Below are 52,632 nucleotides of genomic sequence, written 5' to 3'. Positions count from 1 at the left end.
CGCCATCGGCACCGCTTATCTGCGCTTTGCGCAGGCGCAGCCGGGGCTGTTTCGCACGGCCTTCGTGGTGTCGGAAGACGCGCAGGGCGACGTCGGTCCCGACGGCGCGGGCGCCAGCGGCATGAACCCGTTCGAGTTGCTGGGCGCGGCCGTCGACCGGCTCGTGGACGCGGGCCTGCTCGACCCGGCGCGGCGCCCGGGCGCCGAATACCTCGCGTGGTCGGCGGTGCACGGGCTGGCGTTGCTCATCATCGACGGCCCGCTGCGCGGGGTCGACGCAACGGCCACGCACGCGCTTGGGCAGCGCCTTATCGACATGGTGGAACGCGGCCTGTAGCCGCAGCGTCGCCGCGCTCCGGTCTCAGAGATAGATCTTCTGCAGCAGCTTGATGAGCGTCTCCCGCTCGCGAGTGCTCAGGCGGCTGCTGGCTTCGGTTTCCAGTTGCACCACGGCCTGCTCGGCCTCGCGGATCAGCGTCTCGCCGGCCGGTGTGAGGTGCAGGCCGACGGCGCGGCCGTCGTGCGGATGCGGCCGGCGTTCGATGAGGCCGCGGCCGTCCAGCGTGGCCACCAGGCTCACGAGGTTGGGCGGCAGGATGTCCAGCGTGTTGCACAGCTGCCGCGAGGTGGCGCCCGGGTTGTGCGCCAGCAGCGAGAGCACCGAGAAGTCGATCTGCTTGAGGCCGTAGGGCGCCATGCGGTCGGCGAACACGGTGCTCACGATCAGCCAGGCGCGCCGGGCGTTGTAGCCGACCAGCCCTTCGAGCACGCGGGCGTCGAGCCGGTCCGACCGGGGAGACGGCGCGGCGGCGGTGTCGGTCTTGGCGGACGTTTTTTTCGCGGGGGAAGGAGGCATGCAGCGAGCGTAACCGCGCGTTGCTTTCTCGAACAACTAGCGTGACGCCTCTTGTGCGGAATGCGCCAGTGCGACACCCTCACAAGCCCGTTTGACGATGCCCAGGCGCATCTCGAACTCGGGCAGCACCCAGCGCCGGAAGGCCGCCGCGGCGCGAACGCGATCCGCATCATCGGGCGCGGCCACCTCGATGCGGGCCCAGGCCCACGCCATCAGCGTGAGCATCACCACGCGCAGGAAGTCGTCCGCCACCTCGTAAGGCAGCACGGGGTTGGCGTGCGCCGCCATCGCCACCGTGGTGCCCAGGTAACGCAGCTGCGCCAGCCGGCGCTGCACATCGGCATCGGCCTCGCGCGAGGCGTCGAGCGTGTCGCGCAACTCGAGCAGCACAGCCGACAGCGCCGCGCCGCCGTCGGGCAGCACCTTGCGCACCAGCAGGTCGATCGCCTGGATCTCGTTGGTGCCCTCGTAGATCATGGTCACGCGCGCGTCGCGCACCACCTGCTCGACGCCCCATTCGCGCACGTAGCCGTGGCCGCCGAACACCTGCAGGCAGTCGCTCGCACCGTGGAAGGCCTGGTGCGTGCAGGCGGCCTTGAGCACCGGCGTGACGAGCGAGCACCAGCGCTGCGCGCGCTCGCGGGCCTTGGGGTCGCTGTCGTGCGTGGCGATGTCGAGCATCAGCGCGCTGCGGTAAGCCAGCGCGCGCGAGCCCTCGATCCAGGCGCGTTGGGTGTCGAGGATGCGGCGCACGGCCGGGTGCTCGGCGATCAGGTCGGCCGCCTCGGTGCCGCGGCTGGCGGGCGCGGGGCCGGGTGCACGCATCTGGCGGCGCTCGGCGGCGTAGGCGTCGGCCTTCTGCCAAGCGGCATCGAGCAGGCCGATGCCCTGCAGCGCCACGTGCAGGCGCGCCGCATTCATCATCACGAACATCGCGGCCAGCCCGCGACCAGGCTCGCCGACCAGCCAGCCGGTGGCGTCGTCGAAGCGCATCGTGCAGGTCGGGCTGCCGTGCAGGCCCATCTTTTCTTCGATGCGCTCGCAGTGCACCGCGTTGCGCGCACCGTCGGGCAACACCTTGGGCACCAGCGCCAGCGACAGGCCCTTGGGCCCTGCCGGTGCATCGGGCAGGCGGCACAGCACGAGATGCACGATGTTCGGCGTGAGGTCGTGCTCGCCGCCTGAAATGAAGATCTTGCTGCCGTTCACGCGCACGCTGCCGTCGGCCTGCGCCGTGGCGCGCGTGCGCACCTGGCCGAGGTCGCTGCCGGCGTGGGCTTCGGTGAGGCACATGGTCGCGAGCCATTCGCCGGTCGCGATCTTCTGCAGATAACGCGCCTTCAGTTCGTCGCTGCCGTGATGCTTGAGGCAGGCGTATGCGCCGTGCAGCAGCCCCGGCGCCATGGTGAAGCCGTGGTTCGCGGCGCTGAGCCATTCGTAGAGGATGGCCTCGAGCACCGCGGGCAGGCCCTGGCCGCCGTCTTCGGTGGCGGCGGAGAGCGCCGGCCAGCCGCCGTCCACGAAGGCCTGGTAGGCCGCGCGAAAGCCCGGGGGCGTGACGACCTCGCCGCCCTCGAAGCGGCAACCCACCTCGTCGCCCTCGCGGTTCAGCGGCGCGATCACCTCGCCGACGAAGCGTGCGGCTTCTTCGAGCACCTGCGACTGCAGCGGCTCGTCGACCTCCGCGAAGGGCGCGAGTGCGCGCAGGCGCGTGGGCGCATCGAGCACCGCGTTCAACAGGAAGCGAGCGTCTTCGGGGCGAGGCTGGTAGTGCATGGGGCTCAGGACTCGGCGGTGAAGCCGATCTTCTTGACCAGCGGGCCCCAGCGTTCGTACTCGGACTGCAGCGACTTCTTCATCTCCTCGGGCGAGGAGCCGTGCGCGATCAGGCCCACCGACAGCAGGCCGTCGGCCACGGCCTTGTCCTTCAGCGCGGCCTGGATCGCGGTGCTCGCGACGGCGATGGTCGCGGCCGGCGTCTTCGCCGGTGCGAAGAAGCCGAACCACTCGTCGGCGACGATCTCGGGGAAGCCCTGCTCGGTGAAGGTGGGCACGTCGGGCAGGTAGGCGGGGCGCTGCGCGCCCGAGGTGGCGAGCACGCGCAGCTTGCCGGCCTTGGCGAACGGCAGGCAGTCGCCGGCGGGCGTCAGGCACGAGGCGATCTGGCCGCCCACCACGTCGTTGATGCCGGGCAGCGAGCCGCGGTACGGCACGTGGCGCAGATCGGTGCCGGTGCTCAGGCCCAGCAGCGCGCCCAGGAAGTGCGGCGTGGAGCCCGCGCCCGGCGAGCCGTAGCTGGCCTGGCCGGGGTTGGCCTTGGCCCAGGCGATGTAGTCCTTCAGCGTCTTCACGCTGGCCGGCACCATCGGGCCGACAGCCAGGCCGTGCGTCATGACGGCGCCGATGGAGATGGGCGCGAAGTCGGGGATGGCGTAGCTGAGCTTGGTGTAGATGTGCGGGTAGATCGACAGCGCCGAGGCCTGCGCGAGGCACAGCACCGAACCGTCGGCCGGCGAGGTCTTGAGCGTGTCGAGCGCGATGCGCCCGCCCGCGCCGGGCTTGTTCTCGACCACCGGGTTGGTGGCGGTGAAGGGCGTGTTGCCCAGCTTGTCCGCCACGCGGCGGGCCACGCTGTCGCCCGCGCTGCCGGCCGGAAAGCCGTAGTAGATCTTCACCTGCTGCTGCACCGCCTGGGCGAGTGCGGCAAGGGGATGCAATGCGGCGAGCGCGGCGGTGCCGCCGAGCGCCGCCGTGAATTGGCGTCGGGTGGTCATGGTCTTGTCTCCTGGTTGTCTGCGGGGGCGGGAATCAGCGCGGCGCCATGCGCAAGGCGCCGTCGAGGCGAATCACTTCGCCGTTCAAGTGGCCGTTGGTGACGATGTGGCAGGCCAGCTCGGCAAATTCCGAGGGCTTGCCCAGGCGCGGCGGGAACGGGATCGACGCGGCCAGCGAGTGCTGCACCGGCTCGGGCAGCTCCAGCAGCAGCGGCGTGGCGAAGAGGCCGGGCGCCACGGTGCACACGCGGATGGCGTGCTGCGCGAGGTCGCGCGCCATCGGCAGGGTCATGCCGACGAGGCCGCCCTTCGACGCGCTGTAGGCCTGCTGGCCCACCTGGCCGTCGAAGGCCGCGACCGAGGCGGTGAAGAGCATCACGCCCTTTTCGCCGTTGTCGAGCGTGTCGAGCTTGGCGCAGCGCGCGGCAAAGAGGCGCGCCATGTTGTAGCCGCCGATGAGGTTGATGTTGACCACGCGCACGAAGTCCTCGAGCGGCGCCGGGTTGCCGTCCTTGCCGACGATGCGCTTGGCGCTGCCGATGCCGGCGACGTTCATCAAAATGCGCGCGGGGCCGTGTGCGGCCTGCGCCTTGTCGAGCGCGGCGTTCACGCTGTCGGTGTCGGTGATGTCGCAGACGCAGGCGACGCCGCCGATCTCTGCGGCCACTTTCTCTGCGAGCGCGGCGTTGCGGTCGAGCACCGCGACCTTGGCGCCCAGGCGTGCGAGTTCGCGCGCAGTGGCCTCGCCGAGGCCCGAGGCGCCGCCGGTGACGAGTGCGGCTTGTCCTTCGATCTTCATGGGTTGTCTCCTGATTGGGTTAGCGGGGCTTGAGCGTGAAAGGCAGCGTGTCGGCGTGCAGCGCGTCGGCCAGTGCGGCGCGGTGCTTGAGCACGGCGCGCTGGTTGATCGAGCCCTTGTCGGTCACTTCGCCCTTGTCGATCGACGGCGGCTCGGCCATCAGGTGCAGCCGCGCGATGCGGTTGGCGCTGCCGGTGGCGCCGGCCGCGAGCGTGTCCACCACCTGCTGGAAGTGCGCCTGCACCGGAGCGCTTTCGAGCACCTGCTGCAGCGGGGCGTCGGCAGGCAGGTCGGCGAGCTGGCGCACCTTCTGCGTAGTGAAGATCAGCGCACCGACTTCCTTCAGGTTGATGCCCGTGAGCACCGCGTCCTGCACGTAGGGCGAGCCGGCCGCGATGATCTTCGCGCGCAGCGGACCCACGCTCACGAAGGTGCCGGTGGCGAGCTTGAAGTCTTCGGCGATGCGGCCGTCGAAGCGCAGGCCGCGGTGGATGTCGCGGTCGTCGATCCACTTCACCGCGTCGCCGGTGGAGAAGAAGCCTTCGTTGTCGAAGGCCTCGGCGGTGGCCTCGGGCGCGCGCCAGTAGCCGGGCGTGATGTTGGGGCCGCGGTAGCGCACCTCGGTCTTGCCGTCGACCTCGATCAGCTTGAGCTCGATGCCGGCGGCCGGCAGGCCCACGTCGCCCGACTTCACGTCGGGGCCGGTCACGTACAGCGCGAAGGGGCCCGACTCGGTCATGCCCAGGCCGGTGCCCATCACGATGCGCTCACCGACTTCCGATTCCTGCGTGCGGTGCAGGCTGTCCCACACGGGCTGCGCGAGTGCCGCGCCCGAGTAGAAGAACATCTTCACGCGCGACAGCAGGTTGCGGCGCAGCATGGCGTCGCTCTCCATCGCGTTGGCGATGGCCTCGAAGCCGGTGGGCACGTTGAAGTAGATGGTGGGCGCGATCTCGCGCAGGTTGCGCAGCGTCTCGGCCATGCCGGCGGGCGTGGGCTTGCCGTCGTCGATGAACAGCGTGCCGCCGTTGTCCAGCACGATGCCCACGTTGTGGTTGCCGCCGAAGGTGTGGTTCCAGGGCAGCCAGTCGACCAGCACGGGCGGCTCGTCGCCCAGCGCGGGAATCGACTGGCGCAGCTGCTGCTGGTTGGCGCACCACATGCGGTGCGTGTTGATCACCGCCTTGGGCATCTTGGTCGAGCCCGAGGTGAAAAGAAACTTGGTGATGGTGTCGGGGCCGGTGGCCTGCATCGCCGCGTCGATGGCGGGCGTGGCCGGCGTGGCGGCGAGCACGTCGAAGCGCGTGGTGGCGCGGCCTTCGAGCGTGCCTTCGGCGAGCACGACCTCGGTGCCGGCGGGCACGGTGGCCGCGATGGCCTTGGCGAAGCGCGCGGCGTCGGCCGCGAACACCAGGCCGGGCGTGAGCGTGTCGATGACGTGGCGCAGCTTGTCGTAGTCCTGGCTCACGATCGCATAGGGCGGCGACACGGGGCAGTAGGGCACGCCCGCGTAGAGGCAGCCCAGCGCGAGCAGCGCGTGCTCGATGCCGTTCTCGCTGAGGATCACGACCGGGCGCTCGGCGTTCAGGCCGCGATCGAGCAGGGCCTGTCCGATGCCGCGCGCTTCTTCCAGCGCCTGCGCATAGCTCACGCGCAGCCAGTCGCCGGTGCGGCCGTCGGGCAGGCGCTCGCGGCGTGCGATGAAGGTGCGATCGGGCGCGACCTGCGCCCAGTGCGCGAGCCGGTCGGTCATGCGCTCGCGGTAGGCCTGCAGCGGCGTCTCGGCCGTGAGGTAGCGCGTGCCCGGCGCGCCGTCGCGCAGCACCGCGCGCGTCACGCCGAAGGCCAGCGGGCGGTAGCGGACGGCGGTCATCCCTTGCTCACCTTGGCGCCGCGGCCTTCGAGGAAGTCGCGCACGCGTTCCTTCGCTTCGGGCGCGGCCTGGACGATGCCCGACATCAACGCCTCGGTGAAGAAGCCGTGGTCGGCCGACTGCTCGGAGATGCGCGGCAGCGCGTGCATCAGCGCGTAGTTGGTGAGCGGCGCGTTGGTGGCGATGCGCTTGGCAAGCTCCAGGGCCTTGTCGAAGGCGGTGCCCTCGTCGACCAGGTACTGCGCGAAGTTGGCGCGCTCGCCGTCTTCGGCGTTGTAGACGCGGCCGGTCATCATCATGTCGGTCATGCGCGCCACGCCGATCAGCTTGGGGATGCGCACCGAGCCGCCGCCGCCCACGAAGATGCCGCGCGAGCCTTCGGGCAGTGCGTAGAAGGTGGAGCGGTCGGCCACGCGGATGTGGCAGGCGCTGGCCAGCTCGAGCCCGCCGCCGACCACCGCGCCGTGCAGCGCGGCCACCACCGGCACCGGGCCGTGCTGGATCAGGTCGAGCGCGCTGTGCCACAGGCGCGAGTGCTGCATGCCCTGGCCGGCGTCGCGCTCCTTGAGCTCGCTCAGGTCCAGGCCGGCGCAGAAATGCGGGCCCTCGCCGTCGAGCACGGCCGCGCGCACCGTGGCGGGCAGCGTCTCGAAGGTGTCGCGCAGCGCGAGGATCAGGCCGTCGGACAGCGCGTTGCGCTTGGCGCCGCGCGTGAGACGAACGATGGCGACGTCGTCGCGGATGTCGAGGTGGAGGTCTGGATTGGTCATGATGGTGTGCGGGGTTGCGTTGGATTATGGTTATGAGAAATAATCAATTCAAGGCATTGGAGCCTCCCGAAACCTAGGGACTTACCCGAACCGGAGACAACGACATGGACCCACGGAACCTGATCGCGATCGACATCCACACCCACGCCGAAGTGAGCTGCTGGAACCCTTTCGACAACTACGGCGAGGAATACGACCGCGCGGCCGACAAGTTCTTCGGCTCGAACCGCCGCCCCACCATCGCCGAGAGCGTGGCGTACTACCGTGAAAGGAAGATCGGGCTGGTGATGTTCATGGTCGACGCCGAGTCGAACATGGGCCGCCGGCGCATCCCGAACGAGGAGATCGCCGAGGCCGCGCAGCAGAACAGCGACATCATGATTGCCTTCGGCAGCGTCGATCCGCACAAGGGAAAGATGGGCGCGCGCGAGGCGCGCCGGCTCATCGAGGAACACGGCGTGAAGGGCTTCAAGTTCCACCCCACCGTGCAGGGCTACCACCCCTACGACCGCATGGCCTGGCCGATCTACGAGGTGATCGCCGAGTACAAGCTGCCGGCCATCTTCCACACCGGCCACAGCGGCATCGGCTCGGGCATGCGCTGCGGCGGTGGCCTGCGGCTGGAGTACAGCAACCCGATGCACCTGGACGACGTGGCCATCGACTTCCCCGACATGCAGATCGTCATGGCCCACCCCAGCTTCCCCTGGCAGGACGAGGCGCTGAGCGTGGCCACGCACAAGCCCAACGTGTGGATCGACCTGTCGGGCTGGAGCCCCAAGTACTTTCCGAAGCAGCTGGTGCAGTACGCCAACACGCTGCTGAAGGACCGCGTGCTGTTCGGCAGCGACTACCCGCTGATCACGCCCGACCGCTGGATGAAGGACTTCGAGGCCGCCGGCTTCAAGCCCGAGGTGATGCCCGGCATCCTCAAGGACAACGCGGTGCGCCTGCTGGGGCTCGGAACCCCGGCGGCCTGAGGCTCAGGCGGCGCGCGGCGCCGCCTCGTTCCAGTGCGGCTCCCACAGCGCCGCGCCGCGTTCGAACACGGCGGCCAGCTCCTTCTTGCGGCGCTGCGCCACCGCGGTGATCAACGCGTTGCAGACCGACAGCGCCGCCGTGTACGAATCGAAGGGCGAGGCGCTGGAGGTGCGCACCAGCAGCAAGTGATCGGCCGAGGGCGCCGCGGGCGCGCTGGGGCTGTCGGTGACCATGACGACCTTCGCGCCCTTCTCGCGAAAGTAGGCCGCCGTGCGCGCGATCGCGAGCGAGTGCCGGCGGAAGGTGAGCGTGAGCAGCAGGTCGTTGTCGTCGATGCGCAGCAGCTGGTCTTCCAGTGGCAGCGCACCCGCGCCGCCCAGCAGCCGCACGTCGGGCAGGCACAGGTTCAGGTTCAGCGCGAGGTGGCTGGCCAGCGGCAGGCCGTTGCGCTGGCCGAGCACGTGCACGCGCACCTTGCGCTGCGTGAGCAGCTTCACCGCCGCCTCGAACGCGCCCACGTCGAGCGCCGCGAAGGTGGCGGCCAGGTTGTGCTGGTCGTGCAGCAGCGCGTTGTCCAGGCAGCTGCGCACGGAGGTGTCGTCGCCGATGACGGCGTCGGCGCGCGTGGCGGGCGAGGCGAGCAGGGCGGTGACTTCGGCGCGCGCCTCCATCTGCGCCTGCGCGTAGCTCTCGTAGCCCAGCTTGGCGAGCAGCCGCACCACGGTCGAGGCGCTGGTGCCCACCTTTCTTGCAAGGCTCGTTGCAGATTCGAGCAGCCCCTGCGGGTGGTGCGCCTGCAATTCCTCGATGAGGCGTCGCTCGCTTTTCGTGAGCTTCTTGCCATAGCCCGAGATGCGCTGGTTCAGGCTGGGGGCGGCGGGGGTGTCTGCGTGCGGCATCGGAGAAACCTCATGTTTGCAACGAGTATTGCAAAAATAGGGCCTCCTTGCAAAAATGAATGCACGATTTCGGCCGGACCTGTCCGCCCGATTGCCCGCTTCTTCTGCAGAAAGACCTTGCCATGCGTTCCATCACCCCCGCCGTGCCCGCCCTCCGCCGGCGCGAGATCCTCGGCGCCGGCCTGACGGCGGCGCTGCTGCCCCTGTCCGCGCGCGCCCAGGCCTTCCCGGCCCGCCCGGTCACGCTGGTGGTGCCGTTCCCGGCCGGCGGCTCGGTCGACCTGATCGCGCGGCTGTACGCCGAGCCGCTGTCGAAGGCGCTGGGCACGCCGGTGGTCATCGACAACCGCGCCGGCGCCGGCGGCTCCATCGCCAGCGCCCAAGTGGCGCGCGCCAAGCCCGACGGCTACACGCTCGTGGTGTCGTCGCAGAGCTCGCACCTAGCCAACCCGCTGACGCAGGCCAACCCGGGCTACGACCCGATCAAGGATTTCCTGTCGATCAGCCAGCTCGCGCGCTCCATCAACGTGCTGCTGGTGAACCCGGCCGTGCCCGCCAAGACCTTCAAGGAGTTCGTGGCGCTGGTGAAGTCGCGCCCGGGCGAGCTCAACTTCTGCAGCGCCGGGCCGGGCAGCATGGGCCAGCTCAACGTGGAGCTGATGAAGTCGCAGCTGCAGCTCAACGCCACGCACGTGCCCTACCGCGGCGGCGGCCCGCTGGTGACCGCGCTGATCTCGAACGAAGTGCAGTTCGGCCTGGACAACCTCGCGCCCTTCCTGCCGCACATCCAGGCCGGCAAGCTGCGCGCGCTGGCCGTGGCCTCGCCCACGCGCGTCGCGGCGCTGCCCGACGTGCCGACCTTCACGGAGCTGGGCTATCCGGTGCTGAACACCACCTCGTGGATCGGCCTGGCCGCGCCCGCGAAGACGCCGCCCGAGGTCATCGCCGCGCTGCACAAGGCGGTGCGCACGGTGGCTGACCAGCCGACGATGGTCGAGGCGCTGCTGGCGCGCGGCTCGCTCGCGCCCGAGGCGCAGTCGCCCGCGCAGTTCACGGCCATGATGTCGGAGCGGCTCGCGCTGTACGGCGAGATGGTCAAGCGCGCCGGCATCCGCGGCGAGTGAGCGGGCGGCTGGTTCCATGACGCAGACACTGCCGACCTTCGCACCCGACACCGCACCGCTGGAGGTGCTGCCGCGCGACCTCTCGGCCTACCGCCAGGGCAACACCGGCATCGACTACGTGCACCGCTTCGCGTCCGGCAAGCCGGGCCCGCACGTGCTCGTCAACGCGCTCACGCACGGCAACGAGATCTGCGGCATGGTCGCGGCCACGCACCTGCTCGACACCGGCGTGCGCCCGAAGATCGGCACGCTCACCGTGAGCTTCGCGAACGTCGAGGCCTACGAGGCCTTCGACATCGGCCGGCCCTACGAGAACCGCCAGCTGGTGCACAACCTGAACCGCATCTGGTCGCCCGAGCTGCTCGACGGCACCGGGGACAGCCCCGAGCTGCGCCGCGCGCGCGAGCTGCGGCCGGTGCTCGACGCGGCCGACTACGTGCTGGACATCCATTCCACGCGCGCGCCCGTGCAGCCCTTCTGGGTCTACCCGGAGTTCGAACGCAATGCAGGGTTGGCGCAGGCCGTCGGCGGCCCGGCGGTGCACCTCGTGATGCCCGTGGGCGCCGCGCCCGGCACGGGCGTCACGGCCTACGGCCGGCACGGCGAGCCGGGCATCGACGGCGGCGCGGTGGTGGTCGAGTGCGGCCAGCACTTCGCGCAGTCGGCGGCCGACCTGGCCACCGACGTGTCGCTGCGCTTTTTGGCCCACCTCGGGCTCGTCGACCCGGTGCCGCGCGTGCCGGTGGCCGCGCGCCGCTTCCGGCTGCTCGAGGTCCACATGGTCACGTCGGACGACTTCGCTTTCGCGCGGCCCGTGCTCGGTTTCGAGACCTTCGACCAGGGTGAGCTGATCGCGGTGCAGGCCGGGCGCGAGATCCGCTCGCCCTGCGACGGCTGCACGATCTTCATGCCGACGCGCGCGCCGGTGATTGGCCGCGAGGGTGTGTACCTGACCGTGCCGGTCTGACCCCGGGCCTCAGGGCGCCTTCGCGTCGCCCGTTGGCTCGTCTTCGCCGAGCCGGTCCCAGTCCTGCCCCGAGCGCAGCTTGCGCTCCTCGCGCTCGCGGGCCATCTGTTCCTCGAACTGCTGGCGGCCCGCCTTGTTGGCGGCGATCAGCTTGGCGCGGTCCTTGTAGTGCGGGTAGATCTCGTCGCTGAGCTTGAGGTTTCGCTGGCGGAAACGCATCGACGCCTCGCGCGCCTCGGCCGCCGGCCAGCCCAGCGCCTCCAGCGCCGAGCGCGCGCTGCGCAGCGACGACTCGAACACCTCGCGCTCGATGTCCTGCACGCCGCGGTCGCGCAGCTGGAACAGGTGGGTCACGTTGCGTGCGCGCGCAATGATGCGCGCCTGCGGGAAGTTCTCGCGCACCAGGTCGACGATGTCCAGCGACTGCTCGATGTCGTCCACCGCCACCACGATGGCGCGCGCCGTGCCCGCGCCCGCGGTGCGCAGCAGGTCCAGCCGCGTGGCATCGCCGTAGAACACCCGGAAACCGAACTGGCGCAGGCCTTCGACGGTGTCGGCGTCGTGGTCGAGCACCGTCACGCGCAGGCCCTGCGACATCAGCAGGCGACCGACGATCTGGCCGTAGCGCCCGAAGCCGCAGATCAGCACCTTGGCGTCCTGCTGCTCCGAAATCTCTTCGAGCTGCGGACCGCCCGCGTGGCTGTAGCGCGGCAGCACGAACTTGTCGAGCAGCACCAGCAGCAGCGGCGACAGCAGCATCGACAGCGCCACCGCGCCGATCAGCAGCGAGGTGGTCTGCGGCGGCAGCACGTCGGGCCCGGCGGCCTGGAACACCACGAAGGCGAACTCGCCGCCCTGCGCCAGCAGCAGCGTGAACACCGGCCGCTCCTGGTAGGCCAGGCCCATGGCCTTGGCCAGCGCGTAGATCACCACCAGCTTGATGACCAGGAAGCTCACGACCAGCAAGGCCATGACCCCCGGGTTGGCCAGCAGCACGCCGAAGTTGATCGACATGCCCACCGCGATGAAGAACAGCCCCAGCAGCAGGCCCTTGAAGGGCTCGATGTCGGTCTCGAGCTCGCGCCGGTACTCGCTTTCGGCCAGCAGCACGCCGGCAAGGAAGGCGCCCAGCGCCATCGACAGCCCGACGAACTGCATCAGCGCCGCGATGGCCACCACCAGCAGCAGCGCGGCGGCGGTGAAGATCTCGGGCGTGTCGCTGCGCGCGATCCAGCGCAGGATCGGACGCAGCAGCAGCCGGCCGCCGAGGATGATGCCGGCGATCACGCCGACGATCTTCAGCGCCTCGAGCGCGCGGTCCAGCCCGCTCACGGCCTGCTCGGCCGCGGTGGCGCCGGCCAGCAGCGGCAGCAGCGCGAGGATCGGGATCGCCGCCACGTCCTGGAACAGCAGGATCGAGAAGCCGGCCTGGCCGCTGGGCGTCTTCAGCAGGTTGCGTTCGCCGAACACCTGCAGCGCGATGGCGGTGGACGACAGCGCCAGCCCGAGGGCGGCCACCAGCGCCACGCGCCACGGCGCGCCCACGGCCCAGCCGACGGCGAACAGCACCGCCGCGCAGCTGAGCACCTGCGCCGACCCCCAGCCGAAGATCGGGCGGCGCAGGCTCCACAGCCGCTTGGGCTCGAGTTCGAGGCCGACCAGGAACAGCATCAGCACCACGCCGAACTCGGCGAAATGCAGCACGTCTTCGACGCTGGACACGAGGCCCAGGCCCCAGGGGCCGATGGCGATGCCGGCCACGAGGTAGCCGATGATCGAGCCCAGGCCCAGGGCCTTGGACAGCGGCACCACCAGCACGGCGGCGCTCAGGTAGATCAGGCTGCTGGTCAGCCAGGCGGGTGCGTGTTCCATGCTCAGGCCGCCTTGTGGGTGCTGTTGCTGCCGTTGGCGACGGCCAGGCCGTGCGTCATCGCGCTGTGGAACGCGCCGGCCATCACCTGGCCCACGTCGTCGGATTCGGCGGGGCGGTCGGTCTCGGGCACCGGGCAGGCGATGCAGGCATCGAGCTCGTCCATTTCGGGCCACACCGGGTAGCTTTCCAGCCGCTGCACGAACACCTCGACATGCGCGGCCACCTCGGCCTCGCTGGCGCGGCGCGCGCCGTGCAGCAGCAGCGGCGGCAAGAAGCGCATGCCGCACAGCGCGGCGGTCTGCTCGTAGGGTGGCAGGAAGGCGTCGAAGAAGTAGCGGTTGTAGCTTTGCGGGTGGTAGCTCGGCTCGGGGCCGCCGGTGGTGGCGACCAGCCAGCAGTCCTTGCCCTGCAGCGCGGTGCCGCCGGGGCCGTAGGCCCAGCCGTAGCCCAGCACGTCGTCGACCCAGAGCTTCTGCAGCGGCGGCATCGAATACCACTGGATCGGGTGCAGCAGCACCACCAGATCGGCGCGCGCCAGCCGCTCGCGTTCGACCTCCACGTCGATGGCGAAATCGGGGTAGCTGCCGTACAGGTCGTTCACCTCGACGCCGGGCACGCGCTGCGCCGCGGCGAACAGCCGGCGGTTCACGCGCGAGTCGCGCCAGTGGGGGTGGGCCGCCAGCACATAGATGCTGCTGGCGGGGTTCTCCGCGGATGTTGTTGTCGTCATGTGGCGAACATAACGCAGACGGCCCGCCGTCGCCGACGCGCCACCCGGGGCGACTACCATCCAGCCCTGTTCCCGTTCTGGAGGAGATCCTCATGCCGGTGGTTCTGGTCGCCAATCCCAAGGGGGGCGTGGGCAAATCGACGATTGCAACGAACATCGCGGGCTACTTCGCGAGCCGCGGCCATGCCGTGATGCTCGGCGACGTGGACCGCCAGCAGTCCTCGCGGCTGTGGCTCGGCCTGCGCCCACCGCAGGCCCGCCCCATCGCCACCTGGGAGGCCACCGGCGACAGCACCGTGGTGCGCCCGCCGCGCGGCACCACCCACGCGGTGCTCGACACGCCCGCCGGCCTGCACGGCTGGCGCTTCAAGGAGGTGCTGGCGCTGGCCGACCGCGTGATCGTGCCGCTGCAGCCGAGCATCTTCGACATCTACGCCACGCGCGATTTCCTCGACCGCCTGCTGGAAAGCCGCCGCGCCGAGAAGACCCGCATCGGCCTGGTCGGCATGCGCGTGAACGCCCGCACGCTGGCGGCCGACCGGCTGCACGAGTTCATCGCCGGCCTGGGCGTGCCCGTGCTGGGCGAGCTGCGCGACACGCAGAACTACGTGCAGCTGGCGGCGCGCGGGCTCACGCTGTTCGACATTGCGCCGGGGCGCGTGCAGCGCGACCTGGACCAGTGGGCGCCGATCTGCGAATGGCTCGACGCCTGAACTGACCCCGGATTTCCCTGATTCCCGGTTGTCGCAAGTCCGACAGCCAGCCTTGTGCCCTTGGCACCAGAATGCCCCGCATGACCAAAAAGACATTCCAGACCCTTCAGGATCTCGCCGCCTGCGTCGGCCAGGAAGTCGCCGTGAGCGACTGGATCAGCGTGACGCAGCAGCAGGTCAACCAGTTCGCCGAAGCGACGGGCGACCACCAGTGGATCCACGTCGATGTGGAGCGGGCCAAGTCCGGCCCCTTCGGCGCGCCGATCGCGCACGGGTTTCTCACCTTGTCGCTGCTGCCGAAGTTCTTCGAGACGGCCATCGACGTGGTCGAGTCGCGCATGGGCGTGAACTACGGCCTGAACCGCGTGCGCTTCATGTCGCCGGTGCCGGTGGGCCAGCGCCTGCGCGCCCGCATGAAACTGCTGAGCGCCGAGCCGATTCCCAACAACGGCCTGCAGATGACCTGGGAAACCACCATCGAACTCGAAGGCGCCGCCAAGCCGGCGTGCGTCGCCGAGTCGGTGGTGCGCCGTTTTCCCTGAGCGGTTTTTCTTTTCTTCCTCTCTTTACATCCGGCGGTCGGTGACTTCGCCGTAGGCGGCCGCGCCCTGCCGGGTGATGCCGACGGCGCTCGCGCGCACCGCCGCGCGGTCGACATTGCCCGCGGTCGGGCGGGCCACGCCGGTGCCGCCGTTGCTGATCTGCAGCGGCTGCAGGGCTTGCTGCTGGACCTGGGCGCGCGTCAGCGACGACTGGAAGGGCGCGGGCGGCAGCGGGTTCTGCTCGCCCTGGAAGGCATGGGCGCCGCCGGTGAGGGCGAGGGCGGCGAGGGTGATCAGGCGCAGGGTGGTGGTGTGCATGGCGGGACTCCTTGGCAGTCGGCGTTGAGGGGACGGATGCCGGTGCGAATCACCGGCATGCCTTCCCATACGCCGCGCAGCACCGATCGGATGTGCCCCTGCCGCGCGAAGGGCCGTCAGGCGAAATCGTTCTGCCGCCAGGCTTCGAACACCGTGACCGCCACCGCGTTCGACAAATTCAGGCTGCGCTGGCCGGTGCGCATCGGCAGCCGCAGGCGCTGCGGCTCGGCAAAGCCGTCGCGGATCGGCGGCGGCAGGCCGGCGGTTTCCGAGCCGAACACCAGCCAGTCGCCGGGCTGGAAGCGCACGTCGTGCACCGGGCGGGTGCCGCGCGTGGTCAGCGCGAACATGCGCTCGGCCGGCGGCTGCTGCGTGGCCAGCAGCGCGGCCCAGTCGGCGTGGCGCTTGACTTCGGCGTACTCGTGGTAGTCGAGCCCGGCGCGGCGCAGCAGGCGGTCGTCCATCGAAAAGCCGAGCGGCTCCACCAGGTGCAGCGTGCAGCCGGTGTTGGCCGCGAGCCGGATCACGTTACCGGTGTTCGGCGGAATTTCAGGGTGGACCAGGACGATATGGAACATGTGTCGATTGTCGCGGGCGCCGCCGACGGGGTCAGCGCGGCGGGTCGGTCCGCGCCAGCACCACGCCGGTGATGTGCGCCGCGCCCGCCAGGCGCAAGGTGGCGGCCGCGGCGAACAGCGAGGCGCCGCTGGTCATCACGTCGTCCACCAGCACCACGCGCCGCCCCCGCAGGCCGTCGGCGCGCAGCGGCTCCACGGCGAAGGCGCCGCGCAGGTTGCGCAGCCGGTCGGCGCGCGGCAGACCGCTCTGCGCAGGCGTGTCGCGCGTGCGCAGCAGCAGGGTGGCGTCGGTCTTGGCCGGTGCCAGCCGGCGCGCGAGCTCGTGCGCCTGGTTGAAGCCACGCTCGCCCAGTCGGCCGGGCGCCAGCGGCATCGGCAGCACGAGGTCGCACTGTTCCAGCGCCGGCTCCACCCACGGCGCGCTGCGCAGCAGGGTGGCCAGCGGGCCGGCCCAGCCCGCCTCGCCGCGAAACTTGAACTGGGCGATGCAGTCGGGCCACGGCCATGCGTAGGTGCAGGCGGCGAGGCAGGCGTCGAGCGGCGGCGGGTGCTTGATGCATTCGCCGCAGCGCGCCACGCCCTCGGGCATCGGCAGCGCGCAGCCCCCGCAGCGCGGGGTCGGCGGCGCGAAGCGGGCCACGCAGGCGTCGCACACGCGCTGCGCCGGCCAGGCGCGGCAGACCTCGCACTGGCTGGGCAGCCGCGCAAGCAGCGAGGTGAAAGGCCTCAGGGCCCGGCGGTTGTACATGCCTCAATATACTCACGGCCCCATGGCCACCGACCCCGCAAGAAGACCGCCGACCATCGATCCCACGGCGGCCGACCGCTGGCGCCGGCTCGCGCCCGCCGAGGGCTCGCCCTGGCTGCACGAGGAAATCGGCCGCCGGATGGAAGACCGGCTGCAATGGATCAAGGCCCAGCCCCGCTCCTGGGCCGACTGGTCGCCGCTGCGCGGCGGCCTCGAAGCCCACGCGCTGCTGGCCCGCCGCTACCGCGACGCCGAAGCCTTCGTCATCGAACCCGAACCCGCATTGGCCGAGCGGACCGGCGAAGCACTGACCGCGCCCTGGTGGAGCGCGCGCCGCTGGCAGGGCGGCAAGGCCCGCTTCGACGCAACGCCCGAAGACGGCGTCGACCTGCTGTGGGCCAACATGTCGCTGCACATGGCGGCCGACCCCGAGGCGCTCATCGCGCAGTGGCACCGGCTGGTCGCGACCAACGGCTTCCTGATGTTCTCCTGCCTGGGCCCGGACACCGTGCGCGAGCTGCGCGCCCTGCATGCCCGGCTCGGCTGGCCCGCCGCCGGCCATGAATACACCGACATGCACGACTGGGGCGACATGCTCGTGCACGCCGGCTTCGCCGAGCCCGTGATGGACATGGAGCGCATCGTGCTCACCTGGGCCACCCCCGAGGCCGCCCTGGCCGAGCTGCGCACCTTGGGGCGCAACCTGCACCCGGCGCGTTTCCCCGCGCTGCGCGGCAAGGCCTGGCACCGCGCGCTCAAGCAGGCCCTGCCCGAGCTGGCGCCGGCCGCGGAAGGCGAGGGCCGCATCGCGCTGACCTTCGAGGTCATCTACGGCCACGCCTTCAAGCCGACGCCGCGCGTCGCGCTGTCGCCCGAGAGCGCGGTGTCGCTGCGCGAGATGCGATCGATGCTCCAGCGCGGCCGCCCTGGCGCCTGAGCGACCCGGCAGCCCTCATTCGGTGCGCGGGCCCCGCGCTCTACCCGCTACAATCCGCCGTTGCGTGAAACTCGCGGGTATTGTCCCGTGATCGAGGGGTGTCGGATCCTGTTTGTACGAGGGGTTTGGCCACCATCGACGCACCGATTTGCTGAACTCGCCCGTGTCGAATTCCGTGTTTCGTTTTGCCACCGTCTCAGGCCAGAACATCCACTGGTTCCTGAAACGCAATTGCTCGGTGACGCCGAGCCAGCTGGGCTGGCTCTACGCCTCGCTGTGCGTGGTATCTCTGGGCACGGGCATGGTGTTCTGGCTGCACGGTGCGCCGCTGGTATTGCCATTCGCCTGGCTCGAACTGGCCGCGGTGGGCTTTGCGTTCATGATGTACGCGCGGCATGCCACCGATGGCGAACGGATCGCGCTGCAGGGCGGGCGCCTCGTCGTGGAGCTCGAGAACGGTGGGCACTACGAACGCACGGAATTTCTTCCGCACCAGGTGCGGATCGAACCGCAGACCGGCGATCGTTCGCTGATCGAGGTCTCGGGGCAAGGTCGATCGGTCAGGGTGGGGCGCTATGTACGCCCGGAGTTGCGAGCCGCACTGGCGCGCGAGATTCGCATGGCGTTGCGTGGCGCCTGAGGGGGCTCGCGCGGTGCTGCACGGTTGGGTTTTCGAAAAATTGAAGAAACGTGAACACGATGAAGAGCATTTGGCGCAATAAGTACAGGCCGGCGAATCTGTTGCTGGCGGCCGGCGCGGCGTTCAGCAACGCGGCGCACGCAGTCAACGATCTGCCCGGCGGCCCCGCGGTGCGCCAGCTGAATCTTCCGGTCGGCGTGACCAAGATCGCGCAGGAGCAGCATCTGCTCCACACGATCATGATGATCATCTGCACGGTCATCTTCGTCGCCGTGTTCGCGGTGATGTTCTATTCCATCTGGAAGCACCGCAAGTCGGTGGGCCACAAGGCCGCGAACTTCCATGAATCGGTGGTGGTCGAGGTCATCTGGACCATCGTGCCCTTCCTCATCGTGATCGTGATGGCGCTGCCCGCCACCAAGGTGCTCGTGGCCCAGAAGGACACCACGAACGCCGACCTCACGATCAAGACCACGGGCTACCAGTGGAAGTGGGGCTACGACTACCTGAACGGCGAAGGTGAGGGCCTGGCCTTCATCTCCACGCTGGACAGCTCGCAGCGCGCCATGTCCGACGCCGGTGCCAAGGGCGCCATGCCCGACGACTACCTGCTCAAGGTCGACAACCCGATGGTCGTGCCGGTGCAGAAGAAGGTCCGCATCATCACCACCGCGAACGACGTGATCCACGCCTTCGCCGTGCCGCAGCTGGGCCTCAAGCAGGACGCCATTCCCGGCTTCGTGCGCGACACCTGGTTCCGCGCCGAGACCGTGGGCGACTACTACGGCCAGTGCCAGGAACTGTGCGGCAAGGAACACGCCTACATGCCGATCCACGTGAAGGTGCTGTCGGCTGCCGACTACACCGCCTGGGTCGCCACCAAGCGCAAGGAAGCCGCCGCCAAGCTCGACGACCCGACCAAGGTCTGGACGCTGCCCGACATGCTGGCACGCGGCGAGAAGGTCTACGCCGCCAACTGCGCGGCCTGCCACCAGGCCAACGGCAAGGGCGCAGGCCCGATCAAGCCGCTCGACGGCGCAGCCAAGGTGACCGATTCCGACCACAAGGTGCAGCTGCTGGTGCTGCTCAACGGCCAGAACAACGGTGCCATGCCTGCCTGGAAGCAGCTGAGCGACACCGACCTCGCGGCCGTGGCCACGTACACCAAGAACAGCTGGTCGAACAAGACGGGCCAGCTGGTGCAACCGGCTGAAGTGCTGGCCCTGCGCGGCAAGTGATCCGACGGCGCCCCGCGAAGAAGAAATTGCAAGGAACAACGACATGAGCGCAGTCCTCGACCCCCACGGTCACGCCCCCGGCGGCCACGCACACGACGACCATCACGATCACCACGCGCCCACCGGCTGGCGCCGTTGGGTGTTCGCGACCAACCACAAGGACATCGGCACGCTCTACCTGCTGTTCAGCTTCACGATGCTGATGATCGGCGGCGTGCTCGCCCTGCTGATCCGCGCCGAGCTGTTCCAGCCCGGCCTGCAGATGGTGAACCCCGAGCTGTTCAACCAGTTCACCACCATGCACGGCCTGATCATGGTGTTCGGCGCCATCATGCCGGCCTTCGTGGGCTTCGCGAACTGGATGATCCCGCTGCAGATCGGCGCATCCGACATGGCGTTCGCGCGCATGAACAACTTCAGCTTCTGGCTGCTGATTCCGGCGGCCATCATGCTGGCCGGTTCGTTCTTCATGCCCGGCGGCGCGCCCGCGGCCGGCTGGACGCTGTACGCCCCGCTCACGCTGCAGATGGGCCCCTCGATGGACGCCGGCATCTTCGCGATGCACATCATGGGCGCCTCGTCGATCATGGGTTCGATCAACATCATCGTCACCATCCTGAACATGCGCGCCCCCGGCATGACGCTGATGAAGATGCCGATGTTCTGCTGGACCTGGCTCATCACCGCCTACCTGCTGATTGCCGTGATGCCCGTGCTTGCCGGCGCCATCACGATGACGCTGACCGACCGCCACTTCGGCACCAGCTTCTTCAACCCCGCCGGCGGCGGCGACCCGGTGATGTACCAGCACATCTTCTGGTTCTTCGGCCACCCCGAGGTCTACATCATGATCTTGCCGGCCTTCGGCATCATCAGCCAGGTGGTCCCGGCCTTCGCCCGCAAGAAGCTCTTCGGCTACGCCTCGATGGTGTACGCCACCTCGTCGATCGCCATCCTGTCGTTCATCGTGTGGGCGCACCACATGTTCACGACCGGCATGCCGCTCACGGGCCAGCTGTTCTTCATGTACGCGACCATGCTGATCGCCGTGCCCACGGCCGTGAAGATCTTCAACTGGATCGCCACGATGTGGCAGGGCTCGATGACCTTCGAGACGCCCATGCTGTTCGCGGTCGGCTTCATCTTCGTGTTCACGATGGGCGGCTTCACCGGCCTGATCCTCGCGGTCGCGCCGATCGACACGCAGCTGCAGGACACCTACTACGTGGTGGCCCACTTCCACTACGTGCTGGTGGCCGGCTCGCTGTTCGCCATGTTCTCGGGCTTCTACTACTGGGCGCCCAAGTGGACCGGCGTGATGTACAACGAAACGCGCGGCAAGGTCCACTTCTGGTGGTCGCTGATCTCGTTCAACGTCACCTTCTTCCCGATGCACTTCCTGGGTCTGGCCGGCATGCCGCGTCGCTATGCCGACTACCCCATGCAGTTCGCCGACTTCAACGCCATCGCCTCGGTGGGTGCGTTCTTCTTCGGCTTCGCCCAGGTCTACTTCTTCCTGTTCATCGTGCTGCCTTCGATGCGCGGCAAGGGGGAAGCAGCGGCCCAGAAGCCCTGGGAAGCGGCCGAAGGCCTCGAGTGGGAAGTGCCGTCGCCGGCCCCGTTCCACACCTTCGAGAACCCGCCCAAGCTTGACGTGACCGCCACCAAGGTGATCGGCTGATCGCCCGCGTACGCCGCACAAGCACCACGACTGCACGACGATGACGACGCCCGAACAAAGAAAGAACAACCGACGCATGGGGCTCACGCTGGCCTCCATCGCGGTGATCTTCTTCGTCGGCTTCATCGTCCGCATGGTCTGGTTCAGCGGTCGCTGACCGCGCCGCATCGCCCCCCGAACGGAAGCAACAGCATGAGCCTCGGTCAACGCATCCGCCGCGCCAATGTCCGCATGGTCGGCAAGCTGGCCGTCGTGACCTGCGGCATGTTCGCCTTCGGCTATGCGCTGGTGCCGATGTACCGCGCCATCTGCGAGATGACCGGCATCAACATCCTCGCGCTCTCCGAGCTCCAGGTGCCGGGCGGTGCCAGCGGCGCCAAGAACGTGCGCGTGCCGGACAACACGCAGGTCGACATGACCCGCACGATCAAGGTCGAGTTCGACTCCAACGTGCGCGGTGGCCTGTGGGACTTCAAGCCGGCCGAGCGCTTCATCGAAGTGCACCCGGGCCAGCTGAACACGGTGATGTACGAGTTCCAGAACACCCAGAACCGCCGCATGGCCGCGCAGGCCATCCCGAGCTACGCGCCGCAGCAGGCCGCGGCGCATTTCAACAAGCTCGAGTGCTTCTGCTTCAACCAGTACACGCTCGATGCGGGCGAGAAGAAGCAGTGGCCGGTCGCCTTCGTGATCGATCCGAAGATCTCGAAGGACGTCAAGACCATCACGCTGTCGTACACCTTCTTCGAGGTGGGCGGCAAGACGCCACCGGCCCCGGTGGCCGCCGTTTCGCATGCTGTCGCCGATGAGCCGCGCTCGTGACCTCGCCGTTGCCGCCCGATGGCCCGCGCCGCAAGCCCACGCTGTGGGACACGATGAAGGCGGTGGGCTGGTCGTTCTTCGGAGTGCGTCGCAACAGCGCCTACAAGGAAGACCTGGGCAAGCTCAATCCGCTGCACGTCATCGTGGTGGCGTTTGCCGCAGTGATCGTCTTCGTGGTCGGGCTGGTGCTGCTGGTGCGGCATGTGGTCGCGGCCGCCTGAGCGCTGCCTGCTGAGCCGAAGATAAAAAACCACGATCTCCAGAATCATTGAATCGAGAGAAGAAAGAAAGCCAGGAGCTGATATGAGTTCAACCACCCACGGCACCACGCCCTACTACTTCGTGCCCGGACCTTCGGCCTACCCGGTCGTGTCCGCGATCGGCTTGTTCTTCGTGATCCTCGGCGCGGGGCAATGGATCAACAGCCACCAGTGGGGCGCCTGGTCGCTGCTGCTGGGCATGGTGATCTGGCTCGGCACGCTCTTCGTGTGGTTCCGTGCCGCCGTCGGCGAGAGCGAGAGCGGCCAGTACGGCCACAAGATCGACCTCTCGTACCGCTGGAGCATGAGCTGGTTCATCTTCTCGGAAGTGATGTTCTTCGGCGCCTTCTTCACGGCGCTGTGGTGGGCCCGCACCCACGCGCTGCCGACGCTCGGCAGCCTGGACAACGCGATCCTCTGGCCCGACTTCAAGGCCGTGTGGCCCAGCGTCGCCGCCGGCGTGACCGGTTCGCCGGCCGGCATCATCGAGCCCTTCCAGACCGTCGGCCCGTTCTGGCTGCCGACCATCAACACCGCGCTGCTGCTGAGCTCGGGCGTGACGCTGACCATCGCCCACCACGCGCTGCGCGCCGACCACCGCGCCCAGTGCATCCGCTTCATGTGGCTCACCGTGCTGCTGGGCGTGATCTTCCTGGGCGTGCAGGGCTACGAGTACTTCCACCTGTACACCGAACTGAACCTCAAGCTCAGCTCGGGCACCTACGGTTCGACCTTCTTCATGCTGACCGGCTTCCACGGCCTGCACGTGTTCATCGGCATGCTGATGCTGCTGTTCATCACGCTGCGCCTGCAGAAGGGCCACTTCACCGCCGAGCGTCACTTCGGCTTCGAAGGCGCCGCCTGGTACTGGCACTTCGTGGACGTGGTCTGGCTGGGCCTGTACGTGCTGGTCTATTGGCTTTGAGCGAAAAACCTCACGGCATTCCAGAAAAAAGGCGCCGTAAGGCGCCTTTTTCATGGTTCTCGTGGAACGAGCACCATCTGTTACTTCCCGAGCGGGAGTCCGGTGGGCTGGATGTAGCCGAGTTTCCAGGCCAGCAGCATGCACAGGAACAAAAAGACCGACAGGCCGATCCGAAAGGTGAGCGCGCGGGCCATGCCCCCGCGTTTGTTTTGCCCGTCGCGACCGTCCTTCAGCATGAAGTAGAGCGCGAAGGCGAGGCTCGCGAAGATGCCCAGAAAGATCAGGGCGACGAAGTATTTCATGACCCGCATTATCGGCCGCACGCCCCGTCCGCTCCAGTGACCTCCGAGCCTCCCGAGCCCCTTGTCTCCTCTGCCACGCCGCGCCGCCGCGCAGGCCGGGGCCGTTTCCTGATCGTCACGCTGGCGGCCGTGCTGGCGCTGGCGGCCACCATGTCGCTGGGCCGCTGGCAGCTGTCGCGCGCCGCGCAGAAAGAAGCGCTGCAAGCCCGCATCGATGCGCAAAAGCAGAAAGCCCCGCTGTCGCAGGCCGAGTTCCTGGCGCTGGGCGAAGCCGCTGGCGAGATGCACCGGCCGGTGCGCCTGCGCGGCCTGTGGCTCACGGCGCAGACGGTCTACCTGGACAACCGCCAGATGCACGGCACGCCGGGCTTCTATGTGCTGACGCCGTTCGCGCTCGAAGGCAGCGAGCAGGCCGTGATGGTCCAGCGCGGCTGGGTACAGCGCAATTTCGTCGACCGCACGCAGCTCGGTGTGGTCGAGACGCCGCCCGGCATCGTCGAGCTCACGGCGCTGATCGAGCCGCCGCCGAGCCATCTGTTCGAACTCGGCGCAAAGGCTGCGGCCGCAACGGCGCCCGCGGCATCGGCCGCCGCGCCGGCCCCGGCGGCGTCAGGCCCCACCGCTCCGGCACCGGGCATTCAGGGGTCTTCCCCCATCCGGCAAAATCTCGACTTGGAGGCATTCCGCGGCGAGACCCAGCTGCCGCTGCGCACCGACGTGTCGCTGCAGCAGAGCGGGCCGGCGTCCGAGGGCCTGCAGCGCGACTGGCCGGCCCCGGCGTTGGGCCTGGAGAGGCACTACGGTTACGCATTCCAGTGGTTCGGCCTGTCGGCCCTCGTTGTCATCCTCTATGTCTGGTTCCAATTCATCCCCCCCTTCCGGCGCGCGCGGCGCCGCGCACGCGATGGCCGCAGCCTCTGACGAGCCGCTGGGCCTGACCGTGCATTCGATGCCGTCGCCGGGCCAGGCGCTGGACGAGGCCGAGAACCGCCGCACGGTCCACGGGCGCTGGAAGATGATCGCCGTGCTGCTGATGTGCGCGGCACCCGTGATCGCCTCGTACTTCACCTACTACGTGATCCGGCCCGAGGGGCGCAGCGTGTACGGCGAGCTGATCGATCCGCAGCACGAGATGCCCCGCCTCACGGCAACCGACCGCAACGGCGCGCCGGTCGAGTTGACCACGCTCAAGGGCCAGTGGCTGCTGGTGGCGGTGGCCGATGCGGCCTGCGACGCGCTGTGCGAGCAGCAGCTGTACCTGCAGCGCCAGCTGCGCGAGAGCCTGGGCCGCGAGAAGGACCGCCTGGACCGCGTCTGGCTCGTGAGCGACGCGGCGCCCGTGCCCGAGCGCTTGACCAACGGCCTGCACGGCGCGACCGTGCTGCGCGTGCCGGCCGATCAACTCGCCCGCTGGCTCGCGCCCGTGAAGGGCCACATGCTGTCCGAGCACCTCTACGTGGTCGATCCGATGGGCAACTGGATGATGCGTTTCCCGGCCCGCATGGACGCCGCCGGCGCGAGCCGCGCCAAGCGCGACATCGACCGCCTGCTGCGCGCCTCGTCGTCGTGGGACGAAGCGGGGCGCTGAGCCGTTCGAACAACCGCCATGGACACGAGCTCCCTCTACGACCTCACGCCGATCGCCTGGATGATGGGCGCCGGCGTGCTGCTCGCGCTCGGACCGCTGGTCTGGGTGTGGCGCCGCAACGCCGGCTCCGGCCCTGCGCGGCGGCTGCATGCGCTGACCGTGCTCACGCTGTTCCTCACCTTCGACCTCACGCTGTTCGGCGCCTTCACGCGGCTCACCGATTCGGGCCTGGGCTGCCCCGACTGGCCCGGCTGCTACGGCAACGCCAGCCCGGCCGGCGCGCGCCACGAGATCGCCATGGCGCAGGCGGCCCAGCCGACCGGCCCCGTGACGCACAGCAAGGCCTGGATCGAGATGGTCCACCGCTACCTCGCGACCGGCGTCGGGGTGCTGATCCTCACGCTGGCCGGCGCCACCTGGATCGTGCGCCGCCGCCAGCGGCGCCAGCCCGCGCCGCCGGTCGACAGCGCGCACCACCACGTCGTGCTCAGCGCCTGGTGGCCTGCGGCCACGCTGGTTTGGGTCTGCCTGCAAGGCGCCTTCGGCGCAATGACCGTCACCTGGAAGCTGTTCCCTGCCATCGTCACGATGCACCTGATGGGCGCCATCGTGCTGCTCGCGCTGCTGTGCATCCAGGCCGTGCGCTACCGCCAGGTGGCCGCGCAGCGCCTGCCCACGGCCGTGTCGCCGGCCCTGCGCAACGGGCTGATCGCCACGGCGGTGCTGCTGGTGCTGCAGATCGCCCTGGGCGGCTGGGTCAGCACCAACTACGCGGTGCTGGCCTGCACGCAGTTCCCGACCTGCCAGGACAGCTGGTGGCCGCCGATGAATTTCGCGCAGGGCTTCGAGATCTGGCGTCACCTCGGCGTGACCGGCGAGGGCCAGCCGCTCGACTTTTCCGCGCTCACTGCCATCCACTACGCGCACCGCCTCATGGCGTATGCCGTGTTCGTGGCGCTCGGCCTGCTGGCCTGGCGCCTGCGCCGCCTCGAGGCGCTGCGCGCGCAGGCGCACTGGCTGGCCGGCCTGGCGCTGTTGCAGCTGGCCACGGGCCTGGGCAACGTGCTGCTCGGCTGGCCGCTGGCCGCCGCCGTGCTGCACACGGGCGGCGCCGCGGCGCTGGCCGTGGTCCTGACCTGGGCGCTGTGCGAGAGCCGCCGCGAAAGCGCCGCCGCTGCACCGATTCCGCGCGCCGTCGACAATGCGCGCGGCACCCCCCAACCGAAGAAAGCCACCGCGTGAGCACCCCGATTCCTGTTCAGCACGCCAGCACCGCCAACGTGCTGCGCCAGTTCTACGCGCTCACCAAGCCGCGCGTGGTGCAGCTGATCGTGTTCTGCGCGCTCATCGGCATGGTGCTGGCCGTGCCCGGCCTGCCGTCGTGGGCCGACGTGCAGCGCGGCGTGCTGGCTTGCATCGGCATCTGGCTGGTGGCTGGCGCCGCCGCCGCATTCAACTGCCTGGTCGAGAAGGGCATCGACGCCAAGATGAAGCGCACCGCCTGGCGCCCCACGGCGCGCGGGCAGCTCAGCGACATGCAGGCGCTGGTGTTCTCGGCGCTGCTGTGCGCGGCGGGCTCGGCGCTGCTGTGGTTCACGGTCAATCCGCTCACCATGTGGCTCACCTTCGCCACCTTCGTCGGCTATGCGGTGATCTACACCGTCATCCTGAAGCCGCTGACGCCGCAGAACATCGTGATCGGCGGCGCCTCGGGCGCCATGCCGCCGGTGCTGGGCTGGGCCGCCATGACGGGCGACGTCGGCCCCGAGGCGCTGATCCTGTTCCTCATCATCTTCCTGTGGACCCCGCCGCACTTCTGGGCGCTGGCGCTGTACCGCGTCGAGGACTACCGCAAGGCCGGCCTGCCGATGCTGCCCGTGACGCACGGCAACGAATTCACGCGGTTGCAGGTGCTGCTGTACACCTTCATTTTGTTCGCGGCCTGCCTGATGCCCTTCATCTACGGCATGAGCGGCTGGCTCTATCTCGTGGTCGCCATCGGCGTGAGCATCGGCTTCACCGGCTATGCCTTCGCGCTGTGGCGCAACTACTCCGACACGCTGGCGCGCAAGACCTTCCGGTTTTCGCTCATCCACCTGAGCGTGCTGTTCGCGGCGCTGCTCGTCGACCATTACCTCCGCTGACCGGACCTGACCTGCCCATGAACAAGCGCAATGCCCTGAAATCGATCGCCGCCACGGCCGGCTGGGTGGCCGCCTCGGCCACGCTGGGCCTGGGCCTTTCGGCCTGCAGCGAGCAGCCGAAGCAGAGCTTCCAGGCGGTCGACATCACGGGCGCCGACTACGCGAAAGACTTCTCGCTCACCGACGCCGACGGCAAGGTGCGCACGCTGGCCGACTTCAAGGGCAAGGCGGTCGTGCTGTTCTTCGGTTACGTGCAGTGCCCTGATGTCTGCCCGACCACCATGACCGAGATGGCGCAGGTCAAGCAGCAACTCGGCGCCGATGGCAGCAAGCTGCAGGTGCTGTTCGTCACCGTGGATCCGGCGCGCGATACGCCCGAGGTGCTCAAGGCCTACATGGGCGCGTTCGACCCGAGCTTCGTGGCGCTCATTCCCACGCCCGAGCAGCTGGCTGCCGTCGCGAAGGACTTCAAGGTCTACTACAAGAAGGTCGACGGCAAGACGCCGACCAGCTACGCCATGGACCACTCGGCCGCGAGCTACATCTACGACCCGCAAGGCCGCCTGCGGCTCTATGCGCGCTACGGCGCGGGCGTGCCGGCGATGGTGTCGGACCTGAAGACGCTGCTCGCGTCCTGAGCCGGGCGCCCCGGGCATGGACGCCGCATCGGTCGCGCACCTGAAGTCGCGCAAGGGCGCCTTCCGCATCGCACTCATTCCGCCCGAGGTGCTGGGCGCGCTGAACGGCGGGCTGCTCGAGACCGTCAACCTCAACGAATTCCTCGCGCTCGAACTGCCGCTGCTCGCGCGCAGCGTGGCGGGCCATGTCGGCCTCGACGCGGCGCACGAACGGCTGGACGACACGCTCGCCATGCTGGCTGCGTTCAAGCCCATGCAGCGCCACAGCCACATCGCGCGGGCGCTGTACGACATGACGGCCGAACACGCCGAGCGCGATGCCGTGGCACACCGGCTGGCCACGCACGCGAGCGACGTGGCGCGTTGCTGGGCCGTGCAATGGATCACGCTGTCGGGCCTGCCGCTGGCGGCCCAGCTCGACGCCGTGCGCCGCTTTGCCGCCGACCCGCATTTCGGCGTGCGCGAGTTCGCGTGGATGGCGGTGCGCGACAGCGTCATCGATTCGCTCGACGAAGCGCTGGCGCTGCTGCAGCCCTGGGTGACCGATGCCGACCCGAACGTGCGCCGCTTCGCCAGCGAACTCACGCGCCCGCGCGGCGTCTGGTGCGCGCAGATCGAGACGCTGAAGGCCGAGCCCTGGCTGGCGCTGCCGCTGCTGGAGCCGCTGCGCGCCGACGCGCATCGCTACGTGCAGAACTCGGTCGCCAACTGGCTCAACGACGCCAGCAAGACGCAGCCCGAGTGGGTCGAGACGCTGTGCACGCGCTGGGAGGCCGAATCACCGGTCGCCGAGACCCGCTACATCGCGAAGCGGGCGCTGCGCACGCTGACCAAGTCGACGCCCTGAAGCGCCCCCGAACGAAAAAAGCCCGGCACTGCCGGGCTTTTTCGTGGAGGAGGGTGGTCGTGACGCTTACGCGTACTCGGCCAGCGCCTTCTTCATCTTCTTCATCGCCGCCACTTCGATCTGGCGGATGCGCTCGGCGCTCACGCCGTACACCGCGGCCAGGTCGTGCAGCGTCATGCCGCCCGAGCCGTCGTCGTTCACCTTGAGCCAGCGCTCCTCGACGATGCGGCGGCTGCGGTCGTCCAGCGCCTCCAGGGCGGTGGCGATGCCGTCGCTCGACAGGCGGTCGCGCTGCTGCGATTCGAGCAGGGCGGTCGGTTCCTGCGTGGCGTCGGCCAGGTAGGCGATGGGGCCGAAGCCTTCGTCGCCGTCATCGGACGGACCCGGATCGAGCAGCACGTCGCCGCCCGACAGGCGGGTTTCCATCTCGAGCACTTCCTCGGGCTTCACGTTCAGGCGCGTGGCCATCTGCGAGACCTCGTCGGGGCTCAGCGTCTCGCGGTGCGTGCCGTTGTCGGCCGCGGCCGAGTCGGCCTTGAAACCCTGCTTCATCGAGCGCAGATTGAAGAACAGCTTGCGCTGGGCCTTGGTCGTCGCGACCTTGACCATGCGCCAGTTCTTCAGGATGTACTCGTGGATCTCGGCCTTGATCCAGTGCATGGCGTAGCTCACCAGCCGCACGCCCTGGTCGGGGTCGAAACGCTTCACGGCCTTCATGAGACCCACGTTGCCTTCCTGGATCAGGTCGCCGTGCGGCAGCCCGTAGCCCAGGTACTGGCGGGAAATGGAGACGACCAGGCGCAGGTGCGACAGGATCAGCGCACCGGCGGCTTCGAGGTCGTTCTGGTCGCGCAACTTGCGTGCGAAGCCCTGCTCTTCTTCGAGCGTGAGCAGCGGCAGGCGGTTGGCGGCCGAAATGTAGGCATCCAGGTTGCCCAGCGGGGGGACCATCGACCAGGGGTTGGCGACGGCCAGCTGGTTGGCAGAGACTCCAGACAGCGTTGTCATCAGGGGAAACTCCTTTGTGTTGGCCATATTAGCACTCGGTTAGAGGGAGTGCTAAGCCAAGGGTTCCCTTGGGTTTCTATCGTTGCGATAGCTTTTGTCGCGATTTGTTGGATATTTGTATGCCGTTTGGCGTTTTTCAAGTCCTGGAGGCCTGCCCCAGCAGCCAGTCCTGGAACGCCAGGATGCGCGGGTCCTGGGCGCTGCCTTCCGGGTAGACCAGGTGGTAGGCGTAGCCCGCCGCCATGGGCACGCCGATGTCGAACAGCCGCGCCAGCCGGCCCTGGGCGAGGTCGGCGCCGATCATGTCCAGGTCGGCCAGGCCGACCATGCCGCTCTCGGTGACGGCGCGCACCACGTCGCTCGAGTCGGCGAAGCCGATGCAGCGGCTGTCGTCGAAGCCCTCGATGCCCGCCGCGGCCATCCACATCGGCCAATTCGGCCAGACCATGCCGTCGGTCTTCCAGTCGACGTAGCACAGCGTGTGCTGGAACAGGTCGCGCGGCGTTGTCAGCGGGGGCCCGCTGGCGAGCAGCCTGGGGCTGCAGACCGGCACGATGACGGTGTCGAACAGCCGCTGGGCGCGCGTGCCTGGGTCTTGCCCGTTGCCGAAGCGGATCGCCACATCAATGTCGTCGGCGTCGAAATCCCGCAGCGCATCGGAAATATCGAAACCCAGTTCCAGTCCTGGGTTCGCGGCCCGGAACTGCGGCAGCCGGGGCAGCAGCCAGTTGGTCGCGAAACGGGCGCTGGTCGACAGCCGCAGCGTCGCCGCCCCGCGCGCCATGCGCCGGGCGCGGCCGGCGGCGCGGCGCAGGGTGTCGAGCGCGTCGGCGGTGGCCTCGAACCACACGGCGCCGGCCGGCGTGAGGCGGATGCTGCGGCTGGTGCGCGTGAACAGCACCACGCCGAGCTGCTCCTCGATCTCCTTGATCTGGTGGCTCACGGCCGCCGGTGTCAGCCCCACTTCTTCGGCGGCCCGCGTGAAGTTCAGGTGCCGCCCGGCAGCCTCGAAGGTGCGCAGGGCGCGGGTGCCGGGGAGCAGTCTGGGGTGCATCGATCTTCAAATGGTTTTTGATAATTTTCCAAAAACTATTCGTTTCTCTTGGGGAAGTCAACGCGGGATAGTTCAGGAACTTGATGATTCATCCCTTCCAGGAGCCACGAAACCATGTCCGCCAGCGTCCCTTCTCCTTCTTCCTTCGTCGTGCAGCGCAACGGCCAGCCGGCGCCCGCTGCGGACCTGGCCCCGCTCGCCTTCGCCGGCCACGCACACTTCACGGCCATGCAGGTGCGTGGCGGCCGGGTGCGGGGCCTCGACCTCCATCTGGCGCGGCTGCGCTTCGCCTCGCAGACCCTGTTCGGCCAGGCGCTGCCCGACGACACGGTGCGCGCCCACCTGCGGGCGGCGCTCGCGGCCGGCCCGGCGGACCTGTCGCTGACGGCCACCGCCTACTCCCCGGTTGGCGAGTTCACCGCGGCCGAAGCGGTGCCCGAGGTGCTGATCCGCACCGGCCCGTCTTCCAACGGCCCCGCCGGCCCGCTGACCCTGGCCGCGATCGAGCACGAGCGCTTCCTGCCGGCCGTGAAGCACGTCGGCGAAGGCGCCAAGACCCAGCTGCTGCGCCAGGCCGTCGCGCAGGGCTTCGACGACGCGGCCTTTCTCGACCGGCACGGCCGGCTCGGCGAAGCATCGATCTGGAACCTGGCCTTCTGGGACGGCGAGGCGGTGGTGTGGCCCGAGGCCGAGATCCTCGTGGGCACCACCATGGGCATCGTGCGCCGGCAGTTCGAACGCCTCGGTGTCCCGCAGCGCAGCCAGGTGCTGCGGATGGCCGACCTGCCCGCGCTGGCCGGCGCCGTGGTCATGAACTCGTGGACGCCGGGCGTGGCGGTGCACCGCATCGGCGACGTGGTGTTGCCGCCAGCGCCGGCTTTCGTGGAACTGCTGCACCGGGCCTATGAGGCCGAGCCGCTCGTGTCGCCTTGAAGGAACCCTGCGCGCGGACGCTGCGCACCGGCGTGGCCGGGCCTGCGGGGCTACCAGCGAATGCCGAGCTTGACGAACAACTTCGACAGCACGAACAGCGGACCGACCCAGAGGTACTGGATGTCCTCGAAGAACGACGGCTTCTTGCCTTCCATCTTGTGGCCGACGAACTGGAAGATCCACGCCACCACGAAGATCGCCGCCGACACCGGCGCCACCGCGGTGCCCATCGCATGCACCGCCACCAGCGCCAGCACCGTGAGCGCCAGCATCGTGACGAGGAAGGCCGGCGAGCGCAGCAGGGCGTAGTACACGAGGCTGGCCGCCACGAAGGCGTAAGCCACCCACGGATGGATCGCGAACAGCAACCCGACGATGCTCAGCATGATCGCGGGAATGGCCACGAAGTGGATCAGCTCGTTGGTCGGATGGCGGTGGCTCTCCTCGTAGTGGGCGAGGAGGCGGTCGACCTTGCGCTCGCTGGTGGCGAGCGGGGCGGCGGCAGTGTGGGTCATGGTAGGTCTCCGGGGCGCCGTGCGTTGCGGCAAGACGTCCATGGTGCCCACGGCGCCGCGCCGTGGCAAGTGGCGCCAGCCCGGGTCAGGGCGCCATGACTTAGGGCACTGTCGCGCGGGGCTTGCGCCGCTAAGATCAAATCCGTGGCCTCTTTCGACTCCCCCTCCGCACCCCTGCCGCCCACCACCGACATCGGTGTGCCCGCCGGCGTGTCCGGCGCGATCCTGGTGGTGGACGACCACGACCTGCTGCGCCTGGGCGTGAGCGCACTGGTGCAGGCCCAAGCCGCCACCTCGGGCGCGCGCATCGCGGTGTTCGAGGCCGGCAACATCGCCGACGCGCTCGCGCTTTACGCGGCGAACGAGGCGGCCATCGGCCTCGTGCTGCTCGACCTCGCGCTGCCCGACACACACGGGCTCAGCGGCCTGGCCGAGTTCCGCTTGCGCTTTCCGGCGGCGCGCGTCGTGGTGCTCTCGGGCACCGCCAACAGCACGCTGGCGCAGGGCGCGCTCGCGCTCGGGGCCAGCGCCTTCCTGCCCAAGTCCGCCGACCTGAAGGAGATGGTGGGCTTCATCCGCGCCTGCGGCCTGTTCGAGGCCGACGGCACGCCGCAGCAGCCGCTGCCGCCCGCGTCGCTGCCCAAGTCGCTGTCGGGGTATGCGGAGTTCGCGCACGCCAGCGCCTGGCAGGAGCTCACGCCGCGTCAGATGCAGGTGCTGCAGTGGGTGCTCGAAGGCAAGGCGAACAAGGAGATCGCGCAACTGGCCAACCTGAGCGAGGGCACGGTGAAGAACCATGTCTCGACCATCCTGCTGCTGTTCGGCATGCGCTCGCGCGCCCAGCTGATCAGCATGCTGCGTTGAGCGGCGCCACGCTGGCGGGCCGCGGCGACGCCGCCGCCGGCCAGCTGCTGGGCCAGCGCGTGCTGCGCGAGCACGTCGGCTCGGTCTACGACACCTACGGCATTTCCACGCTGACCCACCTGGGCTTCGTGATCGTGTTCGGCTGCATCATCTATTCGCAGCTCAGCGATGCGCGCCTGCTGTTCTGGATGGCGGCGCTGGTGGCGGTCGACATCTACGTCTTCTTCACGCCGCGCTGGACGCCCGACAAGCCGGCCTCCGAGAGCCCGTACTGGGCGCGCAAGATCTCGCGCATGGTCACGCTGGTGAGCATGATCACGGCGGTGGTGCCCTGGTTCATCGTGCCGCACGAGAACCTGCCCATGACCTCGCTGCTGATGGCCGTGATCGTCGGCAGCTGCGCGCGCGCCGCGCAGTCGCTGTGGCCGCTCAAGCCCGCGCTGTTCGGCTACACCCTGCCCATGTCGCTGGGCATGATCATCGCACTGGCCTGGCAGGGCGACGGCCTGCACCTGTTCCTGGCCGCGGCCGGCTCGGCCTACCTGATGCTCACGCTGCACGCCGGCGTGCGCCAGCACCGGCTGCTGACCGACTCGCTCATGCTGCGTTTCGAGAACGAGGCGCTGGCCGCGCGCCTGGGCGAGCAGATCGCCGCCACCGAGCGTGCCAGCGAAGAAAAGACCCGCTTCCTCGGCGCCGCCAGCCACGACCTGCGCCAGCCGCTGCATGCCATCGCGCTGTTCGGCGCCGCGCTCGAGAACGAACTGCGTGGCCGCCCCGAGAGCCGCAACGCCGAGCGCCTCATGCGCGCCGTGAACGCGCTGGGCGCGTCGCTGGACACCATGCTCGACGTGTCGCGGCTCGACGCCGGCGTCATCACGCCGTCGCCGCAGCCGGTCGAGCTCGATGCGCTGTTCCTGCCGCTCAACCACACCTTCTCGGCGCAGGCCGAGCAGAAGGAGCTGCAGCTGCGCGTGCGCGCCAGCGGCCTGTGGGTGCGCAGCGATCCGCAGCTGCTGCACCGCATGCTGTCCAACCTGATGGACAACGCCCTCAAGTACACCGTGCAAGGCGGAGTGACCGTGACGGCGCGCGACCGCGGCGACACCGTGTGGATCGAGGTGCGCGACACCGGCATCGGCATCGCGCCCGAGCAGTCGCACCGCATCTTCGAAGAGTTCTACCAGATCGATAACCCCGGCCGGGACCGCGCGCGCGGGCTGGGCATCGGCCTGTCGATCGTGCGTCGCCTGTCGCGCCTGCTGGGCCATCCGGTGCAGATGCATTCGCGCCCGGGCCGCGGCACGCACTTCCGCGTCGTGCTGCCGACCGTGCCGCCGCAGGTCAGCGCGCTCGTGGGCCCGTTTCCGGCCGGCAGTGTCGAACTGGCTGCACGTCGGCGCGCGGCCACGCTGCCCGGTCGCGTGCTGTTGATGGACGACGAACTTGAAATTCGCGAAGCCATGACCGGCCTGCTGCGCTCGCACGCGATCGATGCGCACGCCGTCGCCGACGAGGCCGCCGCAGCCGAGGCGCTGCACCAGGCCCGCGCCGAAGGCCGGCCCTTCGGCCTGCTGATGTGCGACTACCGCCTGGCCGACGGCGTCGACGGCCTCGACGTGGGCCTGCGCCTGAGTCGGCACCTGGGCACCGAGCTGCCGCTGCTGCTGATCACCGGCGAGACCTCGCCCGACCGCCTGCAGCGCGTGCGCGAGTCGGGCGTGCCCGTGCTGTTCAAGCCCGTGGCGCCCGATGCGCTGCTGCAGGCCATGGCGGGGCTCGCGACGGCACCGTAGCGTCTCGCACACAGCTTGCGATCGAAAGTGAATACGTTGTAGTTCATTGCGTGCCGATCGATCCGGATGGGCGCACATGCAATGACTTTTGGCACTGCCGGGAACATCGGCCCCGTCGTAATTTCGGGTTTCCACGGCGTCGACGGACAGCGGTCCGCGTCGCCACCGAACAAGAATCGACAAGGGAGTGACCATGAATTTCAAACCTGCTGCAGTGGCCGCCGCGACGGCCGCGCTGCTGGCCCTGACGGCGTGCGGAGGTGGAGGCGGCGGTGGTGGCGGTGGCGGTGGCTTCGTGTTGCCGCCGCCCGCACCGGCGCCAGCCCCGGCGCCTGCGCCCACACCAGCACCGGCCCCGGCACCAGCACCGAATCCGGGTGCCACCACTTTCCTGTACGAGGGCCTGCCGGCTGCGACCACCGCGTCGGCCTTCTTCGACAGCCTCGCTGCGCAGGGTGCGCGCGGGTTCCGTTTCCTGAGCGGTTTCTCTTTCACGACCGGCCCCACCACCTTCGAGCACATCGATGGGTTCGTGAAGACGATCGACGCCACCTACAGCTACGAGAAGAAGGCCCCGGCCACGTCCAACGCGGACTTGCAGAACCAGCTGAACGAAGCCGGCGCGCGGGGCTTCCAGTGGGTGGGCGCCCAGTCGATCGGTGGCGAGATGTTCAATGTCTATCGCAAGAGCAGCGCCGACAGTGCCACCTACAGCTACCGTGTCGAGCTGCAGCCCGCCAGCAAGGCGGCTTACCTGGCGCAGGCGAACAGCCAGGGCGCGAGCGGCTTCTACAACCGCACCATCGCGTTCCTGACCGGCGACTCGGCGGGCACGGCGGCCGTCTACGAAAAGAGCTCGGTGGGCAACTCGACCTTCGGCTACGAACTGGGCGATCCCATCGGCGACCACGCCGGCTACCTCGCGCAGTTCAACGAGCGCGGCGCTCGCGGCTTCCGCTTCCGCACGGAGTTCGGCTTCTCGGACGGTGGCGGCGTGGTCTACACCAAGGACCTGTCGCAGTCGGCGACCTTCAACTTCTATTCGCTCGCACCGAGCACCAACACCACGGCCCTCATCCAGCAGGCGAACGCCGAAGGGGCCAAGAAGGCGGCGCTGCTCGGTCACCTGGCGCTGGGCACCAGCGAGCAGAAGGCCTACTACTTCACGTCGACCAACTGCAACGCCAGCCCGGTGTGCGGCCCGACGTCACTGTTCGGTTTCTGATTCCCGAAGAGGCACACACGCAGGGGGAAATACAAAGGGAGAAAAAAGAAAGACAGGGAGCTGACGGTCCCCGGCGCGAGTCGGGGACCGTTTTTTTTGACCGAAGCGAAAGGCGGCGAAAGCGCCGGTCAGCCCAGCAGCGCCTGCGCGAACTCGCGGGCGTTGAAGGTCTCGAGGTCTTCGAGCTTTTCGCCCACGCCGATGAAGTACACCGGAATCGGCCGCTCGCGCGCGATGGCGCACAGCACGCCGCCCTTGGCGGTGCCGTCGAGCTTGGTCACGATGAGGCCCGTGAGGCCTAGCGTCTCGTCGAAGGCCCTGACCTGCGCCAGCGCGTTCTGGCCGGTGTTGCCGTCGATCACCAGCAGCACTTCGTGCGGCGCGGTGGCGTCGGCCTTGGTGACGACGCGCTTGATCTTCTTGAGCTCGTCCATCAGGTGCAGCTGCGTCGGCAGGCGGCCGGCCGTGTCGACCAGCACGACGTCCTTGCCGCGCGCCTTGCCGGCGTTCACCGCGTCGAAGCTCACGGCCGACGGGTCGCCGCCTTCGTTGCTCACGATCTCGACGGTGTTGCGGTCGGCCCAGACCAGCAGCTGCTCGCGCGCCGCCGCCCGGAAGGTGTCGGCCGCGGCCAGCAGCACCGAGGCGCCTTCGGTGGCGAGGTGCTTGGTGAGCTTGCCGATGGAGGTGGTCTTGCCCGCGCCGTTGACGCCGGCCACCATGATCACGGTGGGCGTGTATTCGCCGATGACCAGCGGCTTCTCCAGCGGCTTGAGCAGGTCGGTGACGGCGTCGGCCAGCAGGCGCTTGACCTGCGCGGCGTCGGTGGCCATCTGGCGCTTGACGCGCACCTTCAGGTCGTCGAGCAGGAACTCGGTGGCCTTGACGCCGGTGTCGGCCATGAGCAGCGCCGATTCGAGCTCTTCATACAGCGCGTCGTCGATCTGCGCGTTGACGAACACGGCCTGGATGCCGGTGCCGGTCTTGCGCAGGCCGGTCTTGAGCTTGTCGAACCAGCTCTTGCGCTCGGTGGCGATGGGGGCGGGTTCGGCGACCACGGCGACAGGCGCGGGAGGCGGTGCCGGCACGGGCGCCGGAGGGGGCGGCGGTGGCGCAATGACGGGAGCGGGTGCAGGAACGGGGGCGGGCGCGGGCGCTGGCGCAGGGATCGGCGCTGGTGCAGCGACCGGAACTGGCGCGGGCGCCGGCGCCACCACGGGCGCGGCCGGTGTCGGCTCGGGGGGCGGCGCAGGGGTGGGTGCGGGTGCGGGAACAGGCGCTTCCGCCGCAGGCTTCGACCCGAACCAGCTCGACGGCGAGAACACCGAGCGTGCCGGTGCGGGTTCCGCGGCCGGGGAGGGCGCGGGTTCGGCGGTCGGCGGCGGGGCCGGTGTCACCGGGGCATCGGCAGGTGGTTTTTTCTTGAAGAAACTGAACATCGGGAGCTTTTTACAATCCGACCCATTCTATGAAACACCTCTCGCCACGCCGCGCTGCGTCTGGTGCGGTGCTGGCCCTGGCGCTTTCGGCGCTGTGGACCGTGCCCGCGCAGGCCCAGTCCACCCCCGCCCCCGCCGCATCGGCCGCCGCCGCGGCGGCCCCGGGCCCCCAGCAATTCACCCTCGCCAACGGCATGACCGTGATCGTGCAGACCGACCGGCGCTCGCCGACGGCGGTGCAGATGGTCTGGGTGCGGGTCGGCTCCATGGACGAGGTCGACGGCACCACGGGCGTGGCGCACGTGCTGGAACACATGCTGTTCAAGGGCACGAAGAGCGTGCCGGCCGGCGAGTTCTCGCGCCGCGTGGCGGCGCTGGGCGGCCAGGAAAACGCCTTCACCATGCGCGACGCCACCGGCTACTACCAGCAGATCCCGGTCGGCAGCCTCGAGCAGGTGATGAAGCTCGAATCGGACCGCTTCGCCAACAACCAGTGGCCCGACGACGAGTTCAAGCGCGAGATCGAGGTGGTCAAGGAAGAGCGCCGCCTGCGCACCGACGACCAGCCGCGCGCCCTGCTCGGCGAGCAGCAGAGCGCGGCCGTCTTCACCGCGTCGCCGTACCGCCGCCCGGTGGTGGGCTGGATGAGCGACCTCGAATCGATGACGCCCGCCGATGCGCGCGCCTTCTTCCAGCGCTGGTACGTGCCGGCCAACGCCGTGCTCGTGGTGGCCGGCGACGTCGACGTGGCGCGCGTGCGCGCGCTGGCAGAGAAGTACTACGGCAGCATCCCCGCGCGCGCCGTGCCGGAGCGCAAGCCGCGCACCGAGCCCACGCAGCGCGGCATCCGCCGCCTCGAATTCAAGGCCCCGGCCGAGCAGGCATACGTGTCGCTCGCCTTCCGCGTGCCGCAGCTCACGAACATCGACGACGCCAACAGCGACGCCTGGGCGCTGGTGGTGCTCTCGGCCGTGCTCGACGGCTACGCCGGCGCGCGGCTCGACCGCGCACTCACGCAGGGCCCCGGCCGCGTGGCCGATTCGGCCGGCGCGTACGCGGGCTTCATCGGCCGCGGTCCGCAGTTGTTCATGCTCGACGGCGTGCCGGCCGCCGGCAAGACCGCCGAGACCGTCGAGGCCGCGCTGCGCGCCCAGGTGGCGCGCGTGGCGAAAGAGGGCGTCGGCGAGGCCGAGCTGGCCCGCGTCAAGACGCAGTGGGTGGCGAGCGAGACCTACAAGCGCGACTCGGTGATGGCGCAGGCGCGCGAACTCGGCAGCAACTGGATCCAGGGCCTGCCGCTGGACGCCAGCGAGCGCATCGTCGCCCGGCTGCAGGCCGTGACGGCGGCGCAGGTGCAGGCCGTGGCCGCCAAGTACTTCGGCGATGACCAGCTCACGGTCGCCACGCTGCGGCCCCTGCCGCCCGAACCCAAGCGCGGCCGCGGCTTCGCAGCCCCTGTGGGCGAGATGCGCTGAAAGGCACCGGATTCCCCTCATGAAGAACCTCAAGAAATTTGCAAGCACCGCCCTCCTGGCGGGCATCACCGCGCTGTTCGGCATGGGCAGCGCGCAGGCCGCGCTGCCCATCCAGCACTGGACGCTGGCCAACGGCGCCAAGGTGTACCTGGTGTCGACCAACGCATTGCCGATCGTCGACGTGCAGATCGACTTCGACGCCGGCAGCCGGCGCGACCCGGCCGCGCAGGCCGGGCTGGCCAGCACCAGCGCCGCGATGGTCGAGAAGGGCGTGCGCGCCGGGCGCAACGGCGAGCCCGCGCTCGACCAGAATGCGCTGGGCGAGGCCTGGGCCGACCTGGGCGCCAGCTTCGACGTGAGCGCCGGCACCGACCGCACCAGCTACACGCTGCGCACGCTGTCCGACCCGGCGCTGCTGACCAAGGCCGTGGCGCTGGCCGCGCGCGAGATCGGCGAGCCCTCGTTCCCCGACGACATCTGGCCGCGCGAGCGCGAGCGCATCAACGCCGCCATCAAGGAAGCCAACACCAAGCCCGCCACCGTCGTCGGCCGCGCCTTCGCGCAGGCCGTGTACGGCACGCACCCCTACGGCCAGGAAGTGACCGAAGCCACGCTGGCGCGCATCGACACCGCCGCCATGCGCCAGCGCTACGAGCAGCTGATCCTGCCGTGCCGCGCCAAGCTCAGCATCGTGGGCGCGGTCACGCGCGCCGAGGCCGAGGCGCTGGCGACCACGCTGCTGTCGCGCCTGCCCAGTCCCGGCGCCTGCGCACCGCTGCCGGGCATCGCGCCGGTGGCGGCGCTCACGGCACCGAAGGACGAGCGCATCGCGTTCGACTCGGCCCAGGCCCACGTCTTCATCGGCCAGCCCGGCTACCCGCGCCAGGACCCCGATCACTTCGCGCTCACGCTCGGCAACTACGTGCTCGGCGGCGGCGGCTTTGTCTCGCGGCTGACCGAAGAGGTGCGCGAGAAGCGCGGCCTGGCCTACAGCGTGTACAGCGGCTTTGCGCCGGGGCTCGAGGCGGGCGCCTTCCGCATCGGCTTCCAGACCCGGCCCGACCAGGCCGAGGCGGCGACGAAGGTCTCGCGCGACGTGCTCGCGAAGTTCGTGGCCGAAGGCCCGACCGAGAAGGAACTGAAGGCCGCCAAGGACAACCTGATCGGCGGCTTCCCGCTGCTCCTGGACAGCAACCGCAAGCTGATCGGCAACGTCGCCAACATCGCCTGGTACGACCTGCCGCTGGACTACCTCGACACTTGGACCGCGCGCATGAACGCGGTCACGGCCGCCGACATCCAGGCCGCGTTCGCCCGCAAGCTGCAGCCGCAGCGCATGGTGACGGTGGTCGTGGGCGGCAAGCAGGCCGCCGCGGCGCAGTAAGAAGAAAAGAAAAGCTCAGGCCAGCGCGTGCGGCCCGCTGCGCGCGGCCTCGCGCACCGCGGCACCGAGTTGCGCCAGCAGACGCGGCGCCGCGCGGGCGTGCTGCCAGTACAGCGGCACCGGCAGCGTCGCGCCGGGCACCAGTTCGACCAGCGTGCCGTCGCGCAGCGCATCGGCCACCATGCTGGTCGGGTGCATGCCCCAGCCGATGCCGCGGCAGGCCGCCTCGACGAAGGCGGCGGGCGAGGGCACCCAGTGGCGCGGCGTCTCCACGTTGCGGTGGCAGATGCGGCGCACCCAGCGCGCCTGCAGCCGGTCCTTGCGGTCGAACACCAGGTTCGGCGCGGCGGCCAGCGTGCGTGCGCCCACGCCCTTGGCGAAATACCGTTCCACGAAACCGGGGCTCGCGGCCGCCACGTAGTGCACCGTGCCCAGCGCCTCGCTGTTGCAGCCCGTGACCGGCTGGGCCAGCGCGGTCACGGCCGCCAGCACGGCGCCGCTGCGCAGCCGTTCGGCCGTGTGGTCCTGGTCGTCGGCCGTGAGGTCGAGCAGGGCGTCGGGCGCCTGCGCGGCGAAGGCCGCGGCACCCGCCATGAACCAGGTCGCGAGGCTGTCGGCGTTGACCGCCACCCGCACCGTGACCCGCTCGTGCGCCTCGCCGCTGCCCATGCCCAGCGCGGGCAGGGCCTCGCGCAGTTCGTGCTCCAGCATGCCCACGCGCTCGACGTGCCGGCACAGCTGCAGGCCAGCCTCGGTCGCCACGCAGGGCTGGCCGCGCACCAGCAGCGCGCCGCCGGTGCGTTCCTCGAGCAGCTTCACGCGCTGCGACACCGCCGAGGGCGTGACATGCAGCGCGCGGGCGGCGCGCTCGAAACTGCCTTCGCGCACCACGGCGGCAAGGGCGTGCAGGGCGGCGTAGTCGAGCATGGTTGTGAATGAAGTAAAACTGAATCGGCGTTAGAAAGTTTAGTTTGATTGAATCGGCTGCGGACGGCAAGCTCGGACCATGACCGCCGTTCACGCCTCCACCGCTTTCCTCAACGGGCTCTTCATGAGCCTGGTGCTCATCGTCGCCATCGGCGCCCAGAACGCCTACGTGCTGCGCCAGGGCTTGCGCCGCGAGCACGTGAGCGCGGTGGTGCTGTTCTGCGCCGTCTGCGACGCGGTGCTGGTCGCCGCCGGCGTGGCCGGCATGGCGCAGGCGCTGAAGGGGCGGCCGATGCTGGCAACGCTGCTCGCGGGCTTCGGCGCGGCCTTTCTCTGCGGCTACGGCCTGCGCGCGCTGTGGCGCTCGCGCCAGCCGGGCGCGTTGCAGACGGTGTCGCAGGGCGCCTCGCGCTCGCGCGCCGCGGTGGTCGCGCAGGCCGCCGGCTTCACGCTGCTGAACCCGCACGTCTACCTGGACACCGTGCTGCTCGTGGGCACGGCCGGGGCGCAGTACCCGGGCCTGCTCAAGGCCTGGTTCGTGGTCGGGTCGACGCTGGCCAGCGTGCTGTGGTTCACCGCGCTGGGCTTCGGCGCGCGGCTGCTGGCGCCGGTGTTTGCACGGCCGCGCGCCTGGCAGATGCTCGATGCGCTCATCGGCGGCACGATGCTCGTGCTGGCCGCGCTGCTGGCCCGCCGCGCGTTCATGGGCTACTGAGTGAAGGGGGGCCAGCTGCGGCGTTAAGCTCGCCGCATGCCCCAGAAGCCCCCGAAGAAGAACGTCGCCGCGCCCGTCTCGCGTGCCCCCGCCGCCAAGCGCCCGTCGCGGCCCAGCGAGGTCCGCATCATCGGCGGCGAGTGGAAGCGCACCCGCCTGGCCGTGGCCGACAAGCCCGGCCTGCGCCCCACGCCCGACCGCGTGCGCGAAACGCTGTTTAACTGGCTCGCGAGCCTGGCCGGCGTGGGCGGCGGTGCCTTGCCGGGCTGGCACTGCATCGATGCCTTCGCGGGCACCGGCGCGCTCGGCCTCGAAGCCGCCTCGCGCGGCGCGGCCCACGTGCTGCTGTGCGAGCAGGACGCCGCGCTGGTCGCCCAGCTGCAGGCCGCCAAGGCCAAGCTCTCGGCCGAGGCCGTGCGCGTGGAGCGCGGCAACGGCGTCACCGCGCTCGAACGCGCGGCAGCGGGCAGCCTGCAGGCGGTGTTTCTCGACCCGCCCTTCGACAACCTCGCGCTGTACGAGCCGGCCCTGCGCGCCGCCGCGCGCGCGCTGCATGCCGACGGCGCGATCTACCTGGAGGCGCCGCGCCGCTGGGCCGCCGAGGAGCTCGCCGCGCTGGGCCTAGCCGAATTCCGCTACCTGAAGGCCGGCGCCGTGCATGCCCATCTGCTGCGCCGCGCCGTGTCCGTGCCTGCATAATCCGCCGGACAAGCCGCACCGGCAGCATGAGGAAGAAGCAACCATGGCCAGCAACGTGATCGCGGTTTATCCCGGCACTTTCGACCCCATCACCCTCGGTCACGAGGACGTGGTGCGGCGTGCAACCCAACTCTTCTCCAAGGTGATCGTCGCCGTCGCGGCGGGCCACCACAAGAAGGCGCTGTTCACGCTCTCCGAGCGCATGGACATGGCCCGCGAGGCGGTGAAGCCCTACAGCGACCAGGTGACGGTCGAGAGCTTCTCGGGCCTGCTGCGCGACTTCGTCGTCGCGCGCGGCGGCAAGGCCATGGTGCGCGGCCTGCGCGCCGTGACCGACTTCGACTACGAGTTCCAGCTCGCCGGCATGAACCGCTCGCTGATGCCCGACGTCGAGACCGTGTTCCTGACCCCGAGCGACAAGTACCAGTTCATCTCCAGCACCTTCGTGCGCGAGATCGCCATGCTCGGTGGCGAGGTCAACAAGTTCGTCTCGCCGAACGTCGAGCAGCAGCTGACCGCCAAGGTCCGCAGCCTCGGTAGGGAATGAGCCCGCTCCCAGGCTTCGCGCTGAGGTGAGCGCCACCCCCTTGCCCCGCCTGCATCCGCTGGGCGATGCGGCGTTGGTGTGCGACCTGCCCGCGCCCGCCACGCTGGCGCAGCAGCAGCGCATCTGGGCGCTGGCCGCCGAGGTGCTGGCCTGGCCCGGCGTCGGCGAGGCGCTGCCGGGCATGAACAACCTCACGCTGACCTTCGACCCGACCGCCGTGGCGTTCGAGGAACTTGCGGCGCGCGTGCTCCAGGCCTGGCCGGGGCTCGCGGCCCATGCCGCCGAGGGTCGGCGCATCGAGATTCCCGTGGCCTACGGTGGCGAGCACGGCCCTGACCTCGCCGACGTGGCGGCCCACACCGGGCTGTCGGCGGCCGAGGTGGTGCGCCGCCACAGCGGCGGCGACTACGTGGTCTACCTGCTTGGGTTCCTGCCGGGCTTCGCCTTCATGGGCGGGCTGGCGCCTGAACTCGCGACACCGCGCCGCGCCGAACCGCGCACCGCCGTGCCCGCGCGCTCGGTGGGCATCGGCGGCGAGCAGACCGGCATCTATCCGCTGGTGTCGCCGGGCGGCTGGCAGCTCATCGGGCGCACGCCGCTCGAACTGTTCGACCCGTCGGCCGAGTCGCCCACCTTGCTGCGTCCGGGCGACCGCGTGCGCTTCGTCGTCGAAAGCCTGCAGACATGATCCTCGTGCGCAAACCCGGCGTGCATGCCTCGGTGCAGGACCTCGGGCGGCCCGGCCTGCGCCAGCTCGGCATCTGCCCGGGCGGCGCGCTCGACATGCTCGCGCTCACGCTGGCGAACCGGCTGGCCGGCAACGCCGACGCGGCGGCGGGCATCGAATTCACCATGGGCGGCTGCGAGCTGCAGTTCGAAGTCGACACCCGCATCGCGCTCACCGGCGACGACTTCGGCGCCACGCTCGACGGCGTGCCGCTGTGGCCCTGCTGGAGCGTGCCCGTGCGCGCCGGCCAGACCTTGCGCCTGGCCGGTGCCAACGCGCCTGGCACGCCGAAGGCCGGCCTGCGCCGCTGGCTCGCGGTGGCCGGCGGCATCGACGTGGCGCCCGTGCTCGGCTCGCGCAGCACCGACCTCAAGGCCGGCTTCGGCGGCCACGAGGGCCGCGCGCTGCGCAAGGGCGACCGGCTCGTGCTGGGGGCTTCGCGCCTCGGTGCAGACCAGAACGCGCGCCGTCCTTTCGGCCTGCGCGCGCCCGACTGGGGCATGGCCGAGCCCGACGGCGCGCTCGCGCTGCGCGTGCTGCCCGGCCCCGAGTTCGACCTGTTCACGCCCGACGCGCAGGCGCTGCTGTGGAGCGAGCGCTGGCGCATCACGCCGCAAAGCAACCGCATGGGCAGCCGGCTCGCCGGCGCCGAGCTGCAGCGCAAGGCGGGCGGCGACATGCTGTCTTCGGGCGTGATCCCCGGCACGATCCAGGTGCCGCCTTCGGGCCAGCCGATCATCCTCATGGGCGACGCGCAGACCACCGGCGGCTACCCGCGCATCGGCGTGGTGATCCGCGCTGACCTCTGGAAGCTCGCGCAGGCGCCGCTCGGCGGCCGGCTGCGGCTGGTGCGCACCGACCTGTCGCACGCGCTCGCGGCCTGGGCCGCGCAGCAGCGCTACCTGGCGCAGGTGGCGCAGGGGCTCGCCGCTGCGGGCTGGCCCGGCGCGGCCTAGACTGTGGCCTGAAGCAGGTGGCTCCCGCACCTGCCCCCGAGACGGAGAACACCCCATGCAGATCGACCTCAACGCCGACCTCGGCGAAGGCGCCGGCAGCGACGAAGCGCTGCTCGGCCTCGTGAGTTCCGCCAACATCGCCTGCGGCTGGCACGCGGGCGACGCCAGGACCATGCAGCAGTGCGTGCGCTGGGCCATGGCGCACGGCGTGGCGATCGGCGCGCACCCGAGCTTTCCCGATCGCGAGAATTTCGGCCGCAGCACCATGCACCTGCCGCCCGAGGAGATCGTCGCGAACGTGCTCTACCAGGTCGGCGCACTGGCCGCGATCGTCAAGGCCGAGGGCGGCCGGCTCGCGCACGTGAAGCCGCACGGCCAGCTCTACAACCAGGCGGTGAAAGAGCCCGAGTTGGCCGAGGCGCTGTGCGAGGCGGTGCGTCGCTTCGACCCTTCGCTCAAGTTCTTCGGCCTAGCTGGCAGCAACATGATCGACGCGGCCCGCCGCGCCGGCCTGCAGCCTGTGGAAGAGGTGTTCGCCGACCGCGGCTACATGCCCGACGGCAGCCTCGTGCCGCGCAACCAGCCCGGCGCGCTCATCGAGAGCGAAGAACAGTCGCTGGCGCAGACGCTGTCGCTGGTGCGCGACCACCGCGTGGTCGCCATCGACGGCAGCACCGTGCCCGTCAATGCCCAGAGCGTGTGCCTGCATGGCGACGGCGCGCACGCGCTGGCTTTCGCGCGGCGCATCCGAGAGCGGCTGCAGCAGGAAGGCATCGACGTTCGCGCGATGGCCTGAACAGGATGCCGGCGAAGCGCGCTTCTCCCAACGTCCTGCTGACGGGCTTCGAGCCCTTCGAGCAGGAGCTGCTCAATCCATCATGGGAGGCGGTGCGCACGCTCGATGGCTGGAAGTGCGGCCGCGCCACCGTGCATGCGCGCCTCGTACCCTGCGTCTTCGGCGAGGCGCTCGACGCGCTCGACCGCGCGATGGACGAGCTTCAGCCGACGCTGGTGATCTGCATCGGCCAGGCCGGTGGCCGCGCCGAGTTCACGCCGGAGCGCATCGCGATCAACGTCGACGACGCGCGCGTGCCCGACAACCTCGGCCGCCAGCCGATCGACGTGCCCGTGGTGCCCGGCGCGCCCACGGCCTACTTCTCGAGCCTGCCCGTGAAAGCCATCGTGCGCGAACTGCGCGCGGGCGGCGTGCCGGCCTCGGTGTCGAACAGCGCGGGCACCTTCGTGTGCAACCACCTCTTCTACGGGTTGATGCACCGCATCGCGACGCATGCGATGGCGAAGGGCGTGCGCGGCGGCTTCATCCACATTCCCTACCTGCCGGCGCAGGCGGCGCGCTTTCCGGGCGCGCCGAGCATGGCGCTCGAGACGCTGGTCGATGCGTTGCGCATCACCGTGAAGACTGCGCTGGCCGTGAAGCAGGACGTCGCGGAAACCGGCGGCCAGCTGCACTGACCGGGGCTCTCAAGCGCGGGGAAAGTGCTTGCCCAGCCAGGCGTTGAGCGCCGTGTTGACGAACGCAGGCTTCTCCATCGTCAGCATGTGGCCGCACTGCGGCACCCACACGACCTCGGCGCGCGGTAGCAGCGCCGCCATCTCGCGGGTGCATTCGGGCGGCGCGAGGCGGTCGTCGTCGCCGCACATCAGCAGCACCGGCGCGCGCAGCAGGGCCAAGTGCGTGCGCGCATCGGGGCGGCGCATCACGGCGTGGTTCTGGCGGATGAGCTGGGCCGCGCCGGCGCCGAGCACGATGTCCAGGTAGCGCTGCACCAGCGCCGGGTTGGCGGCCTGCGCGGGATGGAAGGCGAAGGCGACATTGGGCTCGATGATCTCGCGCACCTCGCCGCGCTCGAACCACTCGATGGCGCCTTCGCGCAGCGCGAACATGTCGGGCGTCTCGGGCCGCGCGCTGGTGCCCAGCAGCATCAACCCGGCGATGCGCTCGGGCGCCTGGCGCGCCGCTTCCATCGCGACCATGCCGCCCATCGACGCGCCGCACAGCACCAGCGGGCCGTCGTGCTCGCGCAGCACGGCGCTGGCCATGCCCTCGATGGTGTCGTGGCGCGTCTGGACGTCGCTCACGCGGGCGCCGAAGGCGGCGGGAAGTGCGGGCAACTGGGCCTCCCAGAGGCGTTCGTCGCAGGCAAGGCCGGGCAGCAGGACAAGATGGGGCATGGGCCGATTTTGCGCGATCGGACGCGCCCGGCGCACGGCCCGTACGCGGTGGCGACCATGCAACAGCGGGTTGGCACGAAGCCGGCATGTCATGCACTCGGGGGACAATGCATGCAATGTCCACCACCACCCCCGACTCCGCCCCCACCGACCTCATCCTGATCCGCCACGGCGAAACCGCCTGGAACCGCGAGCTTCGCTTCCAGGGCCACGCGGACGTCCCGCTCAACGACATCGGCCACGAGCAGGCGCGCCGCCTCGGCCTGCGGCTCGCGGGCGAGACGGCACGGCACCTCATCAGCAGCGACCTCATGCGCGCCCAGCAGACCGCGGCGCCCGCGGCGCAGCAGCTGGCGCTGCCGGTCGTCACCTCGGTGGCGCTGCGCGAGCAACACTTCGGCGTGGTCGAGGGCATGCGGGCCGACGAGATCCAGAGCCAGCATCCGCGCGCCTGGGAAGAGTGGCTGGAGTTCCGCGAAGACCACGCCATGCCGCAGGGCGAGAGCGCGCGCGAGTTCCATGCGCGCGTGATCGGCGCGCTCGGCGCCGTCGCTGCCGCGCACCGCGGCCAGCGCCTGATCGTCGTCACGCACGGCGGCGTGCTCGACATGGTGTGGCGCACCGCGCGCGGCCTGAGCCTCAGCGGCCCGCGCCAGAGCGAGATCCCGAACGCGGGCTTCAACCGCATCCGCATCGCCGACCCGGCCGCGCCGGACGCCATCGAGATCGTCGAGTGGGCCGACACGCGCCACCTCGCCGACCTGCCGCCGCAGCCGACCTACGACCAGCGGCGGCACCTGAAGAAAGACTGATCTCTCGGTTCAGGCCGGGCAGCTGCCCGGCTTCGGCGTGCGCAGCAGCGGCACGCCGGCGCCCACGCCCGTGGGCTGGCCGCCGTCCACCGCGAGGCGGCCGTTCACCAGCACCGTGACCACGCCTTCGGACAGCAGCGTGGGCTGCGTGTAGGTGGCCTTGGCCGCGAAGCGCTTCGGATCGAACACCACCACGTCGGCGTGGTAGCCGGGGCGCAGGTGCCCGCGCTGCACGAGGCCCAGCGTGTCGGCCGTGTACGCGCTGCTGCTGCGGATGAACTGCGCCAGCGAGATCGCGCGCTCCTTCACCACGTACTGGTCGTACTTGCGCGCGAAGGTGCCGTAGGCGCGCGGATGGCCCAGCGACGAGTCGGACGAGGTCATGACCCACGGCCGCTTCATGAAGGCGCGCACATCGTCGTCGCTCATGTTGAACGAGGCGATCATGAGGTCGCCGTCGCGCAGCACGGCGATGGCGGCGTCGACCGGGTCGGCGTTCGAGGTCTTGGCCACGTCGGCCAGCGTCTTGCCCACGTACTTCGTGCTGCCGGCCGAGAACAGGATCGCCTCGGGCCCGCCGCGCAGGCGCAGGTTCTCGCGCATGTCCTTGCGCAGGCGCTCCTGCTGCGCCGCGTCGTCGAAGCGCTGCAGCGTCGCCGCGCGGCCGCCTTCGTTGGCCCAAGGCGGGAGCAGCGCGGCCGAGAAGCGCGTGCTCGACGCGGTCCAGGGGTAGTGGTCGGCCGTGATGTCCAGGCCCGCGGCGCGCTCCTTCTCGATGCGCCGGATGATGTCGCCGCTCTGGCCCTGCACCGCCACGCCCAACGCCTTGATGTGCGCCACGTGCACCGGCAGCTTCGCCTCGTGGCCGATGCGGATCACCTCGTCGATCGAGCCCTTGAGGCCGACGTTGTACATGGCCTCGTCGCGGATGTGGCTGTCGTACAGGCCGCCGTGCGCGGCCGCTACCTTGGCCAGTTCGATGACCTCCTCGGTCTTCGAGAAATTCTGCGGTGGGTAGAACAGGCCCGTCGACAACCCGAGCGCGCCGTCGCACATCGCGCGGCTCAGGTGCTGCTTCATGGTGTCCATCTGCGCGGGCGTGGGGGCGCGGTTGGCCTCGCCGAGCTGGCTGATGCGCAGCGGCTCGAAGCCCGCGTACATCGCGACGTTGGTGCCGACCGGCACGGCGCGCAGCTTCTGCGTCTGCGCCGCGATGTCGTAGCCGCCGAAGCCGTCGTTGCCGATCACGGCCGTGGTCACGCCCTGCGTGAGGAAGGGAATGTTCAGGCGCTTGCGTGCGTCGGCCGAGAGCAGGTCGGCGTCGGCGTGCGTGTGGGCGTCGATGAAGCCGGGCGCCACCACGAGGCCGGTGGCGTCGATGGTGCGCCGTGCGCGGAACTGCGCCGGCATGGCGCGGCCTGCGAACACGATGCGGTCGCCCGCGATGCCGACGTCGCCGGCCACGGGTGTGTCGCTGTCGCCCGTGTAGATGGTGCCGCCGCGCAGCAGCAGGTCGAGCTCGACGGGGGCTTCAGCGGCGGTGGTGGGGAAGGGCGAGGCGAGGGCCGCGAGAACGGCCAGCGTGACGAGGGAGCGCTGCATGGGCGAACGGGAGGAGAGCGGGAGGAGCGGCCAGTTTAGGAGTCGCTCCCGCGCAGCCGTTAATTCCTTTTGCGGCACGCCCCATGACCGGAAGGCATGGGTGGTGCCGCGCGCCGCTCAGCGCGCCGTGATCTGCCCGAGCCCCAGTCGCGCGTAGACCGCGTCCGCCTGCCGCCGCAGCCGCAGCGATTCGGGCTGGCCGTTGAGCTGCTGCTGCAGCAGGCCCTGTGCGCCTGCGAGTGCGGACTCGGTGCCGGTGCGCACCAGCGCATCGAGGTACAGCTGCTCGAACAGGTCGCGCTGCGCGTGGCTGCCGCCGATCTCGATCATGCGCGGCAGCGCGACGCCCAAGCCTTCGACCGCACCCGCCACGTCGCCGCGCGCATGGGCCACGAGGCCGCGCGCGGCCGGCACGCACACGCGCTGCCACGCGGCGCGCGTGGACGCTGGCGCCACGGGCGCGAAGGCCTCGATGTTGTGCAGCAGCACCTGCGCCTCGGGCCGACCGGCGCGCGCCAGGCCGTAGAGGTACTGCAGGTCGAGAAAGGGCAGCACGTGGTCAGCCTGGCGCTGCCGCAGGTGGTCGGCCACGTCGTCCCAGCGCGCACCGACGTCGATGCCCGCCAGCTCGAGCCGCGCGAGCAGCGACACGGCGCCGATTTGGTCCTGCGAGTAGTCCTTCACCACGCCCCAGGCGTGCTCGTCGTACACCGCGAGCGCTTCGGCGTCGCGGCCCAGGTCGATGAGGAACAGCGCCACATGCCACCAGTTGTGCGTGACCATGAAGGAGTTGAGGCCGGTCCAGGTGTCGCTCACGCCCTGCATGAACGCCAGCCCCTCGGCCAGCCGGCCTTCGGTGAGCATCACGTGCGCCAGCGCATGGTGCGCCCAGGGCTCCTTGCGGCACAGGCCGATGGCATGGCGCGCGCTGGCCTCGGCCTCGCGCAGCAGGTGGCACTGCTCGTAGCCGAAGGCCGCCATGCCGTGCACGTAGGGCACCTCGGCCGCGGCCGGCAGCGCCGCGAGTGCGAGCCGCAGCATGCCGGGGCAGTCGCCGGTGTTGAAGCAGTGGTACTGGCCCAGCTTCACCGACACCAGGTCGCGCGGATGCTCGCGTGCCTGCTCGGCATGCAGCGCGATGGCGCGCGCAATGTCGCCGTCGGCCCAGGCCTGGACGGCGGCGATGTAGCGCTGCTCGCGCGGCGTGGCGCGCGCCGCACCGGCGCGGGCCTTGTCGAGGAAGGGCTGCGCATTGGCCGCGGCCTCGCGCGATTCGGCGAACAGGTGCAGCGTCGCGCAGTAGGCCAGCACGATCGGGCTGGCATCGCGTTCGGCCAGCGCCAGCAGGTTCACGGCGCGCGCCTCGGTCGAGAGAAAGCCCATGACGAAGTCGTCGACCAGCGCGAGGCTGGCGGCGTCGTCGAGCGTGAGCGGATTGCCGAGGCTGTCGGCGGCGTGCGGGGTTCCGTGGGAGGGCATGGCGGCATGGTGCCACGCCCCCGGCGTCTTTCAAGAAGTCTTCTCAGACACCCGCTTGCTGGTGCCGGTACTCCTGCGTCTTGCCGCCGTAGCCGTAGGCTGCGCCGCGCGCATCGATCACGTGGATGTACGAGACCTCGTGCAGGTCGGGCCGCAGCCGGGCCATGGCCGCTTGCACCTCGCGCAGGTAGCGCGCCTTCTCGGCCTTGGTGTTGGTCTCGTCGGTCACGCTGATGTCCAAGTGGAAGGCCGACTTGCCGAGTTCGGCCAGCGATTGGCCGCCGATGAACCAGCTGTCGGCGGCGATGTACTGCACCGTGACGGCGATGACCGGCAGTGCCTTGCCCAGCACGCTCTGGGTGAGCTCGGCGACCGTGTCGACGGTCTTGCGGGTGAGGGCGGCGTCAGGCTGGCCGGAGAGGTGGACGACGATGTGGGGCATGGTGGACTCCTTTTGCGTTGAAGAACGGGTGGTCGATGGGGTGATTGTGGGATTCCTCTCGTCATCGGAAAAGCGGGAAGATATGATGGAATCCATCGGATCAGCGAATGGATAGGCAGGCACCATGCAAGGCTTCGACCTCGAACAGTTGCGCACCCTGGTGGCGGTGGCCGACGCCGGCAGCCTCACGGCGGCGGCGCCGCGCGTGTACCTGTCGCAATCGTCGGTGAGCGAGCAGATCCGCAAGCTCGAGGAGCGCGCCGGCCAGTCGCTGCTGACCCGCAGCAAGGCCGGCGTGGCGCCCACCGAGGCGGGCCTGCGGCTGCTGGGGCACGCGCGGCGCATCCTCGCGCTGAGCGACGAGGCCTTTCGCGACCTGCGCGGCGAAACCCTGCAGGGCGAGCTGCGGCTGGCCGTGACCGACTACTTCCGCCCCGGCGACCTCACCCGCCTGCTGGGCCGGCTCGGCGAGCGCTATCCGCAGGTGCGGCTGCACGTGACCATCCTGAAGAGCGACGCGCTGCGCACCGCCTATGCGCATGGCGATTTCGACGTGGGCCTGGCCATGAACATCGCGGGGGCCAATGCAGCCGCGGCGGGCAGTGGCGCCGTGTTGCGGCGCGAATCGCTGGCGTGGCTCGGCGCGACCGGCCTGCGTGTGGTGCGCGGCGAGCCGGTGCGACTGCTGGCGCTGCCCGACACCTGCTCGCTGCACCAGTTCACCGTGTCCCTGCTGCGCCGCCGCCGCGTGCCGTACGTGCTGGCGCACGTCGCATCGGGGGTGGCGGGCCTGCAGTCGGCCCTGGCCGCGGGCCTGGGCGTGGCCTGCCTCAACGAATCGGCGATCGGGGAAGGCATCGCGCGGCTCGCACCGCCGCATGGGCTGCCGGCGCTGCCCCGCGTGGCGTTCCAGTGGCTGCCCGCGCGACGGGGCGAGACCGCGTTCGTGACGCGGGCGCGGGAGATGCTGTCGTTGCAGCTGGCCTGAAGGCTTTCAGGCCAGACGCATTCAGACCTGCGGCCAGGGCCGCTGCACTTCCCGGATCTGCTCGAACGCGCGCGACACGCGCAGCACGCCGAGGTCGTCGAAGCGTTGCCCCGCAATCTGCAGCCCGATCGGCAAGCCGCCGGCCGAGTACCCGCAGTTCACCGACGCCGCCGGCTGCTCCGACATGTTGAACGGCACGGTGAAGCCGATGTGCTCCAGCGGCCGCAGCGGGTCGTTGGTGGGCGAGGGCGCCTCAGCCGCTGCCGGCATGTTGGGCGACACCGG

General features: G+C 69.9%; 58 protein-coding genes (2 of these 58 running past the window's edge). 35 read left to right on the top strand and 23 right to left on the bottom strand.

Going from position 1 to position 52,632, the window contains the following annotated elements; genetic code table 11:
• Window positions 1-337, top strand: partial view of a TetR/AcrR family transcriptional regulator gene (locus AC1RL8_RS16830; RefSeq protein WP_062479525.1) — the 3' portion only. It extends 317 nt beyond the left edge of the window; 337 of the gene's 654 nt are visible here — the last part of the coding sequence; its start codon lies beyond the left edge, outside the window; it ends in the stop codon at window positions 335-337.
• Window positions 338-361: 24 nt separating this feature from the next.
• Here AC1RL8_RS16830 and AC1RL8_RS16825 read toward each other — a convergent pair whose 3' ends face one another.
• Genes AC1RL8_RS16825 through AC1RL8_RS16800 form a run of 6 tightly spaced genes read right to left on the bottom strand, consistent with a single transcriptional unit; the run spans window position 362 to window position 7,072 of the window.
• Window positions 362-856 carry a MarR family winged helix-turn-helix transcriptional regulator gene (locus AC1RL8_RS16825; protein WP_492684829.1) on the bottom strand — a complete coding sequence of 165 codons (495 nt, stop codon included), beginning with the start codon at window positions 854-856 and terminating at the stop codon, window positions 362-364.
• 36 nt (window positions 857-892) lie between these two features.
• Window positions 893-2,632 carry an acyl-CoA dehydrogenase family protein gene (locus AC1RL8_RS16820; RefSeq protein WP_492684828.1) on the bottom strand — a complete coding sequence of 580 codons (1,740 nt, stop codon included), beginning with the start codon at window positions 2,630-2,632 and terminating at the stop codon, window positions 893-895.
• Between the two features lie 5 nt (window positions 2,633-2,637).
• Window positions 2,638-3,630 carry a Bug family tripartite tricarboxylate transporter substrate binding protein gene (locus AC1RL8_RS16815; protein ID WP_062479517.1) on the bottom strand — a complete coding sequence of 331 codons (993 nt, stop codon included), beginning with the start codon at window positions 3,628-3,630 and terminating at the stop codon, window positions 2,638-2,640.
• 34 nt (window positions 3,631-3,664) lie between these two features.
• A complete protein-coding gene (locus AC1RL8_RS16810; RefSeq protein ID WP_492684827.1) occupies window positions 3,665-4,429 on the bottom strand; it encodes an SDR family NAD(P)-dependent oxidoreductase in 765 nt (254 codons plus the stop codon).
• Window positions 4,430-4,448: 19 nt separating this feature from the next.
• Window positions 4,449-6,302: a feruloyl-CoA synthase gene (locus AC1RL8_RS16805; RefSeq protein WP_492684826.1), complete on the bottom strand. Its 1,854-nt coding sequence runs from the start codon at window positions 6,300-6,302 to the stop codon at window positions 4,449-4,451.
• Window positions 6,299-7,072 carry a crotonase/enoyl-CoA hydratase family protein gene (locus AC1RL8_RS16800; RefSeq protein ID WP_095746702.1) on the bottom strand — a complete coding sequence of 258 codons (774 nt, stop codon included), beginning with the start codon at window positions 7,070-7,072 and terminating at the stop codon, window positions 6,299-6,301. Before AC1RL8_RS16800 ends, AC1RL8_RS16805 begins: the two co-directional genes overlap by 4 nt.
• Before the next feature lie 104 nt (window positions 7,073-7,176).
• Here AC1RL8_RS16800 and AC1RL8_RS16795 point away from each other — a divergent pair, with 104 nt between their 5' ends.
• The gene (locus tag AC1RL8_RS16795) at window positions 7,177-8,052 is read left to right on the top strand and encodes an amidohydrolase family protein (RefSeq protein ID WP_062479505.1); all 876 of its coding nucleotides are present in this window, start codon (window positions 7,177-7,179) and stop codon (window positions 8,050-8,052) included.
• Window positions 8,053-8,055: 3 nt separating this feature from the next.
• Here AC1RL8_RS16795 and AC1RL8_RS16790 read toward each other — a convergent pair whose 3' ends face one another.
• On the bottom strand, window positions 8,056-8,952 hold the full coding sequence (locus tag AC1RL8_RS16790; protein WP_492684825.1) for a MurR/RpiR family transcriptional regulator: 897 nt from the start codon (window positions 8,950-8,952) through the stop codon (window positions 8,056-8,058).
• 122 nt (window positions 8,953-9,074) lie between these two features.
• Between AC1RL8_RS16790 and AC1RL8_RS16785 the strand changes: the two genes are divergently transcribed.
• Entirely contained in the window at window positions 9,075-10,076 is a 1,002-nt protein-coding gene (locus AC1RL8_RS16785) for a Bug family tripartite tricarboxylate transporter substrate binding protein (RefSeq protein ID WP_095746700.1), read from the top strand.
• Between the two features lie 16 nt (window positions 10,077-10,092).
• Complete coding sequence (locus AC1RL8_RS16780) at window positions 10,093-11,043, top strand: M14 family metallopeptidase (protein WP_492684824.1); 951 nt, start codon at window positions 10,093-10,095, stop codon at window positions 11,041-11,043.
• Between the two features lie 9 nt (window positions 11,044-11,052).
• Here the strand turns inward: AC1RL8_RS16780 and kefC are convergent, their stop codons facing one another.
• Entirely contained in the window at window positions 11,053-12,915 is a 1,863-nt protein-coding gene (kefC, locus tag AC1RL8_RS16775; protein ID WP_492684823.1) for a glutathione-regulated potassium-efflux system protein KefC, read from the bottom strand.
• A 2-nt stretch (window positions 12,916-12,917) separates the two neighbouring features.
• Window positions 12,918-13,646 (bottom strand): glutathione-regulated potassium-efflux system oxidoreductase KefF, encoded by a 729-nt coding sequence (gene kefF / locus AC1RL8_RS16770; protein WP_492684822.1) that lies wholly within the window; start codon window positions 13,644-13,646, stop codon window positions 12,918-12,920.
• A 92-nt stretch (window positions 13,647-13,738) separates the two neighbouring features.
• Between kefF and AC1RL8_RS16765 the strand changes: the two genes are divergently transcribed.
• Window positions 13,739-14,359, top strand: coding sequence for a nucleotide-binding protein (locus tag AC1RL8_RS16765; RefSeq protein WP_070061962.1), 621 nt, complete (start codon window positions 13,739-13,741; stop codon window positions 14,357-14,359).
• Window positions 14,360-14,430: 71 nt separating this feature from the next.
• Window positions 14,431-14,901 (top strand): MaoC family dehydratase, encoded by a 471-nt coding sequence (locus AC1RL8_RS16760; RefSeq protein ID WP_062479484.1) that lies wholly within the window; start codon window positions 14,431-14,433, stop codon window positions 14,899-14,901.
• Window positions 14,902-14,925: 24 nt separating this feature from the next.
• Here the strand turns inward: AC1RL8_RS16760 and AC1RL8_RS16755 are convergent, their stop codons facing one another.
• The 3 genes from AC1RL8_RS16755 to AC1RL8_RS16745 form a co-directional block, all read right to left on the bottom strand.
• On the bottom strand, window positions 14,926-15,219 hold the full coding sequence (locus tag AC1RL8_RS16755; RefSeq protein WP_492684821.1) for a DUF4148 domain-containing protein: 294 nt from the start codon (window positions 15,217-15,219) through the stop codon (window positions 14,926-14,928).
• A 116-nt stretch (window positions 15,220-15,335) separates the two neighbouring features.
• Window positions 15,336-15,797: a tRNA (uridine(34)/cytosine(34)/5-carboxymethylaminomethyluridine(34)-2'-O)-methyltransferase TrmL gene (trmL, locus tag AC1RL8_RS16750; RefSeq protein WP_390348745.1), complete on the bottom strand. Its 462-nt coding sequence runs from the start codon at window positions 15,795-15,797 to the stop codon at window positions 15,336-15,338.
• 31 nt (window positions 15,798-15,828) lie between these two features.
• Window positions 15,829-16,545 carry a ComF family protein gene (locus AC1RL8_RS16745; RefSeq protein WP_095950884.1) on the bottom strand — a complete coding sequence of 239 codons (717 nt, stop codon included), beginning with the start codon at window positions 16,543-16,545 and terminating at the stop codon, window positions 15,829-15,831.
• A 22-nt stretch (window positions 16,546-16,567) separates the two neighbouring features.
• Here AC1RL8_RS16745 and AC1RL8_RS16740 point away from each other — a divergent pair, with 22 nt between their 5' ends.
• From AC1RL8_RS16740 to AC1RL8_RS16705, 8 genes are all read left to right on the top strand, one after another.
• Window positions 16,568-17,482 carry a class I SAM-dependent methyltransferase gene (locus AC1RL8_RS16740; protein WP_492684820.1) on the top strand — a complete coding sequence of 305 codons (915 nt, stop codon included), beginning with the start codon at window positions 16,568-16,570 and terminating at the stop codon, window positions 17,480-17,482.
• 163 nt (window positions 17,483-17,645) lie between these two features.
• On the top strand, window positions 17,646-18,122 hold the full coding sequence (locus AC1RL8_RS16735) for a DUF2244 domain-containing protein (RefSeq protein WP_056578078.1): 477 nt from the start codon (window positions 17,646-17,648) through the stop codon (window positions 18,120-18,122).
• A 59-nt stretch (window positions 18,123-18,181) separates the two neighbouring features.
• Complete coding sequence (gene coxB, locus AC1RL8_RS16730) at window positions 18,182-19,360, top strand: cytochrome c oxidase subunit II (protein ID WP_062481354.1); 1,179 nt, start codon at window positions 18,182-18,184, stop codon at window positions 19,358-19,360.
• 43 nt (window positions 19,361-19,403) lie between these two features.
• Window positions 19,404-21,041 (top strand): cytochrome c oxidase subunit I, encoded by a 1,638-nt coding sequence (ctaD, locus tag AC1RL8_RS16725; RefSeq protein WP_062481356.1) that lies wholly within the window; start codon window positions 19,404-19,406, stop codon window positions 21,039-21,041.
• Between the two features lie 40 nt (window positions 21,042-21,081).
• Window positions 21,082-21,198, top strand: a complete 117-nt coding sequence (locus AC1RL8_RS16720) for a cytochrome oxidase small assembly protein (protein ID WP_492684819.1) — start codon at window positions 21,082-21,084, stop codon at window positions 21,196-21,198.
• 35 nt (window positions 21,199-21,233) lie between these two features.
• Entirely contained in the window at window positions 21,234-21,863 is a 630-nt protein-coding gene (locus tag AC1RL8_RS16715; protein WP_056577955.1) for a cytochrome c oxidase assembly protein, read from the top strand.
• Window positions 21,864-21,916: 53 nt separating this feature from the next.
• Window positions 21,917-22,084 carry a DUF2970 domain-containing protein gene (locus AC1RL8_RS16710; protein WP_082818316.1) on the top strand — a complete coding sequence of 56 codons (168 nt, stop codon included), beginning with the start codon at window positions 21,917-21,919 and terminating at the stop codon, window positions 22,082-22,084.
• A gap of 82 nt (window positions 22,085-22,166) precedes the next feature.
• Window positions 22,167-23,048 (top strand): cytochrome c oxidase subunit 3, encoded by an 882-nt coding sequence (locus AC1RL8_RS16705; RefSeq protein WP_062481365.1) that lies wholly within the window; start codon window positions 22,167-22,169, stop codon window positions 23,046-23,048.
• 80 nt (window positions 23,049-23,128) lie between these two features.
• On the opposite strand, the gene AC1RL8_RS16700 is transcribed toward AC1RL8_RS16705, so the two are convergent.
• Entirely contained in the window at window positions 23,129-23,359 is a 231-nt protein-coding gene (locus AC1RL8_RS16700) for a twin transmembrane helix small protein (RefSeq protein WP_062481367.1), read from the bottom strand.
• Window positions 23,360-23,386: 27 nt separating this feature from the next.
• Between AC1RL8_RS16700 and AC1RL8_RS16695 the strand changes: the two genes are divergently transcribed.
• The 6 genes from AC1RL8_RS16695 to AC1RL8_RS16670 are packed head-to-tail and all read left to right on the top strand — an operon-like array spanning window position 23,387 to window position 28,567.
• Window positions 23,387-24,271, top strand: a complete 885-nt coding sequence (locus AC1RL8_RS16695; RefSeq protein ID WP_492684818.1) for an SURF1 family protein — start codon at window positions 23,387-23,389, stop codon at window positions 24,269-24,271.
• Complete coding sequence (locus AC1RL8_RS16690; protein WP_492684817.1) at window positions 24,255-24,938, top strand: redox-active disulfide-containing membrane protein; 684 nt, start codon at window positions 24,255-24,257, stop codon at window positions 24,936-24,938. The genes AC1RL8_RS16695 and AC1RL8_RS16690 overlap by 17 nt, the downstream gene beginning before the upstream one ends.
• Window positions 24,939-24,956: 18 nt before the next feature.
• A complete protein-coding gene (locus AC1RL8_RS16685; protein WP_492684816.1) occupies window positions 24,957-26,180 on the top strand; it encodes a COX15/CtaA family protein in 1,224 nt (407 codons plus the stop codon).
• Entirely contained in the window at window positions 26,177-27,082 is a 906-nt protein-coding gene (gene cyoE, locus AC1RL8_RS16680) for a heme o synthase (RefSeq protein WP_159272988.1), read from the top strand. Before AC1RL8_RS16685 ends, cyoE begins: the two co-directional genes overlap by 4 nt.
• A gap of 17 nt (window positions 27,083-27,099) precedes the next feature.
• Entirely contained in the window at window positions 27,100-27,720 is a 621-nt protein-coding gene (locus AC1RL8_RS16675) for an SCO family protein (RefSeq protein ID WP_095950891.1), read from the top strand.
• Between the two features lie 16 nt (window positions 27,721-27,736).
• Window positions 27,737-28,567 carry a DNA alkylation repair protein gene (locus AC1RL8_RS16670; protein ID WP_492684815.1) on the top strand — a complete coding sequence of 277 codons (831 nt, stop codon included), beginning with the start codon at window positions 27,737-27,739 and terminating at the stop codon, window positions 28,565-28,567.
• 66 nt (window positions 28,568-28,633) lie between these two features.
• On the opposite strand, the gene rpoH is transcribed toward AC1RL8_RS16670, so the two are convergent.
• Entirely contained in the window at window positions 28,634-29,575 is a 942-nt protein-coding gene (gene rpoH / locus AC1RL8_RS16665; RefSeq protein ID WP_056577975.1) for an RNA polymerase sigma factor RpoH, read from the bottom strand.
• 136 nt (window positions 29,576-29,711) lie between these two features.
• Complete coding sequence (locus AC1RL8_RS16660; RefSeq protein WP_492684814.1) at window positions 29,712-30,629, bottom strand: LysR substrate-binding domain-containing protein; 918 nt, start codon at window positions 30,627-30,629, stop codon at window positions 29,712-29,714.
• 114 nt (window positions 30,630-30,743) lie between these two features.
• Here AC1RL8_RS16660 and AC1RL8_RS16655 point away from each other — a divergent pair, with 114 nt between their 5' ends.
• Window positions 30,744-31,562: an aminotransferase class IV family protein gene (locus tag AC1RL8_RS16655; RefSeq protein ID WP_492684813.1), complete on the top strand. Its 819-nt coding sequence runs from the start codon at window positions 30,744-30,746 to the stop codon at window positions 31,560-31,562.
• 50 nt (window positions 31,563-31,612) lie between these two features.
• Here AC1RL8_RS16655 and AC1RL8_RS16650 read toward each other — a convergent pair whose 3' ends face one another.
• Window positions 31,613-32,077, bottom strand: coding sequence for an Mpo1 family 2-hydroxy fatty acid dioxygenase (locus AC1RL8_RS16650; RefSeq protein ID WP_095746687.1), 465 nt, complete (start codon window positions 32,075-32,077; stop codon window positions 31,613-31,615).
• Window positions 32,078-32,221: 144 nt separating this feature from the next.
• Here AC1RL8_RS16650 and AC1RL8_RS16645 point away from each other — a divergent pair, with 144 nt between their 5' ends.
• The 3 genes from AC1RL8_RS16645 to AC1RL8_RS16635 all read left to right on the top strand — a co-directional run bounded on the left by AC1RL8_RS16645 (window position 32,222) and on the right by AC1RL8_RS16635 (window position 35,962).
• A complete protein-coding gene (locus AC1RL8_RS16645; protein WP_095950908.1) occupies window positions 32,222-32,941 on the top strand; it encodes a response regulator transcription factor in 720 nt (239 codons plus the stop codon).
• The gene (locus AC1RL8_RS16640) at window positions 32,938-34,737 is read left to right on the top strand and encodes an ATP-binding response regulator (protein ID WP_307695010.1); all 1,800 of its coding nucleotides are present in this window, start codon (window positions 32,938-32,940) and stop codon (window positions 34,735-34,737) included. The genes AC1RL8_RS16645 and AC1RL8_RS16640 overlap by 4 nt, the downstream gene beginning before the upstream one ends.
• Before the next feature lie 193 nt (window positions 34,738-34,930).
• On the top strand, window positions 34,931-35,962 hold the full coding sequence (locus AC1RL8_RS16635; RefSeq protein WP_492684812.1) for a hypothetical protein: 1,032 nt from the start codon (window positions 34,931-34,933) through the stop codon (window positions 35,960-35,962).
• A gap of 128 nt (window positions 35,963-36,090) precedes the next feature.
• On the opposite strand, the gene ftsY is transcribed toward AC1RL8_RS16635, so the two are convergent.
• Window positions 36,091-37,401, bottom strand: a complete 1,311-nt coding sequence (gene ftsY / locus AC1RL8_RS16630) for a signal recognition particle-docking protein FtsY (RefSeq protein ID WP_492684811.1) — start codon at window positions 37,399-37,401, stop codon at window positions 36,091-36,093.
• Window positions 37,402-37,430: 29 nt separating this feature from the next.
• Here ftsY and AC1RL8_RS16625 point away from each other — a divergent pair, with 29 nt between their 5' ends.
• Both AC1RL8_RS16625 and AC1RL8_RS16620 read left to right on the top strand, forming a co-directional pair.
• A complete protein-coding gene (locus AC1RL8_RS16625) occupies window positions 37,431-38,876 on the top strand; it encodes a M16 family metallopeptidase (RefSeq protein WP_492684810.1) in 1,446 nt (481 codons plus the stop codon).
• A 19-nt stretch (window positions 38,877-38,895) separates the two neighbouring features.
• A complete protein-coding gene (locus AC1RL8_RS16620) occupies window positions 38,896-40,260 on the top strand; it encodes a M16 family metallopeptidase (RefSeq protein WP_492684809.1) in 1,365 nt (454 codons plus the stop codon).
• A 15-nt stretch (window positions 40,261-40,275) separates the two neighbouring features.
• Here the strand turns inward: AC1RL8_RS16620 and AC1RL8_RS16615 are convergent, their stop codons facing one another.
• Window positions 40,276-41,187, bottom strand: a complete 912-nt coding sequence (locus AC1RL8_RS16615) for a LysR family transcriptional regulator ArgP (protein ID WP_070061978.1) — start codon at window positions 41,185-41,187, stop codon at window positions 40,276-40,278.
• Window positions 41,188-41,266: 79 nt separating this feature from the next.
• Here AC1RL8_RS16615 and AC1RL8_RS16610 point away from each other — a divergent pair, with 79 nt between their 5' ends.
• The 7 genes from AC1RL8_RS16610 to pcp are packed head-to-tail and all read left to right on the top strand — an operon-like array spanning window position 41,267 to window position 46,304.
• A complete protein-coding gene (locus tag AC1RL8_RS16610) occupies window positions 41,267-41,902 on the top strand; it encodes a LysE/ArgO family amino acid transporter (protein ID WP_095746682.1) in 636 nt (211 codons plus the stop codon).
• A gap of 36 nt (window positions 41,903-41,938) precedes the next feature.
• On the top strand, window positions 41,939-42,601 hold the full coding sequence (locus AC1RL8_RS16605) for an RsmD family RNA methyltransferase (RefSeq protein ID WP_095746681.1): 663 nt from the start codon (window positions 41,939-41,941) through the stop codon (window positions 42,599-42,601).
• Between the two features lie 43 nt (window positions 42,602-42,644).
• On the top strand, window positions 42,645-43,148 hold the full coding sequence (gene coaD, locus AC1RL8_RS16600) for a pantetheine-phosphate adenylyltransferase (protein ID WP_062481439.1): 504 nt from the start codon (window positions 42,645-42,647) through the stop codon (window positions 43,146-43,148).
• Between the two features lie 40 nt (window positions 43,149-43,188).
• Window positions 43,189-43,836, top strand: coding sequence for a 5-oxoprolinase subunit PxpB (gene pxpB, locus AC1RL8_RS16595; protein ID WP_070062022.1), 648 nt, complete (start codon window positions 43,189-43,191; stop codon window positions 43,834-43,836).
• Complete coding sequence (locus AC1RL8_RS16590) at window positions 43,833-44,831, top strand: 5-oxoprolinase subunit C family protein (protein ID WP_492684808.1); 999 nt, start codon at window positions 43,833-43,835, stop codon at window positions 44,829-44,831. Before pxpB ends, AC1RL8_RS16590 begins: the two co-directional genes overlap by 4 nt.
• Before the next feature lie 55 nt (window positions 44,832-44,886).
• Window positions 44,887-45,627, top strand: a complete 741-nt coding sequence (pxpA, locus tag AC1RL8_RS16585) for a 5-oxoprolinase subunit PxpA (protein ID WP_492684807.1) — start codon at window positions 44,887-44,889, stop codon at window positions 45,625-45,627.
• A gap of 5 nt (window positions 45,628-45,632) precedes the next feature.
• Window positions 45,633-46,304 carry a pyroglutamyl-peptidase I gene (gene pcp / locus AC1RL8_RS16580; protein ID WP_492684806.1) on the top strand — a complete coding sequence of 224 codons (672 nt, stop codon included), beginning with the start codon at window positions 45,633-45,635 and terminating at the stop codon, window positions 46,302-46,304.
• Between the two features lie 9 nt (window positions 46,305-46,313).
• Here pcp and AC1RL8_RS16575 read toward each other — a convergent pair whose 3' ends face one another.
• Window positions 46,314-47,024, bottom strand: coding sequence for an alpha/beta fold hydrolase (locus AC1RL8_RS16575; protein WP_185993669.1), 711 nt, complete (start codon window positions 47,022-47,024; stop codon window positions 46,314-46,316).
• A gap of 116 nt (window positions 47,025-47,140) precedes the next feature.
• On the opposite strand from AC1RL8_RS16575, the gene AC1RL8_RS16570 reads away from it, so the two are divergent.
• Window positions 47,141-47,836, top strand: coding sequence for a histidine phosphatase family protein (locus AC1RL8_RS16570; RefSeq protein ID WP_139706433.1), 696 nt, complete (start codon window positions 47,141-47,143; stop codon window positions 47,834-47,836).
• Between the two features lie 9 nt (window positions 47,837-47,845).
• On the opposite strand, the gene AC1RL8_RS16565 is transcribed toward AC1RL8_RS16570, so the two are convergent.
• The 3 genes from AC1RL8_RS16565 to AC1RL8_RS16555 all read right to left on the bottom strand — a co-directional run bounded on the left by AC1RL8_RS16565 (window position 47,846) and on the right by AC1RL8_RS16555 (window position 51,359).
• The gene (locus AC1RL8_RS16565; protein ID WP_492684805.1) at window positions 47,846-49,438 is read right to left on the bottom strand and encodes an N-acyl-D-amino-acid deacylase family protein; all 1,593 of its coding nucleotides are present in this window, start codon (window positions 49,436-49,438) and stop codon (window positions 47,846-47,848) included.
• A 117-nt stretch (window positions 49,439-49,555) separates the two neighbouring features.
• Window positions 49,556-50,917 (bottom strand): tetratricopeptide repeat protein, encoded by a 1,362-nt coding sequence (locus AC1RL8_RS16560; protein WP_492684804.1) that lies wholly within the window; start codon window positions 50,915-50,917, stop codon window positions 49,556-49,558.
• 43 nt (window positions 50,918-50,960) lie between these two features.
• Window positions 50,961-51,359 (bottom strand): tautomerase family protein, encoded by a 399-nt coding sequence (locus tag AC1RL8_RS16555; RefSeq protein ID WP_492684803.1) that lies wholly within the window; start codon window positions 51,357-51,359, stop codon window positions 50,961-50,963.
• Window positions 51,360-51,483: 124 nt separating this feature from the next.
• Here AC1RL8_RS16555 and AC1RL8_RS16550 point away from each other — a divergent pair, with 124 nt between their 5' ends.
• Complete coding sequence (locus AC1RL8_RS16550; protein ID WP_159273005.1) at window positions 51,484-52,347, top strand: LysR family transcriptional regulator; 864 nt, start codon at window positions 51,484-51,486, stop codon at window positions 52,345-52,347.
• Between the two features lie 21 nt (window positions 52,348-52,368).
• Here AC1RL8_RS16550 and AC1RL8_RS16545 read toward each other — a convergent pair whose 3' ends face one another.
• Window positions 52,369-52,632, bottom strand: partial view of an amidase gene (locus tag AC1RL8_RS16545; protein WP_492684880.1) — the final stretch only. It continues 1,131 nt past the right edge of the window; 264 of the gene's 1,395 nt are visible here — the last part of the coding sequence; its start codon lies beyond the right edge, outside the window; the stop codon is at window positions 52,369-52,371.

It is taken from the genome of Variovorax sp. GW822-FHT04E09 (assembly GCF_058800845.1).
This window is presented reverse-complemented; position numbering and strand designations above follow the sequence as displayed.

Bases quoted from the DNA above. Each gene is read 5' to 3' on its own strand.
- AC1RL8_RS16670 (WP_492684815.1), top strand. From the start codon at position 27,737: ATGGACGCCGCATCGGTCGCGCACCTGAAGTCGCGCAAGGGCGCCTTC.
- pxpA (WP_492684807.1), top strand. From the start codon at position 44,887: ATGCAGATCGACCTCAACGCCGACCTCGGCGAAGGCGCCGGCAGCGAC.
- AC1RL8_RS16785 (WP_095746700.1), top strand. From the start codon at position 9,075: ATGCGTTCCATCACCCCCGCCGTGCCCGCCCTCCGCCGGCGCGAGATC.
- AC1RL8_RS16705 (WP_062481365.1), top strand. From the start codon at position 22,167: ATGAGTTCAACCACCCACGGCACCACGCCCTACTACTTCGTGCCCGGA.
- AC1RL8_RS16570 (WP_139706433.1), top strand. From the start codon at position 47,141: ATGTCCACCACCACCCCCGACTCCGCCCCCACCGACCTCATCCTGATC.
- AC1RL8_RS16555 (WP_492684803.1), bottom strand. From the start codon at position 51,359: ATGCCCCACATCGTCGTCCACCTCTCCGGCCAGCCTGACGCCGCCCTC.
- AC1RL8_RS16615 (WP_070061978.1), bottom strand. From the start codon at position 41,187: ATGCTCGACTACGCCGCCCTGCACGCCCTTGCCGCCGTGGTGCGCGAA.
- AC1RL8_RS16575 (WP_185993669.1), bottom strand. From the start codon at position 47,024: ATGCCCCATCTTGTCCTGCTGCCCGGCCTTGCCTGCGACGAACGCCTC.
- AC1RL8_RS16745 (WP_095950884.1), bottom strand. From the start codon at position 16,545: ATGTACAACCGCCGGGCCCTGAGGCCTTTCACCTCGCTGCTTGCGCGG.
- pcp (WP_492684806.1), top strand. From the start codon at position 45,633: ATGCCGGCGAAGCGCGCTTCTCCCAACGTCCTGCTGACGGGCTTCGAG.
- ctaD (WP_062481356.1), top strand. From the start codon at position 19,404: ATGAGCGCAGTCCTCGACCCCCACGGTCACGCCCCCGGCGGCCACGCA.
- ftsY (WP_492684811.1), bottom strand. From the start codon at position 37,401: ATGTTCAGTTTCTTCAAGAAAAAACCACCTGCCGATGCCCCGGTGACA.
- AC1RL8_RS16805 (WP_492684826.1), bottom strand. From the start codon at position 6,302: ATGACCGCCGTCCGCTACCGCCCGCTGGCCTTCGGCGTGACGCGCGCG.
- AC1RL8_RS16780 (WP_492684824.1), top strand. From the start codon at position 10,093: ATGACGCAGACACTGCCGACCTTCGCACCCGACACCGCACCGCTGGAG.
- AC1RL8_RS16700 (WP_062481367.1), bottom strand. From the start codon at position 23,359: ATGCGGGTCATGAAATACTTCGTCGCCCTGATCTTTCTGGGCATCTTC.
- trmL (WP_390348745.1), bottom strand. From the start codon at position 15,797: ATGTTCCATATCGTCCTGGTCCACCCTGAAATTCCGCCGAACACCGGT.
- AC1RL8_RS16715 (WP_056577955.1), top strand. From the start codon at position 21,234: ATGAGCCTCGGTCAACGCATCCGCCGCGCCAATGTCCGCATGGTCGGC.
- AC1RL8_RS16820 (WP_492684828.1), bottom strand. From the start codon at position 2,632: ATGCACTACCAGCCTCGCCCCGAAGACGCTCGCTTCCTGTTGAACGCG.
- AC1RL8_RS16625 (WP_492684810.1), top strand. From the start codon at position 37,431: ATGAAACACCTCTCGCCACGCCGCGCTGCGTCTGGTGCGGTGCTGGCC.
- AC1RL8_RS16620 (WP_492684809.1), top strand. From the start codon at position 38,896: ATGAAGAACCTCAAGAAATTTGCAAGCACCGCCCTCCTGGCGGGCATC.
- AC1RL8_RS16795 (WP_062479505.1), top strand. From the start codon at position 7,177: ATGGACCCACGGAACCTGATCGCGATCGACATCCACACCCACGCCGAA.
- coxB (WP_062481354.1), top strand. From the start codon at position 18,182: ATGAAGAGCATTTGGCGCAATAAGTACAGGCCGGCGAATCTGTTGCTG.
- AC1RL8_RS16710 (WP_082818316.1), top strand. From the start codon at position 21,917: ATGAAGGCGGTGGGCTGGTCGTTCTTCGGAGTGCGTCGCAACAGCGCC.
- AC1RL8_RS16800 (WP_095746702.1), bottom strand. From the start codon at position 7,072: ATGACCAATCCAGACCTCCACCTCGACATCCGCGACGACGTCGCCATC.
- AC1RL8_RS16720 (WP_492684819.1), top strand. From the start codon at position 21,082: ATGACGACGCCCGAACAAAGAAAGAACAACCGACGCATGGGGCTCACG.
- AC1RL8_RS16605 (WP_095746681.1), top strand. From the start codon at position 41,939: ATGCCCCAGAAGCCCCCGAAGAAGAACGTCGCCGCGCCCGTCTCGCGT.
- rpoH (WP_056577975.1), bottom strand. From the start codon at position 29,575: ATGACAACGCTGTCTGGAGTCTCTGCCAACCAGCTGGCCGTCGCCAAC.
- AC1RL8_RS16550 (WP_159273005.1), top strand. From the start codon at position 51,484: ATGCAAGGCTTCGACCTCGAACAGTTGCGCACCCTGGTGGCGGTGGCC.
- AC1RL8_RS16760 (WP_062479484.1), top strand. From the start codon at position 14,431: ATGCCCCGCATGACCAAAAAGACATTCCAGACCCTTCAGGATCTCGCC.
- AC1RL8_RS16790 (WP_492684825.1), bottom strand. From the start codon at position 8,952: ATGCCGCACGCAGACACCCCCGCCGCCCCCAGCCTGAACCAGCGCATC.
- AC1RL8_RS16660 (WP_492684814.1), bottom strand. From the start codon at position 30,629: ATGCACCCCAGACTGCTCCCCGGCACCCGCGCCCTGCGCACCTTCGAG.
- kefC (WP_492684823.1), bottom strand. From the start codon at position 12,915: ATGGAACACGCACCCGCCTGGCTGACCAGCAGCCTGATCTACCTGAGC.
- AC1RL8_RS16810 (WP_492684827.1), bottom strand. From the start codon at position 4,429: ATGAAGATCGAAGGACAAGCCGCACTCGTCACCGGCGGCGCCTCGGGC.
- AC1RL8_RS16815 (WP_062479517.1), bottom strand. From the start codon at position 3,630: ATGACCACCCGACGCCAATTCACGGCGGCGCTCGGCGGCACCGCCGCG.
- coaD (WP_062481439.1), top strand. From the start codon at position 42,645: ATGGCCAGCAACGTGATCGCGGTTTATCCCGGCACTTTCGACCCCATC.
- AC1RL8_RS16825 (WP_492684829.1), bottom strand. From the start codon at position 856: ATGCCTCCTTCCCCCGCGAAAAAAACGTCCGCCAAGACCGACACCGCC.
- kefF (WP_492684822.1), bottom strand. From the start codon at position 13,646: ATGACGACAACAACATCCGCGGAGAACCCCGCCAGCAGCATCTATGTG.
- AC1RL8_RS16610 (WP_095746682.1), top strand. From the start codon at position 41,267: ATGACCGCCGTTCACGCCTCCACCGCTTTCCTCAACGGGCTCTTCATG.
- AC1RL8_RS16740 (WP_492684820.1), top strand. From the start codon at position 16,568: ATGGCCACCGACCCCGCAAGAAGACCGCCGACCATCGATCCCACGGCG.
- AC1RL8_RS16635 (WP_492684812.1), top strand. From the start codon at position 34,931: ATGAATTTCAAACCTGCTGCAGTGGCCGCCGCGACGGCCGCGCTGCTG.
- AC1RL8_RS16690 (WP_492684817.1), top strand. From the start codon at position 24,255: ATGGCCGCAGCCTCTGACGAGCCGCTGGGCCTGACCGTGCATTCGATG.
- AC1RL8_RS16755 (WP_492684821.1), bottom strand. From the start codon at position 15,219: ATGCACACCACCACCCTGCGCCTGATCACCCTCGCCGCCCTCGCCCTC.
- AC1RL8_RS16765 (WP_070061962.1), top strand. From the start codon at position 13,739: ATGCCGGTGGTTCTGGTCGCCAATCCCAAGGGGGGCGTGGGCAAATCG.
- AC1RL8_RS16590 (WP_492684808.1), top strand. From the start codon at position 43,833: ATGATCCTCGTGCGCAAACCCGGCGTGCATGCCTCGGTGCAGGACCTC.
- AC1RL8_RS16650 (WP_095746687.1), bottom strand. From the start codon at position 32,077: ATGACCCACACTGCCGCCGCCCCGCTCGCCACCAGCGAGCGCAAGGTC.
- AC1RL8_RS16685 (WP_492684816.1), top strand. From the start codon at position 24,957: ATGGACACGAGCTCCCTCTACGACCTCACGCCGATCGCCTGGATGATG.
- AC1RL8_RS16675 (WP_095950891.1), top strand. From the start codon at position 27,100: ATGAACAAGCGCAATGCCCTGAAATCGATCGCCGCCACGGCCGGCTGG.
- AC1RL8_RS16565 (WP_492684805.1), bottom strand. From the start codon at position 49,438: ATGCAGCGCTCCCTCGTCACGCTGGCCGTTCTCGCGGCCCTCGCCTCG.
- AC1RL8_RS16560 (WP_492684804.1), bottom strand. From the start codon at position 50,917: ATGCCCTCCCACGGAACCCCGCACGCCGCCGACAGCCTCGGCAATCCG.
- AC1RL8_RS16655 (WP_492684813.1), top strand. From the start codon at position 30,744: ATGTCCGCCAGCGTCCCTTCTCCTTCTTCCTTCGTCGTGCAGCGCAAC.